The sequence below is a fragment of the Virgibacillus ndiopensis genome, from assembly GCF_900187325.1.
GTDB classification, from domain to species: Bacteria; Bacillota; Bacilli; order Bacillales; family Amphibacillaceae; genus Virgibacillus_E; species Virgibacillus_E ndiopensis.
In genome coordinates, this window is sequence record NZ_FZMZ01000004.1 from 346,029 (window position 1) to 402,847 (window position 56,819).

The following is a 56,819-nucleotide window of genomic DNA, read 5'->3' on the forward strand; positions in this document are numbered from 1 at the left end:
TAATTTGGTCGATCCATCCTTAAGATCATCAAGATCAATGTTCGTCCCTGTTTCGAGCTCCAGACCTTTCATCTTCTGCAAGTCAGCAATGGTTGAAATCAAGCCAGTGAAAATCAACCGGTCACCACCATGAATAACCGTTGTTGACCTGACCGGTGAGATCCGTTCATCACCGCGGATAATCTCAATCAGGTAAAGGCCATTCAATTCACGCAGCCCAGCTTGCTCGACACGCTTACCAAGATGCCCGAAATCTTGTGTTACCAGCATTTCAGCAATGTATTCTTTGGAATCCTCCTTAATCCGCTGGCCGAAGCCTTTGTTATCCGGCAATAATTTATATCCGATTGTAAATAAATAAATGAGCCCGATTAGTGCAATCGGGATACCAACGGAAGTTAATGTAAATAATGAAAAACCCTCCAATCCGAAGTCCAGCAGCAAGCCATGAACAACGAGATTCGTGGACGTTCCCATTAAAGTTATCATTCCGCCCAAAATCGTGGCATATGATAATGGGATCAAAAACTTGGAAGGAGCAATCCCGCGGTCTTCACACCATTTTTTAATAATTGGTGTAAACGTCACAACAATCGGCGTATTGTTCAAAAAAGCCGAAAACGCAGACGTCGGCACAAAAAAGCGTAGCATCGAACCTTTATGAGAATGACTATTCTGTAGCCATTTTCCCATCATTTGATCAATCAAACCGCTCTTTTGTACAGTCCCTGCAACGATGAACAGTAACGCGATCGTCAACATCCCTTCATTGGAAAAACCACTCAATGCCTCATCAACTGTCAAGATGCCGGACAACAATAATATAATCAATACTGAAAAAATAACCATGTCAGGCCGCGCCACTTCGAAGATCAGCATGGCAAACATGGTCAACAGTAAAATCAGAACAAACATCATCTCTAACGACATGGGATATCAAATCCTCTTTTAGTGCGTGTTCAAAAAGAAAAATAGAGCTACCTTTTTCAACAGCCTTTCTTAATTTTTCTGCATTCCTCTGATCAGCACATTCGCAACTTCTGGACGTGAAAATTCTTTTGGCGGACGTATACCGTTCTGAAGCATTTCACGCACTTTTGTACCACTTAAGTGGACATGATTTTCCTTGTCGTGCGGACATGTTTTTGCGGATGCCATATTTTCACAGACTTTGCAGTAAAACGCATGTTCAAATTTGAAAATCTGAATGCCAAGTTCCTCTTCATATTGAGCTATCAGCTCTTGAGCTTCATATGTCCCATAGTAGTCACCGACACCAGCATGATCACGTCCGACAATAAAATGTGTGCAGCCATAGTTTTTTCGCACAATTGCATGTAGGATCGCTTCTTTCGGTCCCGCATAGCGCATGGCCGCCGGATAAATAACAAGACGTACACGATCTTTCACATAATAGTTTTCTAAAATCGTTTTATAGCTTTCCATCCGGATGTCCGCCGGTATATCATCAGATTTTGTTTCGCCAACAAGCGGATTCAGCAGCAAGCCATCCACAGACTCTAGTGCTGTCTTTTGAATATGTTCATGCGCACGGTGAACCGGGTTACGTGTCTGGAAGCCAACGATTGTTTTCCAGCCTAGGCCTTCAAACATCTTACGTGTTACTGCCGGATCCATATAATGTTCTGCAAACTGACTGTGATCCGGACGATTAAGCAGTGTAATCTTTCCGCCAAGATACATATTTTCTTTCTCATAGACTTTCTTCACACCGGGATGCGCCGCATCAGTCGTGCCATAGATACTTTGTACTTCCTTCTTTTTATCATATGCATATTTTTCGGCCAGGGTGAGAGTTCCATAGATGATGTCATCTTTTCCCCTAAGAGCAATTTGTTCACCAATGGTAAGGTTTTTAGCCTGTTCTTCGGTTACCGGTAGTGTAATTGGAATACTCCAGATCATCCCATCCGCAAGACGCGTATTGTTAACGACATTCTCATAATCAGCCTGCACCATAAATCCTGTCAGTGGACTGAAACCGCCTATCCCAATCAATTCCATATCAGAAATCACCCAGGAATTGACAGTTATTGACTGAAGCTTTTCAGCATTCTTGATTGCCTCATTTCTATTCAGTCCAGTTAATTCGCGGCTGATTAATCTCCCACCATGTGGTTGATTGACCATACGATCCCCCCCTAAACTTTAATTTCCATACACTAACATATTGAATAAAGAAGTAAGTTGGAACAGCCATTGACTCAATTTCGCGTTACTGATGGTGCAAAAAAGGCATTGCCGGATCAATGGAGGATGGTTCAATCTATTCATCATGACATTGTCAGTCGGGACCTGATTCAAAAAAATAAGGCACCTAAATGGCACCTTATTTTTTAACTTACTCATATTTTTCATCCCATGTTAGTGAGGATAGAGAAGCCACCAGTCGTTTCCATCCTTTTACAAAAAGTAGACTAAGTTTAAGGGATTACTATCCATTTTAATTTTAAAAATAACAATTTGCTTAAATCATAATTTCACAAAGAAATTGTATTATTATTTGTAAACATCCAACAAATTCCACTTCCACTCACCTTATTCTTAATCTTTCTCTAAATTATTTTCAACATCGTACCCAGCCAATGTTTCTTGCATCCATGTATCATATAATTCCTGCACTTTTTGTTCGAATAATGTCTCTTTAATCTCCTCCTTTGCATCTTCAAAAGTTGCCTCTTTAGCTTGATTATGGTCTGTTACCTTAATAATATGGTAGCCATATTCCGTTTTTACTGGTTCACTATATGTGTCTACTTCTAACGAGAAGGCAGTATCCTCAAACGCTTCTTCCATTTCTCCTTTTCCAAAGTAGCCTAGTTCTCCTCCACTTTCAGCAGTAGAAGTATCGGTGGAATATTCTGCTGCTAGTTCCGCAAAATCCTCTCCTGCATCCAATTTTTCTATCACTTTATTCGCAGTTTCCTCATCATCTAACAAAATATGACTGGCTTGTACTTCTTCTTGCTGCGAGAAACTATCTTTATTCTCTTCAAAATAGGTTTTCATTTCTTCATCGGTAATTTCAATATCATCAGCCATCAATTTGTTCGTTGCAAGGTACAGCTCGATATCTTTTTCAACTGTTGAGATATCTGTTCCATTGGATTCCAATACCGATTGAAAAGCCTCTTCTCCGCCATAATACTCTTCATATTCCGTCATTTCTTCATCAATTTCTTCTTGCGATACTTTAATACCTTCTTTTTCAATTTCTGCCTCAATTACCTTTTGATTAATCAATGAATTTAACACATCTGGACCATACTGGGAAACAAGCGTTTCGTTTAACTCATCTTTACTAATTTTTTCACCATTAACCCTTGCTACATAAGAATCTTTATTTAATATGAAGATACAAACTATTAGTGCAACAGCAATAACTGCCCCACCTATCCAATATAAAACTTTCATGATTATCCCTCTATTCATTTATTTGTTGCGTACTTTCTAGTGTTACATCTACTTCCGAGAATTCACCATTGCGATAAAATTGAATGGTAGCAACATCACCTACCGCAAGCTTCGTATACAAATATTGTCTAAGTTCACTAGAATCGGATATTTTCTGATCGTTGATAGAAACGATGATATCTTCCATTTGTAATCCCGCTTGGGCAGCCGTACTATTTTCATCAACAGCTGCTACCACAACACCATCTGTGATATCACGAGATATATTTTGCAAATAGTATTGTGGAATTTCTGATAGATTTACCATGGAAACTCCTAGATACGGGCGAACAATTTGGCCATTTTTGGTTAATTCATCTATAATCGTAACGACATCATTGCTCGGTATAGCAAAGCCCAATCCCTCTACATTTTCTTCTGCTATTTTCATGCTGTTAATCCCTACTAGTTCCCCTGAAGTATTAATCAGTGCTCCACCGCTATTTCCAGGATTAATTGCTGCGTCTGTTTGAATAACTTCCGTTTCCCAAGCTCCAGCTGAATTAGAAGTTTCAATTGTTCTGTTCACAGCACTTACAATTCCTTGCGTAACCGTTCCATATAAATCGAGTCCTAGGGGATTTCCGATTGCAATGACCTTATCTCCAGCCCTTAGTTCTGATGAATCACCAACTGCTACTGGTGTAATATCATAGCTTCCATTTACTTTCAATACGGCAATATCTGTTAACGAATCGGATCCAACCAATTCAGCTGTTACAACACTTTCATCATAGAGTGTCAATTCAATCTCTGTGGCACCTTCAATGACATGATGATTCGTCACTATGTATAGTACGTCATCCGTTACCTTGTAAATGACACCTGAACCTGTTCCACTTGCAACTTCCCCGCCATTTTGATTTTGACCGAAGCCATTACCAAATGGATTAACTGATTGCTGATTTTGGATATTTGTTATGCCTACGATTGCTTTGGATGCCTTTTCCACAATATCTGCGGTGGAAGTGGAAGTTGTAGTCGCTGTAACCTGTTCTACATTTACAGAAGAATTATCCTGTTCAGTTGCGGTCACTTCTTTGAGGACTTCCGTTGTTTTATCATCACTGAAATAATCTAATTGAGGAGCTATGGTTAATGTCAAAACAGAACCAATCACACCTGCTCCCAAGGTCGTACAAACACATTTGAACATGGGTTTTTTCGCCTTTCTTTTTTCATCGTTTGATTCTATTGTTTGATTTTCTTGATTCTCTACCATTTATATCCCTCCATAGATATGATCAAGTAAATATTGCTATCTCTTACAACACTTACTTTAATACGTGAATGTGTCAGGTAAATGTCAGCAATAAAATATTTTATTTCATTGTACGAATAGAAATAGGAGAATAAAAATAACAGCTAACGAATGTTAGCTGTTATCTTTTGGCAAATAGATACGAAAAGTTGTACCATCGGATGAACTTTTTTGTAACACCAAATCTCCATCTAATGCTTGGGCAATCATTTTACTTAAAGACAATCCCAGACCAAGTCCTCTTACTTTATATTTCTTGCCTTTTCCTCGGTAAAACCGTTCAAATATAAATGGTTGTTCATTTTCAGGTATGCCATTTCCTGTATCTGTAACATCAATCATTATTTCTGTTTCTTGTTCGGTTACCGTAATACTTATTTGGCCCTGGTTCAACATCGCTTGGGTAGCATTGTTAAGCAAATTCGTCATAATTTGTTGAAACCTTATTGGATCAATGCTTATTTGAGTTGGTTTTTCAGGTAAAGAAAGTTCGATTTGCATTGAACCATTATCTTGAGCAACTTTCCAGCTATATACAGCCTCTTCCACTATATCATGGGTAGAATGCATTGCTTTATTTACTTGTACCGCATTAGTGGCAAATTGGTTAAATGCAAGCAAGTCCTCTACCATTTTTTTCATTTTTTCTGTTTCGTTTAGCGATATAGTTAAAAACTCTTTTGCTTCATCTCCTGTTACTACATCATCTTTTATTGCTTGGAGCAATCCACTGATGGAAGTAACAGGAGTTTTTAACTCGTGTGTTACACCTGCTAACAGTTCTGTACGAAGAGACTCCAGCTTTTCCAGCTTTATTGTCATTTCCTTAAAAGAATGGATAAGTTCATGTACTTCTTTTTCTTTGCTTTGATCTGGAAGCTCAATTTGATAATTCCCTTCTGCAACAAGTATAGCAGCATTTGCAACGTCCTTAATCGGTTTTGATAAACGATTTGATAAAATGTATATGGCAGCCCAACCAAGCAATGCAAGACTTATGATCATAATTGCCAATTGCGTATATTCCTGGTTTACCCGTGATAAATTTTGTTCAGATTCAATCATGACTACCCAACCAATAATCGTTTCATCTACTTCTATCGGAGCTTTTACAGCGTAAAAATTCTTATCTTTAATTGCAAGTTCTTGAATCGTATTATCATTTTCTAGAATGGACGGATATAATTGCTGATCCATTGGACCTCGTCGTGGATCACTTGAAATAATTTTTCCTTCCGCATCAACAATATACGTAAATGGATCACTTTCCAATTCGACTTTCGCCTTTCTGTCTTCAAAAAATTTGGGCATATTCCGATCAGGGGAAGGTCCATGTTCTTGCGTCGTAACAATCCTGTCTGCCATGCTCCTTGCGACAATAGACATCATATCTAACCGATTTTCCAATGTATTATGCCGTATCCATAATGCAGAAATAATTGCAATGACAATGAGTCCGATACAGAGGGTTAATAGATATCGGCTTATCCAATATCTTCGTAATGAAACACGTTTGTTATTTTTTGTAAACACTAAACTGATACCCCAATCCCCGAAGTGTTTTAATTTCTCCTTCCGAATTCGGCCAATCCTTTAAGGCTTTTCTAATTCGTTTTATTGCAAGGTCTACAGCACGATCACTACCGTTATAATCCCATCCCCAAATATGCTCAATTAATTGCTCTCTAGTAAAGGTTTGATTCGGATTTTCTGCTAAAAAGATAAGCACCGACAAGTCTCGTGGTGTAAGAATGACGTTCTTTCCATCAACTGTTATTTGATGTGCCTTTAAATTTAATTCCAATTGTCCATATCGTTTTATAGGATGTTCATTATCAACCTGTGACCGTCTTAACACAGCTTTCACACGAGCAACTACTTCATCCGCAACAAATGGTTTAGAAATATAATCATCTGCTCCTTCATTTAAGCCCTCTAATCGATAGTTCACATCCCCAAGAGCAGTAAGCATAATAACCGGGCAATTGCTCTTCAGCCGAATTTCTTTTAAAATTTCCCAGCCATCCTTATTCGGTAGCATAACGTCTAACAATACAAGATCAGGATAGCCTGTATGAAATTTTTCCAATGCTTCCTCCCCATCAAAAGCCTGTTCAACCTGATAATTAACCTTCTGCAAATACGCTTTCAGCACTTGGCTGATTGCATATTCATCTTCTACAACTAAAATCTTGACTGCCATCATCGACACCTGTCACCACCTGAATTCCGATAAATTTTCACGATATTTCTTCTTTCTAACAATAATACACAAACACGGCAACATAAAGCCATCTAATCACCCACCTATAAAGAAAACGTGATGACATAAAAATGGTCATCACGTATGAATCTTATTTACCAATTTCATATTCCCATTTATCATTGTAAAGCGAATATCTTTCAGCGCGATAGCCCCATGCTCCTTCTGGAAAGTCTGTTACGTAAGCTTCCATTAGCGTGTTCCCAGCTTCATCCACTTCAAAAATACTGCTCTTTAGACCTTCATTCATATGACCAAAGTCAATCAAGCGATTTCCTGTTTTAGACATATAACGAGCACTTCCTATAATGTTCGTAAAGTATGCTTTGCCGAATTCTTCACCGAAACTCCAAACTTCTTCCACTGTTTTTTCCATTTCGTTAATCCGATACTGAACTGCACGGCTAAAGTCCTTTGATTGATCTTCGTCCCCACGGGTTACAACCGTATTATTGTCATACAATAGAATGTCAATGGTATTTTCGTTGTTATCTTGATCTGGTAATATGATCGGTGCATGTTGTCCAGCAGAGAACTTAACACCATCATCCGTTGGCATTAACAAATAATTTTGATATTCTCCCTGCCATCCTTCTTCGTCTGCCATTATCCATATGATATCCGTTGTTTCATAATCTAATTTCATCACTAAATCCTGGTTTCGGCTAGAAATTATGATGCTATCATCTCCTTCATCGTACACAACTGCATTTTGATGAAACCAGTCTATCACTCCATCGTCTCGATTTGTTGAATCATAGTTTTCATAGAATTCACTTGGTAAAATGTCTTTTAGATCAATGGATTTCACAATTTCTCCTGTTTCACGATCAATTTCAATCATAATATCTTCTATATAATCTCCATCCGTTGCACCATTAACTGTCAACAGCAAATTATTATTGGGTAATTCAATTGCATCATGATGTACCATGGTTGATTCTAGTGATCCTCCTTCAGAAATCGTAACGTCAGCATTTAATTGATACACTTCGTAGTATTTCCCGAGATAATCCATTTCCACTAATTGATTATACGTGCTCCCGTCATTATCTTCTTTTGTCAAATATAAAATATGACCATTTTCTAGCTCTTTGAATACATGGCTATTATAACGAGAATTATACCAACGAACATCACCATTGGTATCAAAAGCAAATGCATATTTGGTACTTGGGACATAAAATGTTAACGTGCTATCATCAAGTTCCATTTCCTCTGTATTAGCTTTTTCTACATTAGTTGTACCAATATAGTCAGGCAATGCTTCAGTTGTGATATGAAGTGTCTGCTCTGAACGATCACCGCTTTCTGTTTCAACCGTAATCTGTACTCCATTTGTTGTGTCACTAAGTAAGCCGAGAACCGGAATTGCATGGGTCGTCTTATCATCATTAAATGTATTTGTAATCGCTGTATCATCCGTAGCTCCAGGCACCTTAACAGTTATTTTTGCAGGTTCTTCTGTCTCAAATAAAACAAGTGCCGTTAGTGGAGAATTTCCATATGGATCTTGAACAACTAACATATTATCTTCCGTATATGCCCCCTTTTCTAATTTCTTTAAATAAGATTGTTCCAGTTCTTCCTGTTTATCAATTTTCTCTTCTAGCATGGTAATTGTAATTCCATGTGTGTCCACTCCTAAATTGTTTGTTATATGTTTAGACTCATCCACGATATCTTCCTTACTAGTTTCTGCCATTGTGTTGCTAATCACTAAAGTTGTTAGCAAGATTATGATAGCAACAATAAGCAGAGGTTTCATTTTTTTCCACATGTCTTACACTCCTATCTATCTTTCATACTTCCATTTATATAGGATGAATAAGTCAGGAATATGTCAAAATCTAGCGACGGTTACTTAAATTAAAGAAGATGCAGTGTTTGAAAAAGCCATTTTTCCAGATAACGTATAAAAAAATTGCTTGACATTTTCCTGACACATTCGCCTTTTAAACTAGTCAATGTTCATAGGGACCAACTATCCTAAAAGAACTTTTTACACATAAGTTTCCACAAAATGATAAAGAAGGAGGGATAAACATGCCAATTCAAACCTCATTTAATCCAAATGGTCGAAATGAGCTGAAGCATGCTGTTTCAGTGGCAGAATATCAAGTATTACGTAGTAAACTTCTGCACTTTATGAAAAGAGATCCAAACGCAGGTTCAAATGGCCGTTATGTCATACGTTCCACTTATTTTGATAACTTTGATAATAGGATTTTGACCGAAAAGAAAGAAGGCTATCTAAATCGTGATAAATACCGCGTTCGTACATACGGGAATCATGATTGCATAATTAATCTTGAACGTAAAAGCAAGCGAAACAACTTAACATTTAAAACAAAATGCCACATAACGCACAAGGAATATGAAGAAATGCGAGTTGGTAACATTCTTTGGATGGAAGAAGACGAACGCGATCTAATCCGTGATTTATTTTCAGAAATGAAATATCGTCAATTAAAACCGATTACCGTTGTTGATTATGAACGAGAAGCCTTTATTTACCCTTTTGGGAATGTTCGTGTCACGTTTGATTTGAAGGTAAAATCAAGCTTGCAAAATACAGATATGTTTCATAAACATTTACCAATGGTTGATGTGCTAGAGACGAATCTAGTTATTTTAGAAGTAAAATATGACAAATACCTACCGGATGTGATTACCCATTTACTACAGTTTTCAGATACAAGACAAGAGGCGTATTCAAAATATCAATTGAGTCGCATGTATGGATAAATACATAAAAAATGATAGGAGATTAGAATATGGATACAAACACAACAAACTTTTCAGATATTTTTAAATCTAGCTTTTTAGAAACGTCCGGGTCATTCTCTATTGTAGATTCACTGCTTGGACTAGCGGTAGCATTTTTAATCGGATTGTATATATACGCAATATATAAGAAAACATTTAATGGGGTTATTTACTCCCACTCGTTTAACATTTCATTAATCATTATGACAATGACCACATCTTTAGTCATTATGGGAATCAGCCAAAACATAGTGTTATCACTAGGTATGGTTGGCGCGTTATCAATTGTTCGTTTTCGTACACCAATTAAAGATCCAATAGATTTAGTTTACTTATTCTGGTCAGTCATTACAGGTATCCTAAGTGGTGCTGGTTTTCTTTTGTTAGCTATCATCGGAGCAATCGTGATCGGTCTTGTAATTGTTTTATTCGCAAACAAAATAAAGGTGGAAAATCCATACCTATTGGTAATTAAGTTTGATAAAAACCTAGTAGGCAAAGAAATTCAACAAATCATCCAAGAAAGAACAAAGAAATTTGCATTAAAATCAAAATCGGTTATCCAAAATCATCAAACGGAAGTAACTTATGAGATTCGCGTAAAAGAAAATGATTCAAGTATTACATCAGAAATTTCAACTATCAAAGGCGTGCAGTCTGCAGTGATGCTAAGCTACGATGGAAACTTTACAGCGTAAAGAGGAAAGTAGATTTGAATTATCGAATCTACTTTCTAAACATATCGTTGTATCAATAAGCATACGTTAAAAAGGATGAATAATAGATGAATAACAGGGTTAATATTTTTTGCCTTTTATTGTTTAGTGTTGTTTTCATTATTAGTGGTTGTAGTAGCGATACGAAAACAAGTGAATCAGAAACTGATGAGCTTGTACGTAGGCTAGTTACTTATAACAGTGAAGATAGTTACACTGCTTGGAATGATGAGGACGTCACTTACATTAATTTAAATGAAACAAGCACAACTGCGGATGGAAACGATGGCGTTATTGTAGATGATAACCAAATAGCCATCCGAACTACAGGAACGTATGTTGTAGAAGGAACATTGGAAGATGGACAAATTCTTGTAGATGCTGAAGATGATGGTACCGTTCGAATTGTTTTAAATGGTGCATCGATTCACTCTTCAACGAGTGCACCAATCTATGTGAAACAAGCGAATAAAATGGTGATTTCTCTCGAAAAAAATACAGAGAATGTGGTTTCTGATGCAACAGAATACGTTTTTGAAGAAGAAGAAACAGATGAGCCAGAAGCTGCTATTTTTAGTAAAGATGATTTAACGATCAACGGTTCTGGAACATTGACAGTAAACGGAAATTATAATGATGGCATTACAAGTCGAGATGACTTAAAAATTGCTGGAGGTATTATCGAAGTTACATCGGTTGATGATGGGATTGTTGGTAGGGACTTATTGGCTATGAAAGGTGCAACGGTATCTGTAACAGCAACTGGTGACGGAGTAAAAGCCTCCAATGATGAAGATGAATCGAAAGGAAACATCGTTTTAGAAAGTGGCACTTTGAAAGTCAAGGCGGAAGGTGATGGAGTTCAGGCTGAAAAGACAGTGGCTGCGGCAGGTGGGAAATACTCCATTGTGTCTGGTGGCGGTAGCCCAGAAACGATTGAGAGTACTGATGAATTAGGTAGAACTGGTAAGGGCCAGTTTAATCCTGGTGATACTGAAGAAGGAACAGAAGGTATGCCACAAATGCCAAATGGCGACGAACCATCTGCAGGAACAGAAGGTATGCCGCAAATGCCAAATGACGAACCGCCCGAAGAAACAGAAGATATGCCGCAAATACCAAATGGCAACGAACCGCCTGAAGAAACAGAATCAGAAGATACGATCAGTACAAAAGGTATTAAAGCAGGTACAGAACTTATTATTGCAGGTGGAACATTTTCAATTGACTCGCTTGATGATGGACTTCATAGTGACCAAAATTTAACTATTTCTGGTGGCAAAATCAATATATCTACTGGTGACGATGCTATTCACGGAGATGAAGATCTAGCGATTAATGGTGGCACAATAGCTATTAAAAAAAGTCTAGAAGGTATTGAAGGTGTTAATGTTACGATTGCTGACGGTACGATCCACATCAATGCTGAAGATGATGGTGTCAACGTTAATAGTGGTAGCAGTGACTTCGGAAAACCTGGTATGAATGGTACCAAAGCTCCTAACGCTAATAAAACAACTGAAGAAACAGCAGACCAAGGTAAATTATTAATCGAAGGCGGCTACTTATACGTTAATGCAAATGGGGATGGATTAGATTCAAATACTTCTATAAAAATGACTGATGGGACGGTTATTGTTTATGGTCCAACCTCGTCTGGGAATGGGGCTCTAGATTACGATCAGTCGTTTCATATCGAAGGCGGTATTTTAGTTGCAGCAGGCAGCAGTGGCATGGCACAGGGAATTTCAGATACTTCGCCTCAGCATGCTGTTATGATGACATTCGCTGAAATGCAAAAAGCCGGGACTACTGTATATATGGAAGATAGAAATGGTAAACAAGTATTTGCTATCGCTCCTGAAAAATCCTATCAAACCATAATAATAAGCACACCAGATCTTGCCAATGAACAAACATATACCTTAAATTCAGGCGGTGTGTTGACCGGAAAAAATAAAGACGGATTGTACGAAGCAGCAGAATATGAGGATGACTCACCATCTGTAGAATTTACATTATCCGATATGATGACATACTTAGATGAATCTGGTGTAACAGAAGCACCGTCAAATAGTATGTTTGGCGGGCGCGGTCACAACGGCATGGAAGGCGTAGAACGATTTAACACTGATCAAAAAAAGAAAACTGAAGAAGACAAAGTAATCAATAATTATATAAAATAGTAGTACAAATGAAAGTTTGTACTACTATTCCTTTAATACACGCATCAATCCATACCTTTTTTTGCGCTTCCACTGCCTTGTTTTAGAAATATGATCCTTACCAAACTCTTATTGGAGGAGTATATATTGAGTAAAGTTTTTAAGGAACACTACTTGTAATGATTAGAATATGCCAAGTTCAAGTTGGTGGCTATTTTCATCAAGCTTTCACATTCCTATTATATTATCTAATTAAAACTATCAGTGATCTATAAGTTTCAAATGATTGTATTGTTTGTTCAATTGTTTGACCTAATACACTGTGTAATGAAACACATTGCATCAATTCTTTTACTGTTCCATTACTATTTCCTCTTTTAAACTAACATTGTGCTAGTTTAAAATATCAAACCAAATTTTTACTGCTGTCCCTGAAATCAATATCCCCAAGATCCATTGGAGGTAATTCGTATTTACCTTCTTCCCTCTAGTTGCACCTAATGGAGATGCGATTAAACTCGCAACGATCATGATCGCTGCTGGTATAAATAATACTTGACCTGTCATTATTTTACTCGATGTGGCACCCATAGACGAGATAAATGTAATGGCCAAAGACGAAGCAATTGTTATTCTCGTTGGTATCTTCAACACAACCAGCATAATAGGAACTAACAGAAACGCACCCCCAGCACCCACAATGCCGGCACCAATTCCAACAATTAGTGCAAGTAGTGATGCAATCCATTTATTAAAATTAACGGTATCAAATGATGTTTCATCGCCACCTTTTTTAGGCATGAACATCATGATTACGGCAAGTAAAGCCAATACACCATATATCACATTTACGCCTTCTTCAGACATATAAGAGGAAAATAATCCTCCTGCAAAACTACCGATTAATACACTTATGCCCATGTAGCCAATAAGGCTTTTATTTAAATATCCTCCTTTTCGATATGCCCAGACTCCACCTATTGTTGCAAATAGCACTTGAATAGCTGTAATACCCGAAACTTCATATACACTAAAATTGGCAATTCCTAAGGCAGCAGGGATATATAACAGCATCGGATAATTAATAATTGCCCCGCCAATCCCAACCATGCCAGATATAAATGATCCAACAAAACCAATTAAAAAAATAGAAATAATAAAAACAAAACTAATTTCCATATAATTCCCCCTTAACAAGAGGGGACCCAAAGCAAATGGGCCACCTTTATGCCTTTTTTATCCAAAACTTGAGTACACCGTCTTCTTCCGTATTTTCAAGGATTTCATGACCGCCAGATTTTGCCCATGCAGTAAGGTCATTTTTAGCCCCTTTATCTGTCGCATGAACCTCCAAAACGTCACCAGAATTAATTTCATTCATTCCTTTTTTCGTTTTAACGATTGGCATTGGACATGCTAATCCCTTTGCATCTAATACTTTTGTTGCTTCCATTATTTCTCCTCCTCTAATTATCCTTCAACCGCACAACGGTTAGGACCTGTTTCCATTTCTTTTTGTTTATCTGTATCAGGTGTAATTTTTCCCATATTTGTTTTACGAATATCTTCATATGCATTAGGTTGTGGTGGAAGATTTTCGGTTACCATTTTTCTAAATTCATTTTCATCTTCTACTTGTAAACCTGAATTTCGCCCGTAAAGATCGCCTAAACGAGCCGATACTTTACCACCCTTACCTAGTTCTTCTGCAAATGAATAATGTGCAGGTAGCACCATTAAATCTTCAGATAACTCTTTATATCGAGAGTAGAGCGTATTACGAAGGTCTCCTACCCAATCTTCTACTAATCCAGCTAAGTCTGGGCGACCGATTGACTTAACAAAAAGAATATCGCCGGTCAGTAAATACGTATCATCGACAATAAATGACGTGCTTCCAATAGTGTGCCCCGGCGAATACACAGGTTGTACTTGTACGGAAGTATTTCCTACGATAATGTCCTTACCATCTTCAAGTGGTGTATAATCAAACGTCACTTCTGTAGCGTCTTTTGGTGGCAAGTAATACTCTCCCTCAACTTTTTCTGCTAATTTGCGTCCACCAGAAATGTGGTCGGCATGTAAATGGGTGTCAATGACATGTTTGATTTGAGCACCTTGTTCCTTAGAAAAGTCTTCATAAATGTCAATCATACGGTTGGCATCCACAATTGCGGCTTCTCCGTTTGATACGATAAAGTAGGAAAGGCAACCTTTACCAAGACGAACAAACTGATAAAGACTTCCTCCGTCACTCAAATCTCCAATTTTTACAGGTTCTAAGTGTTCACTCCATGCTTTCATGCCACCTTCTAGACTATAAACATTGGTATAACCTGCTTCCTCAATGAAATCAGCGATCATTTCCGATGAACCGCCTTTTGCACAAACAACAATAATTTCCTGATCCTTTTGTAATTTGTCGGCTATTGGATCAATACCATCCAATAAGTTAAAGTAAGGCTCATTAATTACTTCAACTTTTTCACCCTCAATTTTCCAATTATCGAATTCGTCTGTATTTCGCACATCCAAAATTAGTGTTTCTTCGTGATTAATTACCTTTTTTGCCAACTTTTTCGTTGTAATTGTTTTAGACATCATTTCCCTCCTAAATTAAAATGTTAATGTGATATTGGCATCTTTTGCATACTCAATGAATGTGGCTGCCCCGCCAACTTCAATTCCGTTAATAAAAGCATCTTTCTCTAAATTCATGAGATCCATAGTCATTTGACAGCCAATTAATTTAATCCCCAATTCTTGTGCTATGCCCACTAGTTCTTCAATAGATGGAACGTTTGTTTGCTTAAATCCTTCCTGAAAATGCTCTTTTCCTTCTGGTAGCGGAAGATTTTTGTGTGCTTCCTTGTGAATTAAATTCAATCCTTCGAATGTGAAGAAAATTCCTACCTCCGCATCAGACGCTGCTGCCGCTGTTGCTACGTTAAATACCTTATACGCATCAAATAGAGTTCCGTTTGCTGCAATAATTGCTACTTTTGTGTTTGCCATTTTAAATTCCTCCAAATGTGTTTAATAGTTTTTAATTATTTTTTTCAGTTGGGCCTTCCCATTTTGTCATACCGGGTATTACATTTTTTACATTTTCAAAGCCCTTTTCAGTTAACTTTTGTGCGGCTAAATCACTGCGATTGCCTGTACGGCAAATGACATGAATTTCTTTGTCTTCATCAATTTCTGAAAACCTTTCTTCCAATTCCCCAAGGGGTATATTTACCGCACCAGTTATATGGCCAAATGCAAATTCAGCAGATTCTCGAACATCAAGTATGGTGATGGATTCTTCTCCGTTTATTTTGCTTCGCAGTTCTTCTAAGTTAATTACATCCTCATGTTTTGTCTCTTCCTTTGTTTCCTCATCTGTTGCTTTTCGTAAATAATGTTTTAGTACATTATCTTCTTCTATTGTCCCAAGGTACTGGTGCCCAGTACTACCTGCCCATGCCCTGATATCTGCAGTTGAACCCTTATCAGTCGCTTGAACTTCGATTACCTGACCGGGTTGTAGTTTCGTTATTGCTTTTTTGGTTTTGACGATCGGCATTGGACACGCTAACCCCTTTGCGTCTAGCGTTTCATTTGCTGTAATGTTCATTTAAGCTCCTCCTTTATTTCTCTACTTCATCTTCCCGGACGTCAATAATGGTTATGTTATCTCCGTTTTTTAATTTCTTTGCTAGTTCTCTCGCTGTTATTTCCTTCATTACTTTTCCCCTCCAAATTGTTCATTTTTCTCTTCTCTTTTAGACATTTTAAATACCGATATGGGTATTTAAAACAGCAAAAAATAAATTAATAAATCCACATTTATCTTCCACAACATTTTATACATATAGGGGTAGGGGTATTTATGTTTGCTAAAAAAATTGGGTTAACTACTTTTACTTAACCCACATTTTATAATAAAAGCTTAAAAATATATTATCAACAAAACCTTCTTATCTACTTCTAACAAGTAAATTAACAGCTTCTTTAATCAGGTCTTCAGAGTTTCTGCCGTTTTCCTTTTCGTCACGAATACATTGTTCTAAATTTTTACTAACAATTAACGCAGCAGTACGATCGATAGCACTTCTGACTGCCGACATTTGCGTCACAACATCCCTACAATCTTTTTCTTCCTCCATCATTTTTAATAATCCTCTAACTTGTCCTTCAACACGTTTTACTCTATTTTTAGTTTGGGGATCGTATTTCATATAAACACCTACCTTTTCCTTCATCTATAATTAGAAAATATACCAGTTATCACCATTCTTTAGAGGCTGCAACAAACTCATACTACGTTTGCAAAAATGAACATTCTACTGATGAAAAATAAACGAATAAGAAAATTAATTTTTATCATAGTACTTATGATCTTGAAAAAGAATGCAAATACACAATATACCCATCTAGGTATGTTTGTCAACTTCTGTGGCTATGAAAATAAGCATCAAGGGAAATTGGAATCAATTTAAAGATTTCTTCTTTGTTTTCCAACCAATTTATGTTTTGTAATCTGTTATTTCGTTATTCCATTTCTTTACATTATTGAATATAATAGACTTGATTAACTAAATAAGAGGATGTGGAATAGAAAAAATGCTGTATAAGTCGCGTACAAAATCAAATGAATTAAAAATTCTAGAACTATTAAACAACCGAATGAAGTTAGATAACAAGGACAAACAACACCTTTTGAATCTAAAAAAAGGTTATGAAGGAGAAGTGATTTTTGATAGCTTAACTGAACAACTACAGTGTGAATGCTTGATATTAAATGATTTGTTACTAGAAGTAAATAGTACCACCTTTCAAATTGATTCCCTATTTATTGTGCAAGGTAGGATCTACTTTTATGAAGTTAAAAACTTTGAAGGAGATTACTATTACGAGTCTAATAAACTATACAAAAAGCCTAAATTTGAAATTGTTAATCCACTTGACCAACTTAGTAGAAGTGAATCCTTACTTCGACAACTACTTTTCAACCTCGGTTTTAACCTTCCAATTGAATCTCTCATAGTTTTCATCAATCCCAATTTCACTTTATATCAAGCTCCTTTAAATAAACCAATTCTTTTCCTTGGCCAAGTTAAAAGACATCTAAATAATTTAAATACAACCCCTTCAAAATTAACAATAAAACACAAAAAAATTGCAGAACAATTATTTTTATTGCATAAATCTGATTCTCCATATAAACAGATACCTCCCTACAATTATGAACAGCTACGAAAAGGAATTATTTGCCCAAAGTGCCAATCACTTTACCAATCTGTTGAAAAAAGAAAGTGCATTTGTCAATACTGTGGACAAGCCGAATCAGTTGTAGACGCTGTTCTTAGAAATACTAAGGAATTTAAGCTTTTATTCCCAAATGAAAAGATCACGACGAATAAAATTCATGATTGGTGCCAGGTGGTACAATCGAAAGAAAGGATTAGAAAAGTTTTGAAAAGCAATTTTAAAATTGTGGGGGTTCATCAATGGTCCCACTATGAATAAATTATTTATTGTTGGCAAATTTAGATGCCTCTGTCCTCATGATTTAAATTAAGTGCTTTTTATTGGTTCTAATTCTTTAATTTGCTCTTCACGGCATTGATGAAGAGCTTTTCTTCGGTTTTATCGCTTTAATTTGTTCTTCATGGCATCTATGAAGAGCTGTTCTTCGGTTTTATCGCTTTAATTTGTTCTTCATGGCATCTATGAAGGGCTGTTTCTTCGGTTTTATCGCTTTAATTTGTTCTTCATGGCATCTATGAAGGGCTGTTCTTCGGTTTTATCGCTTTAATTTGTTCTTCATGCATCTATGAAGAGCTGTTCTTCGGTTTTATCGCTTTAATTTGTTCTTCACAGCATTGATGAAGAGCTTTTCTTTGGTTCTACCGCTTTAATTTGCTCTTCATGGCATCTATGAAGGGCTGTTCTTCGGTTCTACCACTTTAATTTGTTCTTCATGGCATCTATGAATAGCCTCTCTTCGATTCTATCGCTTTAATTTGCTCTTCACGGCATCAAATGTAGAGCAAATTAAAGTTCACTTCTTGCATTTCAACACTAAACTATATATAATAAAAAAAAATCAATATCATTAGCAATGAAAAAGGCGTAGTACAATTGCCCTCTGGTTTCAAGAGAGCTTGTGGATGGTGAAAACAAGTACCAAGGTAAATTGGAATTGGGCTTTGGAGCTAATTTAACATTTAAAGTGATTCTGCACTAGTAGGATAATTAGGGTGGCAACGCGGTTCATTCGTCCCTTTTTGATGGGATTAATGGGCTTTTTTTAATGTTGAAAAATGTTATTAAATGTAAACGGAGTGATAAAGATGAAAACAATTTTTTCAGGAATTCAACCAAGTGGAACGTTAACAATCGGAAACTACATCGGTGCAATGCAGCAATTTGTAAAGCTACAGAATGATCATCACTGTTACTTTTGTATAGTTGATGAACATGCGATTACTGTCTCGCAAGATAGATTGAAGCTAAGACATAATATTCGTTCGCTTGCAGCTTTATATCTGGCTTCTGGAATTGATCCGGAAAAATCAACATTGTTTATTCAATCAGAGGTCTCTGCACACACACAGCTAGGGTGGATGCTTCAATCAATCAGTTATATGGGTGAACTCGAACGAATGACTCAATTTAAGGATAAATCTGCTGGAAAAGAAGCGGTGTCATCATCATTATTGACCTATCCACCACTTATGGCCGCTGATATTTTGCTATACAATACAGATATTGTGCCTGTCGGCGAAGATCAGAAACAGCATCTTGAGCTGACAAGAAATTTAGCACAACGGTTCAACAATAAGTTCAACGACATTTTCACTATTCCTGAGGTACAAATCTCTGAAGTAGGAGCACGCATCATGTCCTTACAAGAGCCAACTAAAAAAATGAGCAAGTCTGATGAAAATGAAAAAGCATTTATTTCGATGTTAGATGAACCGAAGAAAATCGAGAAGAAAATCAAAAGTGCTGTTACGGATTCAGAAGGTGTCGTTAAATTCGATAAAGAAAACAAACCTGGTGTTTCTAACCTATTAACCATTTACGCAAGTTGTACTGGGGAGTCCATTGAGGCAATTGAAGTAAAGTTTGAAGGCAAAGGTTATGGTGAATTCAAACAAGGAGTTGCCAACGCTGTAATTGATGTATTAGCTCCAATCCAAGAAAAATACAACGCTCTAATTGAATCTGAAGCATTGGATGAAATCCTTGATAACGGTGCAGATCGAGCTGCTAAGACCGCAAACAAAACATTGGCAAAAGCTAAAAAGGCCATGGGTTTAGGTAGAGTTAAACGAAAAAAGTAAAATAAAAAATCAGTGAGACCTTTCTCACTGATTTTTTGTTTTGGCGTTTTATAAACGTTTTCGCTATTTGATTAGAGAAATACTGTCAATAGGAAAATAAATCCTTACCAGTTTAAAAAAGCCTTTATTTAAGTTTTGACGTATCTTGTTCTTGTGTATTCTCAAGTTCCCACATTTTTTCAAGGAAAGGCTGTCCCTTGATTAATTTTGCACATAAATCCTCATGTGCTTTGCTCCAACCATGCTTTACCCCCTGATATAATGCTTGCCAAACTTTTTCCTCATCCATAAATCGTATATATGGGTATTCTTTTGGGTTCCATTCTGTTAACCAATATCGTAGTTCCTCAAGGTTATTCGTCGTATGTAATTGATCAAGTGCCATCATGAGTAACTGCTTTAATTGACGTTCTCTTCTCGTTAATCCGACAACGAGTTCCGGTGGCATAGATAGCATATGGTATTCTTTTTTACTAAGACTCTCATCAAATTTAAACAATTGAGGTTTTGTACCATCAATCATATCAAACACTAATTGTTCCTGTCGTGGAATCAACCTGCTTTTTCGAATTGGAATTTGGTATCCAATCGTATCAATAGCAATAATGTCGTTTCCATCTGTCACAACACAAGCATAGTCTAAAACCGTACGTTCTTGTCCCTTTCTAACATATGCGCGTTTATAAATAGCATCAAGCATTGGTTTAGGTAAGTCATGCATATCATTTTCAATATAATTGTACAAACTATCGTTTATGTAAAGTAGTGGAACCTGATCTAACAGTTCAATCCCATCATCTTTACGCCACTCATGAAAAAAACATACGTTGTACCCGTTCTCTTCTCCTTCAAACCAATTCACCCAAACATCGTGTAAATATAACATATACAACCCTCACTTTTTTTGAATGAAATCATTTAAAATACATTATGACCATCATTAAAAAAATTATTCTAAGAGAAACTTAATTTAAGAGTTGTTTGGGTAACTATAAAGCGCCACTGCTATAATCAGGAAACCAATTGGTAAAAAATAACACTCGGGTCTTCCTAAAACAAAGACAAGGTAATCTCCCCAGCCTAGACCTGCCGGTAAGAAATTTGTATATGCAATAAGTGTCACTCCACCAGTGACAGCTAGTCCAAATCCTAGCAAAAATAAAAAAATAGAAAACATTATCCATTCACCTCGTGCTTGTCCATGCCTTTTGTTCATTTTATGCTTGGAGGAGTGAATACATGATTAATTTATACAATGTAGACAGATTCTTATTAAGTTGTTGAGGGATTTGAGTGAATATCAACCGCTTTGCTTGCTTATTAACTAAATGGTTAAGTAAATCATCCGCTTTTGACATCAACAAAAAAGACTATCTCGTCCGGGTAAATAAACACCCTTGAGATAGTCTCTATACACAAAAAACTTAGTTAAACTTTTTAAATATCAATGCAACATTATGTCCACCAAACCCAAGTGAATTGCTCATCACTACATTTACATCTTGTTTACGAGCTTCATTTGGTACATAATCCAAGTCACATTCAGGATCTGGTGTTTCATAGTTTGTTGTGGCTGGAATAATACCGTCTTCAATGGATTTTAATGCAATCACTGATTCAATTCCACCAGCAGCACCTAGCAAATGCCCTGTCATCGATTTTGTTGAAGAAATCGCGACATCTCGTGCATATTCGTTAAATACTGTCTTTATTGCTTGTGTTTCAAATTTATCGTTTAAGTTTGTGCTTGTTCCATGTGCGTTAATGTAATCAATATCTGATGGGGTCATCTCAGCATCATTCAACGCCTGTTGCATGGCTCTAGCTGCACCTTCTCCATCTAATGCTGGTGCAGTAATATGATATGCATCTCCAGTTGCACCATAACCAACAATTTCACCATAAATTTTAGCACCACGTTTTTGTGCTGATTCAAGTGTTTCCAAGATGATAATTCCCGCACCTTCACCCATAACAAAGCCATCACGGTTCTGGTCGAATGGTCTGCTTGCTTTTGATGGATCTTCATTTAATGACAATGCCTTTGCAGAACTAAATCCGGCAAATGCCATATTAGAAATTGGTGCTTCCGTTCCACCTGTAATCATATAGTCAGCACCACCGCGCTGGATCACTTTAAATGCATCACCTATTGAATTGGCACCTGACGCACAGGCGGTTGTTGAGCATGAATTAATTCCTTTTGCACCTAGCTGAATAGAAACTTGACCTGCAGCCATGTCTGGAATCATCATTGGAACAAAAAATGGACTGACTTTACGCGGACCTTTTTCTAATAATTTCGTATGTTGATCCTCCCATGTTTGCATTCCACCAATTCCTGAACCAATCCAAACACCAACACGATTAGCAATATCCTCGTTAATTGTAAGGTTGGCATCTTCAACAGCCATTTTTGCTGCTGCAACTGCATACTGTGTGAACGGATCCATTTTTCTTGCATCTTTTTTGTCCATATACTTTGTTGGATCAAAATCTTTTATTTCTGCAGCAACTTTAGCAGGAAAATCATCTTTATTCACTTTTGTGACAAAGTCAATTCCTGAATTTCCAGCTACGATATTACTCCATGTAGACTGTACATCATTTCCTAATGGAGAAACTGCCCCAAGGCCAGTGACAACAACTCTTCTTGCTTCCATTGGTACTCCTCCTAATCATTCTTGTCTAGTAGCATTATTTTCCCCAGCGTAATGCAACCGCACCCCATGTTAAACCGCCGCCGAAACCGACTAAAACAAGTAAATCATTATCTTTAATTTTACCATTTTTAACATCCTCTGATAAAGCAATTGGTATAGATGCAGCGGATGTATTTCCATATCTTGTTATTGATTTTGCCATTTTATCTTCAGAAATCCCCAAACGTTCTCGAGCAGCTTCCATAATACGAATGTTAGCTTGGTGTGGGATAAGATAATCTACTTCATCTTTGTTCAATCCAATTTTTTCAATAACACTTACAGCTGACTTAGGCATTTGTCTAACAGCAAATTTGAAAACTTCGCGACCATTTTGAATAAGATGTTGTTTCTCATCCTGATATAAATGTTTTCCACCCGCTCCATTTGCTCCTAATTCAAACGATAAAATTCCTTTTCCCTCAGAGACATTGCCGATAATAGCTGCACCTGCACCGTCACCAAAAAGGACACACGTATTGCGGTCTTCCCAATCGGTAATTTTTGAAAGTTTTTCAACACCAACTACTAAAATGTGTTTATACACGTTTGTATCAATAAATTGCTTAGCAGTGATTATTCCGTACATAAATCCAGAGCATGCGGCGCCAATATCCATTGCTGCAGCATTTACAGCACCTAAATGATCTTGTATTCGACATGCTACAGATGGAAATGGTGAATCAGGAGTAACAGTTGCTACTAAGATTAAATCGATCTCTTCCGCTTTTATATCCGCTTCGTTTAACGCTTCTTGAGCGGCAAAGAATGCCATATCTGATGTATCAACATCGTCATTAGCGATCCTGCGTTCTTCGATACCTGTTCTTGTTCTGATCCATTCATCACTTGTCTCAACTATCTTTTCCATATCTTTATTTGTAACCACATTGGACGGGACATAGTGACCTGTTCCTAAAATACCCACACTCATATTTTCATCCCCTTATGGACTTTTGTTTTGATATCAATTCTTATGACTTGGTACTAATTTTAATGCATTCTTATCCTAGTTGCAAGAAAAACAAATAAAAAGTAATAAAATCAAACCAGGTACTTAACGACTACCAAAAACTATTCCTCTATTTCATTAGGCAATAATCCCGTATCAATATAATCCTCTATTGCTTCATTAATTTCATCACGAAGATCTTCAGGAACCTCTGGACTATACTCCCCTAAAGTGATAACGTCATCTTGAAAATCGAACGTCAATATGTCTCCATTTAATTCGTTATCGTTGAATTTTTCCGCAACAAGCTCGTACAATTTATCAACATGCTGAACGGTACTCGTTAGGACAGTTGATTCAGCAATATCCGATTGGTCTGAAACATAACCAATTGCATAAATTCCATCCTTACTTGCTTGTTTAATAATATCCACACTATAGGAATCTCCCGATGGATAGATAACATCAATACCATTGTCTAGCATCGCCTTATACATTTCCATTGCAGTACTTTTGTCACTCCAGTTATTAACATATTGAATATGTACCTCTGCAGCAGGATTACGATACTTTACACCCTCATAAAACCCTTCAATTTCTGGTTGCCATTCATAAGCAGCAATAATCCCAACCTGATTCGTTTTTGTCATCGCTCCCGCTATCATTCCACCAAAAAAACCCATAGCATGAGAATTAAAATTTAAACTGGTAACATTTTTGGCCGAATATCCACCATTAAAATAAACAAATTGTACATCTGGGTAAGCCTCCGAAATATCCACGAAGTATTTTCCATACGTACTACTATGCCCAAATATCAGATTTACCCCATTATTTACAAACTCGTCCACTGCATCTGTAACATCCTGTTGTGTTTTAATTCCTTCTTTAAAATATACATCAACATCAAATTCTTCACTAATAGATAATAGGCCCTTGTACCCTTTTTTGCCCCATGATTGATCATGGATTGAGTCCTCAACGAGCATCCCTACTTTTTGAATTTTATCCTGTTCAAAATAGCTACCGCAGCCTGATAGTAGAATGAATTCAAATGCTATTAAAGAAAGGATGAATAGCTTTTTCAACATGTGCACTCCTAACCATGAACATTGATATAACAACAATTATTTCTTATATTGTATCGTTTTACCACTTTTACGTAAATGAAATATAACATTACATTTATATTACACTATAAAGCTTTCTAAACTTATTATAATGCGATTGAACTACTTTTAAGTTTTCTTGTATAGGTTTATTGTCACGAACGTAGATTGATTTTTTAGGATTATCCCCATTCATTTTTTTATTTACTGAAGATTTTATTTCAAGAGCTTGTGAAAGATAATCCGATTTTGACACCTGCAACAAACATTGAATGAAATCGTCAATATAAATAGCTTCTGACAAAAATTGTTCTGAGTCAAATCGGATGAAATCATTTTTATAATAAAAACCTTCTTCATTCATTTCCATCCATTCTCCAAAGAGTAATGGTAATTTAATTGTCACGATGCTCGATTCCTGTTCATTTGTAATAGTATCATAACTTAATTGGATTGTGCGTTTCGAGTTAAACGTTTGTTTTGGCAAGGAGGCATCGACTAAAACAGTTGTTTCATATTGTTGCTCACTTAGCTTGTTTGGATTTAATGAGAATAAATCGTTCCTCCCAAAGAACATGGATAAAACTTCTTTTTTTTCGGAAGAGATTTCATCAAAACCAACAACATGGCACCCTTGATTTAATAAATGTTTGACGAGATGAAAACCTACCCACTGAAAACAATTTGTTACGATATAAGTCATGTTTATCCCCCTCCTCATACCTATCCCACATGAACAGTATGCTCCCATAAAAAAGACCTTCTTAGGAAGTTTCACTTTATTACATCTTATTCATCGTATGTAAGAAATACTTTTATTTTTTGTACTGATTTGGTAAACTAAAATTAAGATTGTTATAAAAATGAGGTGTTATAGATGCGGTTCATTTGGACTTTAATTTGGGCTTTGTTAATCAGCGGCGTTATATCTTATGTACTAACCAGTATGGGTGGTACTAATTTCAACGTTATGTCCACTGTAACCTTAGCAATTATCATGGCAATAGCTGTGTATATTTTAGGTGAAGGTATCATTAAACGGGAAAAAGAATAACAATACGATTTTATGGGGTCTGTCCCCAAACATTAACGAGAATGTTAATGTTTTAAGGACAGGCCCCTTACCACGTTAATAACGGTTAGATTCTTAATACCATGGCAATATACTTAATGCGGTCAGGGCAGCAAGTGGTAAAACAAGTCGCCTAAATCTTCTTGGAGGATAACCGTATCCAAATCCAGGGTATCCATATCCGTACCCTGGATATCCATAACCAAATTGGCGGTCGTCGTAACCATGATTAAAATTACCTTGTGTATGTTCATGTTGTTCTATTGGAATTGCAAGATATACATATTCGTCATCCAATCCAGTAACAATGCCGTCTAATTTGGTACCGTCCGTCATTTCAGCAAGTACATAAGAATGCATATGTTCTTTACACATTTCGTATATATGATGATAATTCTGATTCATTTTCATTTTTTATAACCTCCTCACCAACTAGACTATTCAACTATATATAGGTTGGTGACTCGTGTTGCTAAATGAAAATAGACATTTCGGGGGTGTTACATTGGAAAATCTTACAGAGCTTTGGCTATTAATTAAATATACAATATTAGGTATCTTTCAAGGATTTACGGAGCCTATTCCGATTTCTTCAAGTGGTCATTTAGTCATTTTACGTGAATTGTTTAACATTGATATTAAGGGACTTTCCTTTGAAATTCTTGTTAATTTTGGTTCACTAATTGCAGTATTAGTTATTTATCGTAAAGACATTATTCGCTTAACAACAAATTTTTTCCGTTTTATTTTCTCCAAAGATGAAGCAGCAAAAGCAGATTTTCAATTTATTATATTTTTAGTAATTGCTACAATACCAACTGGAATCATCGGGGTGTTGTTTGAAGATTATATTTCAAGCAAGCTCAGCACTGTTGCTGTAGTTGGTATAACACTCCTCATAACTGGTTTTGCGTTATGGATCATTCGAAACCTGCGTGGTAATAAAAATGATCGTGAAATTACAGTCAAAGATGCGATTATTGTTGGATTAGCACAATCCGTTGCATTAATTCCTGGCATAAGTCGCTCAGGCGCTACAATTGTTGCTGCAATGCTGATAGGGATGAAGCAGGAAACCGCTCTTAGATTTTCATTTCTACTCTATATCCCGGTAAGCCTTGGGATTACCGTAATGTCTGCTTCAGATATTATAAATGACAAGAACTTTGATGCGTTGATGATCCCCTATTTACTAGCATTTATGGCATCAGTGATCGCTTCTTATTTCGCATTAAAATGGTTTATCAACATTATGGCTAAGGGTAACTTAAAATACTTTGCGTTTTATTGTTTTATAGTAGGAATTCTTGTTATACTCTTCTTGTAAGGCAGTAGTGATTTTATCTACTGCTTTTTTTACTAGAATTGTCATTCCTTTAAAGGTGGTTTTTTAAATAATGCCTCTTAGACCTAAAATGTCCGATGAATTAAAAAATTTATTAAATTCAGTCGATCATATTAAGCCAATTAAAAAAGATACATTTTTATTTTCTGAAGGTGAAAGTGCTGATGAATTATATCTCGTTAAGTCTGGAAGGATTCAAATTGGAAAGGTATCTCCTGAAGGACGTGAGCTTACCTTAAGAATTTGCCATAAAGATGATATTGTTGGTGAACTTTCTTTGTACTCAGAAAATGTAAAATACATTTTAAATGCAAAAGTTATTCAGGACGGAGAAGTTGCCGTAATCAAAAAATCTGAATTAGAAAATGAGATGATTAATAATAGCTCCTTAGCTATTGAGTTCATGAAGATAATGAATGAATATTACCGTAGAGATCAAACAAAGTTTCGTGACCTTGTATTACATGGTAAAAAAGGTGCACTGTATTCTACGTTAATTCGTCTTTCAAACAGCTATGGAAAAAAACAAAATAACGGTGATATATTCATCGACATTGCCTTAAATAATCAGCAATTAGCAAATTTCGGTGGTACTACAAGGGAAAGTGTAAACCGCATGTTGAACGATTTAAAGCGTAACAACATCCTATCTATTAAAAATGGACATATCATTATTCATAATTTACAGTACTTGCGAAATGAAATAAATTGTGAAAATTGCCCAGTTGTGTTGTGCAGTATTCATTAATCTCACCACTAACGCTCCCTTCTATTTCACCAATATCGTTTTAGATTGTGCAATTATTGGGAATAGTGAACTATACACAATGTGACGGAGGGAACGTTATGGCTAAAATTTATGATAAAAAAAACTTTTTAGATATTCAAGTAGGTACTTATGAGGTTTCGTTTAACAAAAAGTATCGTTTCATCGCCTTGTTAAATGATTTTACACTTGGTCTATGGTTCCTTATTGGCAGTGTATTATTTCTCTATGAATCTACCCAAACGACTGGAACAATACTTTTTATCGTAGGGAGTGCCCAACTTCTAGCACGTCCAATTATAAAAATTATGCACGCCTTTTATTTCACGCGTGTTAATAAGTATGAAGCTTCTAGTGACTAAATTCTAGAAGCTTTATTACTTTTTTTCATCTTATTCTTCACTCGCATTGCTTTCGGTATATAGACACAATATGGTTCGCTTTCCATATAGTCCCCTGTTACGTTATAGGCTCTTGATCTTGATCCTCCACATACGAAGCGAAACTCACATACACCGCATTTACCTTTGTATTTATCCGGATCCCGTAAGTTTTGAAAAACCTCTGATTCACGGTAGATCGTTGCGAGGTCAGTTTGTCTTACATTCCCAGCCTTTATTGGTAATAACCCACTAGGAAATACATCTCCAATATGTGAAATAAAAACAAATCCATTACCGTCGTTAACCCCTTTAGGCGCACGACCCAGCCCATCAATTTGTCCAGTTTTGCCATTCATCAATGCATCCTCATAAAAAATATGATCCTTATCACTAATGCTCTTATGTTCACGCATTTTGTTTTGAATGACGACACGGCGATAATGCTGTGCTGCCGTTGTTTTAATATCAAATGGAACGCGTTTCGACAAGTCATACAACCACCTTAATACACGCTCATGCTCTACCGGTGAAATCATGTCAGATTCTTTACCACGACCTGTTGGAACAAGGAAAAACACACTCCACAATACACAATTTAAATTCTCAACCATTTCCGCTAATTCATCTAAATAGTCAACATTGTATTTAGAGATCACTGTATTGATTTGCAATGGCATTTCTAATTCATGTAAATAGTTAATTGCTTTCATCGTTAAATCAAAAGAACCAGATGTTCCTCGAAAATGGTCATGAATTTCTGCACAATGACCATCTATACTAAACGCCCATCTTGCTAACCCAACATCTTTCGCTTTTTGCATTGCTTCTTTTGTTACATTTGGAGTAGCAGATGGTGTCATGGAAACACGTACACCTTTTTTTATAGCATATTCTGCAATATCAAACACATCCGGTCGTTCTAACGGGTCTCCCCCGGTAAATACGAGCATTGGATTGTTCATTTCATAAATATCATCAATTAACTTTTTCCCTTCTGTAAACGTCAATTCCCGGGGATCACGATGATACTGGGCCTCAGCACGACAATGCAAACATTTTAAGGCACAGGCACGGGTTAACTCCCAAATAACAATAAACGGGTTTTCATTATAATCTTGTGGAAACATAGTAGACCTCCTAAAGGTAAAATTAATAGCTCGAGTTATAATTGTATAGATTTATAAACTCTTTGGATATGACATTCTTCACACATTGATCATTTTTTACATTAAAACAGATAGACCCTTGGGCATTAATCCAAGAGTCTATCTATATTTTTAATTATTTTTTACCTATTGCCACCCGCCAAAGTGAGGGGCCATTTTCGGTATATTCCCAAGTAAATGCATCTTCTCCTCTTTCTATCATCATTTGATAATGGAGTGGCTTTGGATCATGGTCATTTGAAAGTTCCATAAAATCGCCAGATTCTAATCCATCAAACACTTCAAAAATTTTTTGATGTCGATATCTTGGTTCGATTTCCGGTGCATGTATTTTTATTGCGTAATCAATTTTATTCATTTGTACAGCCTCCTAAATTTCCTTGAAAGTTTTAATTCCTCTCTATCATAAATGGTTCCTCCAAAAAAAGATGTGATCAAAAACATCACTAAACTATGATTTTTATCACGACATCAATAACTGTTCACAAATTCGTAAATGTCCTGGGGGTATATCGTGTTAAAATAAAATGGAATACTAAAAATGTACCTCTTTTTTTAAGCATGAAAGGAGCTTCATTATGAATTCACAATCCATTAAGAACCTGTTGCAAAAAGTACCATTATTTAAAGATTTGACAGATTATGAAATGGAACCGATTGTTGAATTAGCAAAATTTAGGATGTACCGCCATGGAACACATATTTTTATGCAAGGTGACCCCCTTACAAATGTTTATTTTATTCATGAAGGTAAGGTGAAAATATACAAAAGTGATTCACACGGAAGAGAACAAATCGTTAACTTCTTACAAACAGATGATATGTTTCCCCATGCTGGATTTTTCCGACAAGATAATTACCCGGCAAATGCATCCATATTGGAAGATGCTGTTTTAATTTATATACCGATTCATTCTTTTGAGGATTTTCTTTATACACATCCTGAAATTTGCGTGAAGCTCTTTCGTGTATTAGGTGATAAATTAGTTGACTTGCAAAAACGTCTGGAAGAAAAAATGTTATACAATACGTATGAGCAAATCATCATGCTTTTGTTACGTCTCAGCAAAGAATATGGGGTAAAATATGAAAATCAACAGACAAGAATTGCTACTCAATTTACTAATCGTCAGCTTGCAAATATGATTGGTTCCACTCGGGAAACAGTAAGTCGTACCGTATCACAATTGAAAAAACAAAATTTACTGAGGATCGACAGTTTGGGCTGCTTCATATTAGATACGGATGGAATGAAGAACGAGCTCTTTTAAAAAGGCTGTTTCTAGAGGGATTTTTGGGAACAGTGAGGCTTGCTGACGTCTGCGAAAAGCGTAGTGTATATTCAACAAAATAGTACTCTAAAAAAGTTATAAATGCTTAGATAATGAAACCCAAGCGTTAATTATACGGACTGTTCTTCCTTTGATCCTTCTTTAGAACGATGCACCAAGTACTGATAACCATAAATAATTATAGCGAAGCTCATATAGGATAAAAAGAGATGAACAGCTTTGACATTTTTCAGTTTATACACTTTAAACTTTTGAAATAACTTCGTTAGCGGTATAGCGAAGCTTGCATTCATGGCTGCATTTAGCAACAGATAACGAGTAAACTTACTAAAGGTAAAATGGAATATCCATATTGTTCCCACAAAGAAAGGGCCATAAACAAAAGATAAATCATTGAAGATCTTTGTAGCAAGATTGCCTTTGACAACCCAAAATTTATATTTTAATGAAAGTGCACACGTAATCAATACTAAAGCTGAAGTAAATATTGAAACCGGTAAATATTTGGTAATCACTTTTTTGGGTAAAAAGAACAAAGAAGACCACGATACTATGATTAGACTTATACGAATAATTGTTTGCAGCATAGGTTTAGTTTCCTCCCTTCTTCTTATAATCTGTATGTATTATAAAATTATTCCTAAGAAACTTTTACTATGGATTAGATTTCTAGTTTGTATGAACAAAGGAAGCAAAAAAGACCACTCCAAATTGGACATGGTCTTTCCACTAAAAAACGAATAACTTGAACTGTTTACTCAATTGTCTACTCTATTATTAGTTGAGACACCTACTATAAAATATCTAGTCTAAGAACTATTGCAATTAATACCTGTAACAAGAGTTGAATATTTACTGCAATATCTGTGTCAGTTGTAGTAATATTTACACCACGTGAGTTTTGAATATAAACCTGTTGACTGTTTACTTGACTAGATTTCAATTTAGCATTTAAATCCTGTGTTATTTCATTTGCTGTGTTACTATCCGCGATTGATATACTGATGACCAAAGCAATTGCAACTTGAAGTGCTACCTGAACATTAATGGCAGCTTGCGTATCGTTTGATGACACCTCAATATCACATGAATCTTTTACAACAATTGATTCATAAGAATGCTGCGCATTACTTAATTTTGAATCTTGACCTTGTTCCACTGTAGCATCCATTGGATGGTTACATGATGCATCTAGTGCACTCCATTCTCTCGGTCCATTGTCACAATTATTATCGGTTCTACACTGTCTTTCTATCACAACTGTTCTTCTTTGGCCAGGTTTAGGTTTTGACATATTATCTTTCCTCCTTCTTTGCGTTTAAAATATCTTATGTCTTTTGTTTAAAATAGTAAGGGTGATTGTCTACTATAAAACACCTATTTTTATAGAAAATGTTCTTCATTTTAAATACCCCTCAAACAATCATAAATACCGGATAAATCGTAATTTATCCGGTATTTATAGTCTTAAAAATAATACTATATCCCACCTAATGATCGCTTATTCCCTACTAGATAGAAAACTAATTATTTTTTTTCGTTTTATTTTCTTTATTTTCCTTATTTTGCTGATTTAAACTCTCTACATTATTCTTTAGGGATTCGACTAGATTTCTAATTTGCTCTTTTTGTGTAGAGTCTATAGTGACTTCGTCTAAATTTACTCCGTGTTTTTTTAGTGTTGAATCCACAAGCATATCTACAAGTTGATTTGGAAAATTACTGTTAGTACTCAATTTAAATACACCTCCATAGCTTACTTTTAAATAGTTTATTCTTAGAGGCAATAAACGTGCTATAGATAATAGTCTAATTAATGAAAACTATGATATTGGTGGAATTATCTATTAATGAACAAAATGTACCATACAGTTAAAATACAAGCGCATATAGTAAATAGAGAAATATTATAGAAAGGGTGAATATAGTTGGCACTAACTAATAGTCAGTCAGCCTTATTGAGGTTGCTTAACCAACTTTCACAAAACTTAGGTACTACAAGTACAAGTAATGGGCTAGATTTCTCAGTAGATTTGCCGGGATTAGATGTTAATGTTGATATAGGTGGTACTGGTGATTCAGTCACACCTCCTACTCCGCCTGAATCACCTACAACAATCCGCGAATTATTATTAAGTTTAGTCAACGAACAAGTACAGGTTACGACACCGTTCGACACAATTACAGGAACACTGTTGCTCGTTAGAGACGATTATGTCGTAATTATTGAAGCTACTGGTAATCAAGTACTAGTCCGGATCGATAAAATTGAACTTGTCAGTGAAGCAGGAGGGATATAAATGTTTGAAGACACATTTGCTGCTGAACTTGCCACGCGTGTTGGTTCAAGTGTTGAAGTAGCTACAGATAACAATTTGATAGAAGGTATACTCTCAACTGTTACCGCAGAATTAGTACTGGTAATTGATGTTAGTGCAGGTTATGGACAAAATACCAAACTCTATCTCTCACTTGACTCGATTAACTTCATTCGTTTCCTAGTAGCAGCATAAATCACGCTGCAACCCTCTTCAGACTCCCGGCAAAAAACATGAAAAAATACTCTGGTACAATATCAGAGTATTTTTTCATGTTTTTTAAAATGGATTTTAAAAGATGATCTCTTTTTATATGGCATACAATAAATAATTAACAATAGAGTACACCAAATTTGTAACACTAATTTTAATGAAAGTTAACATGATAGTTTACAAATAGTCTCACTTCAAAAGAAATCTATGAAATGATTCTAAAACGTATGAATCATGGAAGTGACAAGAAATATTATCATTAATAAATTGGATTCAACAGTCGATTGGATGAATTCCAAGCAGCCATTTTCTAGTGGGACTAAATTATTTCAGTCCCACTTCATCTGCAAATAGCCTTTGATTATTTTCACTATAATGGTAGAACGATTTTCGTAGCTCTATTACATTACGTTTTTAACATTTTTAAAAAATCATCCCACTTTTCATCATTATTTTTCGTAATACTCTCCTTATGTTCCCGAACATTATATACTGTGAAATCCTGATAGTGAAAACGAGATGTTTTTATTAACCTGCATAATACACTTACATCTTCAAATAGACGACCATTTTCAAAATCAATAATTGGGAACCCTCCTGCTTTTTTAAGAAGAGTAGTTCGATATATTCGTGGTCCAAGAGGAAAACGGTAAGATAATAAATCCGTTATTCCTTTGACCGTTGTTCCCTTGGCTAAACCTTTAAATAGAACGTCCTCCGTTAATTGCTTCCATTTCCTGAAGTTACCGTACAATACCGAAATATTACTTGGGAGATCTGCTGCATACTTCTTTATGACTGATGCAGCATCAGCATCAAGCCAATCATCAGCATCAAGCTCGACTATAAAGTCAGATGATACATAAGCTAATAATTCATTTAATGCCCTAGCCTTTCCTTCATTTTTCTTTTTAAAAACCTTCACTTGCTTTCCATCTTCCCATTGTAGGATTTGGTCATAAGAGGTGTCAGTCGATCCATCATCCATGATCAATATTTTATCAAATGGATCTGTTTGTAAAAGACAGGAAACAATGGCGGTTTCCACGTATTTCCCCATATTATAATTTGTAATTAAGACTGATACTGTTGGATTCACTGTTTTGCTATGTTTTACTTGATATTTTTGCATAAATCTTAACTTCTCGATTGTATTTGCTGAAGTATTTTTCCTTGCCTGCTTTACCAAGTTGTCTTTAATCAGTTGTTGCGATTCTTCTACATTCGCTAGCCAGGCAGGTAAAAGTGCTTCCTTGAATGGGAGTTGGAAACTTGATAAAAATTTTTCCTTTTTCATACGGGATGTACTAACTAATAACGGGAGATGGATTGCTATATTTCGGTTATGGTAAATCGTTCCCAAAACTGTTTTGACCAGTGGGAGCTTAAGTGCATCTTTGTCTAGTGATGGCGAAAGATAGTCTGTACCTTGAAGAAATAATATATATGGCGTAGTTAGCTTCATAATCGTATCATTCAATGTTTCACCTGTACCATGATCCCCTGTTGCGATAAATTGCGTCCTCCCGTATAACCCCCTATGGCTATTTAAATGTAAGGACGTTTTTGGTTCATGGAAAACAAGAATAGATTTTATTCGTGAACTAATTTTATTCATCGAAGACAAAGCTTTGTTTAGTGCCGATTGTTCTGAATAATAAATCAGAATAACGGTTATGTCCATCATGTTCGCAAAACCTCCGTTCATGAAAACTTATGCTATATATAAATATTTATGGATGAGAAAAATTTTTATACTTCATGACTGTTTTCAGCGCTATTAATGCCGAAATTGTGACAATATGTTCATTTTTTTAGCCTCACTTGTGATACAAATCACTGTCTATCTAATTGAAAATCATTATCATAACAATATAAAGACGTTTGAAATATTACGTTACTTTGGAGGTGAATTAATGCGTAAAAATGAAGAGGTAACAGAGTTGGATGTACGTGAGGATTTACGATTGAAGAAAGAACCATTTGATAAAATCATGGCAGCAGTAAAGCAATTAAAAGTTGGGGAGATTTTCATATTACACGCCCCATTCAATCCCGTTCCATTACATGCAGTTTTAAAACGTAAAGGTTTTGACCATGAAGCTGAAAAAATTGATCGAAAGCATTGGAAAGTGACCTATTTGAAAAAGGAGGGGACTGATGAATGATTATAGATAACCGCGGTCTAGAACCACCACAACCAATGATGCGCACGTTAAAAGCATTGGACAAGATGAAAAACGGAGAATCGCTAGCAATAATAAACGACAGACGACCAATGTTTTTATATGAGGAATTAAATGAACGAGGTTATTTGCATGAAACAGAACCTCAGGAGGATGGAAGCTTTAAAATTTCAATAACGAAAATTGGTGATTAAGATGATGCCTGGAGCAAACATGAAAATAGATACAAACATAAAGCTTCCATTGGCGTTTATTTTATATGCATTACTGGCGCTGGTGATAGCACAAATGATATTTCTTTTTCGTCATGATTTAGTAAATGCAGGACAATTCCACATGCCTCATATCTGGATGGGCTCTCATTTCCTATTGCTGGGTTTTGCGGTAATGGTCGCAATGGGCGGTATGTATCAGCTTGTTCCCGTTGCCTTTTTGACACCGATTTGGAATCAAACATTTGGATTTGTTCAATTTATCTTCACTGCTGGAGGCATAACAGCATTTGCTATTTTGTTAGGTGTAAAATCTGGAAATTGCATTTATGGGGGGATCGTTGCCATTATCGGCATTGTAATGTTTATAATACAAATGGCAATTACCATCTTTAAACAAGAAAAGAAAAATAAGATGACCTTATTTATCATTGGTGCTATCACATGCTTTTTCTTGACCATTGCTGCAGGATTTTTGTTAGCCTGGAACATCGCTTTTGGAGGAATTGCAAGCCACAGCACCATCTTATTTTCCCATATTGTATTAGGTATTACTGGCTGGTTTACGTTATTAATTTTCGGTTTCTCCTATAAATTAGTTCCTATGTTTAGTTTATCCCATGGTTTTTCAATGAAATGGGCAAAACCAGCATTTTTCTCCTACATTGCTGGTTTAATTACCTTAATCAGTTCCTTTTGGTTTGGAAATGATCTTTTGCAAACAATCGGCTGGTTATTGTTATCAGCTGGATTCAGTTTTTTTGTGCTAGATATTCAAGAAATTCTAACCAAAAGATTCAAGAAAAAACTGGATAAACCATTTTCATTTGCACTTTTAGCTATATTGATTGGCTTCAGTATACATGTTTTGGCTTTTCTTTTTAAAATAAGTGGTATACAGGATCCAATAATATGGGGATGGCTGATTTACCTTTACGTCATGGGATGGATTGTTTTTAGTATTTTAGGTTATTTATACAAAATTGTTCCGGTTCTCTGGTGGACGTACAAATACTCGGACAGAGTTGGGAAAGAAAAGGTTCCACTTCTTAAGGATATGATTAACAATCAATTGAGTATTATTCTATTTGTCTTTTTTATTATTGGTGTAGTGGGGTTAACTTTTGGAGGGATAGTACAAATTGAAATAGTGGTATTTATCTTTCAAATGCTATTGTCACTAACATCACTTGTTTATACGATTTCAATTATTCGCGTATTGTTTGTATAGGAAAGGAGTTTAATCATATGACACTAGCAACTGAGGTTGAAGCATCGTTATTTGAAGTTATTGATCCTGAACTTGGTGTTAATGTTATGGATTTAGGACTGATATATGGGGTTGATGTGGATGATAACAACAATGTTAACATTACTATGACACTTACAACACCAGGCTGTCCTATGCATGATACCATTTCGAATGGTGTAAACTATCGTGTTAGTCAAATTGAAGGTATTGGTGAAATTGACGTCAAAGTCGTTTGGGAGCCAGCCTGGTCACCTGCCAAAATGACAGACCGCGCGAAGGAAATGCTTGGGATAGGATGATAGAGGAGCTTAAGCTTTCAAGCTCCTTTTTTATATACATCATCTCACTACTACATCCTTACAATTACCGCTCCCCCACCACTACCTTGGACACACTTTGTATCTTCCTGATCATGCATGGATTGTAACAATTGATTATTTTGGGCGATTAATCGTGTAAGTGTATCTAATTGATGGTTTAGATTATTCATCATTCGAATTAAATAATCCATTTCTGAACTTGAATCATCATACGAATTGTTCGGATATGAAAATGGTGGATAAACATGCGCACTACTATTTTTCTGAAAGGTATTATCTTGTGAAAAGTGGTTATGTCCCATTCCATTCATATTTGTATATTCTTGAGCCTGTTTTCTTGAGCCCGTTTCTTTAGACCCTGTACTTCCTTGACCTTGAAATTCATCAAAATTCCCATTTTTGTTGCTGCCTTGAGGATAGTACCCCCAACCTGGTATATAAGAATTGTAAGAAGACATGGTTAACCTCCTTCCATCATATATATAGCCTATTCACCAAATTTCCTCACGGTACAATCATCTAAAAAATGATTGAATTGCCCATTTCTCACTAATAAATTTGAAAATCGTGATTATGAAAGAAATGTATGTTACTGTATAGTCAACAATTAATGAATTTAAATGGAAAGGAGGGCTTAAAGTATGTTTAAAAAATTGTTTAAACAAATAAAGCAATATTCACAGAGCAGCAGTGACCGGCGAAAACACCGTTATCATTATAGCGGAAGCAGCAGTAGTCGTCACCGCCACAAAAATCCATATGGTGGAAGCCATCGATACAAGCGAAAAGGTAGAAGTAGTAGTTGATAGTAATAGATCATTTGCCTTCAAATCCTATGTTCTTGAATTTTTCATCGGCAAAAATACTATCCATATCCCGTAAAATTTGTTGTGTATTAGAATATTTCTCACCAATACCAAGTAATCTGCGAAGTAAGTGGGTTGTTAAAGGGTGAAGCGAAAGTTCTTCTGTCCAAGGGAGGGCTTTTCTGCTTTTTGCAGGATAGGAAGAATATAGTAAAAATAACAGCAGATCACCTAAATCAAAATAATCATTTTGCCAGAGGTAACGTTTATCCTCTTCTTTTCCACCCTCTCTAGCATGAGCGAAACTGATTCCAGAATTTATCGCTAAACCAAAATCAATTAAAAACGGGTGGTTATTCTGTAAGATGACATTTGGGATGCGGAGGTCTCCATGAACTATCCCTTGGCTGTGCAGATAACCAACAAGTCCAACAAGTTTTCGCAACAATTGTAACGATTCATTTTCATCAAATTGTTGCCGTTTTTCGAACAATAGATCCTCCAGATTTTCTCCTTCCATAAAATCCATTGAATAAAAAAAATCTCCATTAAATGAAAAGCGTTCATGCAAATTAGGAATAGCCTTATGGTTTAATTTGCTAAGAACAAATGCTTCATTATAAAACAAATTTAAATCTTTTTTGTTTTTACGTTTACTTGGACGAAGTTGCTTTATAGCTACACGCTTATTCGTATCAAGTTTATTGCATTCATAGGCTATTCCATAACTTCCCATTCCAATTACACGGTTAACTTTGTAACGATTTGCAATAATCTCACCAGCATCAATTGGATTGTCGACGAAAAATTGATAAAGCTTTCGTACAGGACGAATTAAAGAATTCATAAGCACCCCACTCGGATTTTTCACTAAAATTACTGTTATCGTGAAAAATCGTTATTGAAAACAATTGTTTACCCACCACTAACAGGCGGAATAAACGCAACTACATCTCCATTTTCAATTAACACATCTTCTGTAGCATATTCTTCATTAATTGCAACCATGGCATGATCAAGATTGTCCAGCTCATACGTAGCTAAAAGTTTTTCTTTTAGGTCTTTAACTGTAATACGGTCCGCTTCAACAGCTATTTTAGCACTACCCGCTGCTTCCTGTAATTCTGCAAAAAACAGTACATCAATCATTATCGCATATCCTCCTCAGTTGGCAGTTTTTCTTGATAGGATGTGTTCTCTTTCTGATCACCAATCCACTTTGTTCCATCTTCCCAGTGTTCTTTTTTCCAGATCGGGACAATTTCTTTTATCCGTTCAATTGCGTACCTGCTCGCTTCAAATGCATCGTGTCGATGTGGTGTTGATACAGCAATCACAACAGCGATATCGGATATATCCAAATGTCCGATTCTATGGACAATGGCAGTTTCAGCATCCTGCCATTTTTCATTAATTTCATCACCAATTTGAGCAAGCTTTTTCTCAGCCATTGCCACATACGCTTGATACTCCAAATATAATGTTCGCTTATCCTTGGTAAATTCACGAACCGTTCCAATAAATGTATTAATCGCCCCGGCTTCGGGACGGACTACTTTTGATATACAATTATTTACCTGTATAGGCTGATCAGTAATCCAAAAATTTTTTTCCATCTTAACACCTTCATCCAATCATGTAATCTGCTAGTTGTGGTAAATAGGCTTCCATATTATTGATCGTAAAAGTTGGATAAGGGACATTTTTTAAGATTTTGTCATCCCAAGACCCTACTGCGATTATATTCGAAAGCTCGTCCAAAAGCGACAATTCTTCTTCGTTTTTAACCAAAACAATTTTAGGGTATTCAGCCTGTTTATACCCTTCAACGAATAGAAAATCTAAAGTCATCAAACTGTATAGCTTGATTAATTCATTGAATTCCACATTGTTCAATGTCAGCTGTGATACATTTTCACCTTGAACACCACTGACCAATGCTCCTGCTTCAAAATGTTGGAAACTGTCCGTATCCTTCACCAGTGCTGGTTCCCCACCGTGACCATGATGTTTTAACGAACCAACTTTAAAATCTCTCGATGAAAAGTAACGGATCATTTCTCTTGTTACTGTTGTTTTACCCGAATTTTTAAAGCCAACAATCTGACATATTTTCATATAAATACCTCATTCATTTAATTTTCACAAAAAAAGGTCGATCCATTAACAATGAATCAACCTTGATAATCACGAACTGATCAATCTGGAATACCTAATGCAATTTTAGCATAACGAGACATTCTTTCTTTGCCCCAAGGTGGACTCCATACAATTTCAACATTTATTTCTTTTATTTCAGGAATATCTGAAAGTGCGCGTCTCACGTCTTGTTCAATATGTGCTGCGAGGGGGCAACCCATTGCTGTCAACGTCATTGTAACATTACAAATACCCTCGTCGTTTAAATCAACATCATATACAAGCCCAAGATTAACAATATCAATACCTAATTCAGGATCAATAACGTTTTCAAGCGCACCCATCATATTCTCTTTTAACGCTTCATCCATGACTTATTCCTCCCTATTTGTTTCTAGTCTTATTTAAACATATTTCGCTTACTTTTCAAGTGATTTATCTCACACTTGCTTACAAATAATGATCAAACCATTTAACCGTTTCTAAAATAGCAAATCGACTTACTTTGTGGTCACGATTCGATTCTTTAAGAAACTTAATATGATCTTTATTATTATAAAGCTGTTTTGCCTCATCATAAAATGTATAGGAATGATCAAAAGGTACAACAGAATCATTCTCACCGTGCCAAAATAGAAGCGGACGTTCTTTCAGCTTATCAGCTTGTCTGGATAAATCATACCTTTTGAGATCTTCAAATAACTGGTCAATCATTTCTTCCGTTACTGGTAAATCTCCTAATTTCCTAAAGCTATCGACTAACGTTTTAGCATAGGTAGTAATCTTAGGTGAACCCATAAGAACCGCTGCCGTTTTAATCCATGGATATTGGGTTAAAGCGGCAGATGTTGTAATTCCGCCCATACTCGTTCCTGCTAAGCCGAAACGATCGTCTAAAATTAGTTCTTCCTGATCCAGTATATCTTTTATTTCGTTTAGTTCACTAACATTTTGCATAACAATATCCCAAAAGGAAACCTGCTTCTTAACAGCTGAAATGTCAACTTCTCGCTCCCCATGATATTTACTATCTGGTAAAACAACTCGATATCCTTTTTCAGCAAGTAAATAAGCTAGAGGTAAATTGTGTTCCTTTGCACTTGTGAATCCATGAGAATATGTAATTACAGGTAATGCCTCTTTTTCTTTTGTAGAATCAACTACAACTAAAGCTGGAATTTCATTGAATTTTTTACGGTATACCCCTATCATGTTCAAGATCCTCTCGTCAAATAAATGTATATATAATTAATCATAGTATTTAATTGGTATAGAATGCAAATCACATGTTATTTTAAGTCAATTTTAATTAATTTAATTCATCTATAATTATCCTTTACTTTATATAAAATCACTTATAAACTAGGGTAATACGAGGTGAAGCTTATGGAAAATAAACGACATTTAATTGCATTGGATTTAGATGGCACACTTTTAACGGACAAAAAGGAAATTAGTCCACGTACAAAACAAACTGTTTTAAAAGCAATAGAAGAAGGTCATATCGTTGTTATATCAACAGGTAGACCGCATCGTGCAAGTATTAATTACTATAAAGAACTTGGCTTAAACACACCCATGGTTAACTTTAATGGCGCACTAATTCATCACCCTAAGGATGAGAAATGGGATGTACTACATAGTCCTATGCAAAAACGAACCGCCCTTAAAATTATTGATGCTTGTTATCAGTTGAATGTTCACAATATCTTAGCTGAAGTTAAGGACGATGTCTATCTTGATCAATATGATGAAAAAATTATTGATATTTTTCATACAACCCAGAACGATCCACCGTTTACGATTGGCAGCTTAAAAAATGAGTTAAAAGATGATCCTACTTCATTACTAATTCATCCGAAAGAAGATCATATCCATGAATTAAGAAGTCACTTGGATGATTATCATGCAGAATTGATTGAACACCGTAAATGGGGTGCTCCGTGGAATATCATTGAAATCGTCAAAAAAGGCATGAACAAGGCTGTTGGATTAGAAAAGATCGCTTATTATTATGATATCCCGCAGGATCGAATTATTGCATTTGGTGATGAAGACAATGACTTCGAAATGATTGATTATGCTGGCGTTGGTGTTGCGATGGGAAATGCAATTGATGAACTTAAATCCATTGCAAATCATGTCACTGACACGAATGAACAGAACGGGATTGGAACCTTTTTGGAAAATTATTTAAAATTACATGTTAAAGCTGTATAACTTACCGACATTTTCCTACAATATAAATTTACTATCAAACCATACTATAAGTGAACGTTATCTAATGCGTTCACTTCTTATTTTGTTGGGAGGAATCAGTTGTGGGGAAAAAGAGCAAATCAAAACGATTTACTCAACAAGGTGCTGATTCAGTTAAACAGCACGCTGAACGGTTTCCTTACCGATCACGCTTTTCCGATGTAGAACGGAAACAAGAGGAAGCAGACAACCACACTGTAGGAGGGTTTTAATTGGCTAATAACTTATTTCAACAAGCTAAAGACGCCGTCAACCGCTTAACAAACACAACAGGAGCTGCAAACGCTCAAGATAAACAAGCAGCACAAAATGCCATCCAAGCTGCCTATACAAATTGTTCTCCTGAGGAACAACAGCAATTACAGCAGCTTGAACAACAACTCAAGTCAAAAAACCAATTGAGTTAACATCCCGCAAATAAAAAGCTTGCTCAAGTGATTACTAATTCTTTACATTGTGATGAAACGGTTTTGCGTAAGGCAAGCAGGAAACACCTTCGTCCTATTTGACGGAGGTGTTTTTTATTTGGTTACAAAGGATCTACAAATACACATTACGTTTGTCAATAATATTTCTTTTTTCCTTGTCCCATTTCTGCTAATATGTAAATAGATAGGTATTATTAGGAGGGATTTCAAATGGGAGTACGCGCTGAGGCTACACCAAATCCAAATGCATTAAAATTTACGACAGATAAACTTATTTTTGAAGGCACAAACAGTATTTCAGTAATGCCTGGAGATACAAGCGACTATGCAATTCTTAACGAACTTATGCAGCTTGAAGGTGTCGATAATGTTTTCGGATATCAAAATTTTATTACGGTAAACAAACAATTCGATGCAGAATGGGACACGCTATCACCAAAAGTACAAAATGTATTTGAAAAACACGGCTTTTAATTTTTAGCTATTTTCTAGAAATGTTGCTTTTTTACGTGGTGAATCTTATAGAATAGTTTATATAAACAGCAACGTTGAATTCACATTTTATATTGCTATCTGCCCCGCATCCCGTATACACTTCGCTTTCCGGGGACGGCTGGAGATCCTCCTCGTGCTGACGCACTCCGGGGTCTCACCGATGCCTCTCATCCCCCAGGAGCCTACGTGTATACGGGCTGCTTATAGGAGGATATTTGCTTTTCTATTTTTATAAATAATATTGGATTAAAAAAAAATCTCCACACAAGCGAAGGGAAAATACGGAGACTCCTACGGGAAAGCGAAGACGCTGAGACCCCACAGGGAGCGGTCTTTGCGAGCTAGGAGGCTCAGCGCGAGCCCGTGGAAAGCCGCAGTGTTTTCCCGCAGCGATTGCAGTGTACCATACTACCATACGTGTTTTTAAATACATATGAATAGAAACAGTGACACAAAACAAGACAGCCTCGCAGCTGTCTTGTTTTTATTTGCCTAAATCGACCGGGATATAATTAGGATTAATCATTTTTCCTGATGCATCTTTTACGTAAAATGTTAAAACAGGTATTTGTTCTTCTGTTGCCTCATTTTTAGGGATGTCCATTTTCAATTCAAAACTTCCCCATCCACTTGCGTTTGTGTCCAATTCCACTTTACTTTCATCAACAACAACCTTATCTCCATACATTAATTTAAAGTAAAAGACATCGTTTGCTGCAGCTGCCTTCCCTTTAACAACTATTTGCTCTTCTGGAGTTTTGATGTCAATATTGCTAAATTTTACTGAACTGTTTTCACCTTGAGTTGTTTCCGAACTTTTTTCTTGTTCGTCTGGATCCGAAGTTACATTATTTTCATCGTCTTGGTCACTACATGCAACTAATAATACCATTGCTAAAAATAGTAATAGAAATTTTTTCATGTCGCTTTACCCCTCTACTGAATGAAGTTTCATTTTATCCATCACGTCTGAAGAAACCAAAAATACCTGTTGTTTGAACGATATTGGTAAATGCATTTGGATCTATCTCAGAAATGATTTTTTCCAGATCATACAGCTCATACCGTGTGATGACAAGATACAACATATTTTTGTCCTCTCTTGTATACGCACCTGTTGCAGGTAAAATTGTAATACCACGTACCATCTTGTTATGGATTGCTTTCTGTAATTCATCTGCCTTGTGCGTGATGATCATTGCTGTGATTTTTTCATGACGCGTATGAAGTGCATCGATTACACGTGTTGTTACATATAAAGTTAACATCGTATATAATGCGTTTTCCGGTTCATAAAGAATACCGGCCAATGCAATAATGACAGCATTTAACAATAAAAAATAAGTACCAATTGGTTTGTCTTTCATTCGAGAAAGAACCATTGCCACAATATCCATACCACCTGTTGACGCACCAAGTTTTAGTGTAATCCCAACGCCAATACCAGCAATAACCCCACCAAATACAGCGTTCAGAATAATATCTTCTGATAAGTGAACAATCGGTAATACTTCTAGAAATAATGTCGTAAATGCAACAGATATAGCGCTATATACTGTAAACCCTTTTCCGACCTTAAACCATCCTAAAATAGCAACAGGGATATTTAAAATGAATAAAAGAATACCGGTACTGATACCAATTCCCACAAAATCATTAAATACACTGGAAATCAGCTGTGCAGCACCTGTAAATCCACTTGCATAAACATTTGCACCAATTAGAAAAAAGTTCAGTGAAATAGCATTTAATAATGCTCCGAATATCACCATGATAATCCGCTTTGCTTCGAACAAAAACATGACAACCCTCCTTAATTAATTGAACTTAACAGTTGTCCAATACATTTTTATAAGTTTTTCAAAAAGGCGCTAAATAATAACTTGCACTTCTCTTCATTTGCTTTCTTTTCGTTCCTCGTGTAGAGAATAGTCTACACTCCGGTTTTCAAATCTATGCCGCCTCAACATTCTTGAATTTCTAATTTTACACTTTTTCAAATATTATTTAAATATCTTTGACTAACCATCGTTATAGCTATAAACTTAAAGAAACACATAAATGAAGGTGAAAACTATGAACGTAAAAATTCTTGCAGATTCAGCATCTGATCTGTCAACAAAACATTATAACGAATTTGACATTGAAATGGTATCATTAACAGTTCATTTAAACGAAAAAGAATATGAAGACGGAAAAACAATCTCACCCAAGTCAGTGTATGACGCGATGAGGGAAGGAAAAAGTCCGAAGACATCACAAGTATCTCCACAAACCTTTAAAACTATTTTTACATCTTACGCTGAAGCAAATCAACCCTTAGTCTATATTGCATTTTCTTCTGAATTATCTGGCACCTACCAAACAGGAAAAATGATGGAACAGGAAGTGAAAGAAAAATATCCGGACGCCCCTATCCATGTAATCGATACAAAGTGTGCCTCTATTGGATATGGACTCGTTGTACTCCGGGCAGCAGAACTAGCAAATACAGGTGCAAGTGCAGCGGAAATTATTGAAATGGCTACCTATCATGCCAAACATATGGAGCATATTTTTACTGTAGATGATCTTGAGTATTTATACCGAGGTGGACGCGTAAGTAAAACTGCTGCATTCGTTGGTTCCCTTTTAAAAATTAAACCAATACTTCACGTGGATGATGGAAAATTAGTTCCGCTTGAAAAAGTTAGAGGTTCTAAAAAATTATTAGGTCGAATCGTTGAAATCATGGAGGAACGTGGAACCGATTTACATAATCAGGTTATTGGAATTAGCCACGGTGATGATATAGAAAGAGCGGAAAATCTAGCTGAAATGATTAAGGAAAAATTTAATCCGAAAGAAATCGTAATTGAAATGGTTGGGTCTGCAATTGGTGCGCACGCAGGACCAGGTACTATTGCATTATTTTTCTTGAATGATGAATATAAATAAATTTAACAAAGCTATTCCAGTATTACTGGGTAGCTTTTTTTGTTACTGCAGCGACTTTTGAGGAGGAAACAGCGTTTTGTAAATTTGAACGGTGCTTTCCATGAGCTATCGGTGCACTACAATTTTATCTGCAATCATTCTTTCAAACCAATCTTTTTTTTACAAAATTGTAACAAAAACATTTTCACGACGACTATTTAGTTAAATTGTGTTTTCAAAAAGTTATCGAACGAGAAGCAGGAAGGTCTAGGCGACGTAGCTTTGAGCACCGGAGTGTACACAAAAAAGGTACATGAGGAGCGGAAAAGCAAACCAATGAAGAGATTCGCCGCTTATCATTTGGTGACTTTTTGAACATCCTCTTAAATACAGGAAATTGACGAGGTGAAAGAAATGAACAATAAGAGCTGGTTGGTAGGCGGAATTAGTATTGTGCTGGTAGTTTGTTTATTTTTCATATTTTCTAATTCAGGTGAGAAATTGGACAACAAATCTACCCAGTCATTTAAGAATATTGATACGTTACCAAACATTAAAGATAAAGATCAATTAATCTCCCTTTTGAAAGAACGAACGAAAGCAAAACAAAAACTATTCAGTATTACGGAAAAAGAAAGTACCATGGCGGACAATGCGTCAGGCAAAGGTGCTAAAAATGAAGGTGCTTCCCCCGTATCAAAAACAAATGAACAAGTAAGTGGAATTGACGAGGGTGACATTATCAAGACGGACGGAGATTTTATCTATTTTGCTAGAGATTCAGACGTGATCATCACACAAGCTAATAATGAAAACAGTAAATTTATCAGTAAAATCACCGAGAAAAACTTCAATCCAACTGAACTTTACTTACACGACAATTTGTTAATTATAATTGGACACACCATCACTAAAATTAGAGATACGAAAAAAAACGCAGATAATATCAGTATGCCAATTCACCATAATCAGACAACGGTATTTGTTTATGATGTTGCAAATCGCACGGCTCCTAAGAAAATGAGAGAAGTAACAATTGAAGGCACGTTAACAGCTTCACGTAAAATGAAGGAACACCTTTACTTGATTGCCAATGAATACCCACCATTTCAGATATTGAATAAAAATAAAACGAACACAGATCTTAGACCAATTGTCAAAGACACAGCTGTCAGTAATGAAGGTCAACCGCTTGACTATGATGACATGTATTTTTTTCCAGATAGTAATGAAAAGAACTTCTTATTAATGGCCACACTTAATTTAAATGATCTTGAAAAAGAAGCGCGTGTGGAATCGTATCTTGGGGCATCTCAGCAAATGTATATGTCCAAAAATCATATCTATATTGCTGTTAATAAATTGGAATCTCCCGACACAAAAAGATCTAGAGAGAAAATGATTGCGGCACCCGTAAATACAGAGATTATTCAATTTAAAATTAATAGAGGAAAAATCACCTATAATGCGAAAACTACCGTAAATGGAACATTAATCAATCAATTTGCCATGGATGAACGTGATGGCATATTCCGAATTGCTACGACTAAAGGGGATCTGTTACAAGACGATGAACCTTCAACAAACAATTTATATACGTATGATTTGCAGCTGAATCCTTTAGGTTCTGTAGAGGGACTTGCAAAAGGAGAACGAATCTATAGTGTTCGATTTATGGAGGATATTGCATACATGGTAACGTTTAAACAAGTTGATCCATTGTTTGTAATAGATTTAAACGAACCGAAAAAGCCAACTGTCTTAGGTAAACTAAAAATACCTGGATTCAGTAACTATCTACATCCTCTAGATGAAAATCATGTAATTGGGTTTGGTGAAAACACTAAATTAATGGAAACTGAAAATGGAGATGAACCGCTCGTACGTTCTGACGGCATTAAAATTTCGTTATTTGATGTCAGTGATTTAGCTAATCCAAAAGAAATAGACAATGAAATCATTGGTCAAGCTGGATCCTATACAGAATTAAATTATAACCATAACGCGCTCTATAAACACCCAAAAAAAAGTCTATTTGGATTCCCAGCGATATTGTATAAATCAAAAACAGTTCAACAAGGAGAGGCTACGTACGAAGAACAAACTTATCTTTATGAGGGAGCCTTTCTATATCATATTTCAGCAGATGATGGGATTGTGTTAAAAGATAAAATCACACATCAGAGCAAAAATACAACGAATCACCCTGAATGGCAATCTGAAATCCGGAGAATTGTCTCGGTCGATAACACGATTTATACATTGTCCTTCAATCAAATGAAAGTGTATAACTTGAATGAGGAAAAGGTTATCCAGACTGTGAAACTACCGAAAATTCCTGATATGTATTAATTCATAGAAAGCCAAAAAATAATGTAATAATAGAACTGATAGAAGAAAACGTTGGACTTTAAATCATTTCAACCTGCGTTTTCTTCTACCATACATGAAGCATTAACGATTTGCATGTATGGTTAGACCCCGTCTAATTAAGTTAGCTGAAACTGGCTTTTTCCCGACTTCCCTGGACCAGATAGACAACTGTCCGATATGGTGAATTTCATGAGCTATCACATGTCGCATTACCTCACCCCAAGTAAACGTTTCAATCGTTCCATCTGGCAAGCGATCTTCCAAAACACGATTCTCCATACTGTTATTCCATTGGTTAACAAATTCCTCTACTTCTGGTCGAAACGTCGTGTCTAACTCTCTGACTTTTTTCAAACTGCGATAATGATCAAAATTTTCTTGAAAGTCATCTTTCCCTTGTAGAAAACGAATCCAACTCCATTCAACATCAGCAATGTGAAATAGAGTATGTAAAATCCCTCCTACTCCTCCTGTTCTGACAAGCAAAAGTTCATCTTCTTCTATCTGCTCACACCACTGATACCATTCTTCTCTTACCATCCAGTTGTAGCGAAACATTGTTTGCAATAAGATCCCTCCACACTATTGAAAAATCTTTTCCATTAACTTGCTCCTTATTAATAGCAGAATTTATAAAAAAGCACTTCCTTTTAAATGAAACAAAATTCAAAAAGTATCACTTGAATTATAGAATAACATATAGACACAATAATTTTCTCTAATCTGTCACAAAAATGTTATATTTTTTTGACATTATGTTCTAAACTATTGCATCTTTTGTCCCGTTTTACGAGAATAATAATAGTTGGATTTAAGGAGGTATCAATACGATGCCACGGCTTTTTGTACATTTAACATTTTTATTATTTGTTATTACAGCTTTTTCTGGATTATGGATGCGACTTTACCATTTTAGCCCAAACATGACCATCCCCTATACAAACATCATGCACGGACATTCGCATTTAGCAATTTTAGGGTGGGCATTTTTAGGAGCATTTATTGTATTCTTAACTATTTTTTGGAAAACTATCAAGCGAAAGACACAAGCAAAAATCGTTACAATTGTACTATTTGTAACGTCATTTTTAATGTTTATTTCGTTTATATACCAGGGTTATGGACAGTACGCTGTTATTATGTCTAGCATCCACATTTTTGTAGAATATTGGGCAGCTATTTTTATATATTGGGAAGTAAAATTGCAAACAAGTATCCCAAGAGCTAGTAGATATTTTATCAATGGTTCGTTACTTGCCTTAGTTATCTCTGCCATTGGACCGTTTTCACTTGGTTTTATTTCGACAAATGGGCTCCGGGATAGCTATGTGTTTGATATGGCCATTTACTTTTATTTACATTTCCAATACAATGGATGGCTATATTTATTTTTAGTTGGATTATTTATAAGTGCGATGCATTTCAAACGAATTAGATTCAACCATTCTATCTTAGAAGCGGGATTTTGGGTTTATTTTCTATCCTTGTTTCCAGGGTATTTTTTATCGGTTCTTTGGGTTGAGTTAGGGAATTATAGTCAGGTATTGGCGACGATTGGTGGTATCGGACAGTGGATTGGAGTATTTGGTGTTATTATTGCATTTAAAGGAATATGGGTTCGTTTATACAGAGAATTTCATGATATAACGGTCATATGCCTATGGATCACCTTTTTCTTATTAATTGTTAAAAGTACAATGGAACTTGGATTGATCTCACCAACAATGGCAAGTCTTGTATACGAGACAAGAAGCGTTATCATCGGCTATTTACACTTTACGCTATTAGGTTTCGTTAGCACATTCATTTTGACACAATTTCAATTAATTGGGATTATCAATATACATAAACAACTAATGCAAGCGGGATTCTTAATCTTTTTTATTGGGTTTTCAGTAAATGAGCTATTTTTATTTGGGGATGGATTTGCCAAGTGGTGTGGATTCAGTTCCATTCCTTTTATATCTCAAGGTCTACTAGGTGCCAGTGTCCTGCTAGTTATTAGTATTGCAATTATATGGATATCCTATAGTTTAGCAAAGAAAAACAGTACAGCTAGCATAAACTAGCAAATAGCCTCATATATTTCAGAAAAGCGAACTTTTGGATATGCTTTTGTGAAATACAGGAGGAGGCTGTACATGCAATTAACTGAATTAATCGAGTCCTATGAACGTGATAGCAAGCGAAGATTTGAATCTATTAACCAGCTTTTGGATCACTATCAAAACAAGTACATTACAGAAGAAATTGATTTACTAGCTTATAGGGAAATATATAACTTTTTAGACAAACAAGGTGCAACATCTTCACATGAATATGTATATGAAGGAAAGCGGTCCTAAACATAAAATTTGTTTAGGATCTTATTTTTTTGTGCCTAAATAAGATTGAATTACCTTAATAAGGGAATGGATAATTATATACTAAATTAGGAGGTCACGTTCATGGCACAAACCAATAAAAAACAAACTCCACCGGCGCAAAAACAGCATAGACAACCTGGACTTGAATCTAAAATGCACCCGGAACCAGAATATATAAAAGAACATTACGAGGCAAGTAATAAATTAAGAAGCAAAGTTGCGATTATAACAGGTGGAGATAGCGGAATAGGACGAGCTATTAGTGTTCATTATGCTAAAGAAGGGGCAGAGATTGTAATTGTTTATTTAGACGAGCATGAAGATGCTAATGAAACAAAGCGCTTAGTTGAACAAGAAGGTCGAGCTTGTCTACTAATAAGCGGAGATGTAGGCAACCAGGCATTTTGCGAATCTGTTGTTACGCAAACAATCGATCAATTTGGTAAAATTGACATTCTAGTAAATAATGCGGCAGAACAACACCCACAAACTGATTTTATGAATATTTCAAGTGAGCAGCTTGAACAGACATTTCGGACAAATGTTTTTGGAACATTCTATATGACAAAAGCTGCATTACCAAACTTACAGGAAGGTAACACAATTATTAATACGTCTTCCATCACTGCATACCACGGAAATAAAGATTTAATTGATTATTCAGCAACTAAAGGAGCTATAACAAGCTTTACTCGTGCATTATCACAGCAAATCGTTTCAAAAGGAATTCGAGTAAATGCTGTAGCACCAGGACCGATATGGACACCACTAATTCCATCTACTTTTAGTTCAGAAAAAGTTGATGAATTTGGCGGTAACACACCGATGAAGCGGTATGGAAATCCAAGTGAACTAGCCCCAGCATATGTTTATTTAGCAAGTGACGATGCTAGTTATGTCACTGGACAGATGATACATGTTAACGGTGGGAGCATTGTTAATGGGTAACGTCATAAAGATTTAAATTCAAATTAAACCTGTGCATTTTTTATTTTCACAATAGAGGCTGGGCTATAAGAAAAATAATCAATTCTTATTACGAACACTGTACAATTTAGCAGAGGAAATATACGTAGACTCCAGCGGGAGGAACGCATAGGTAGTGAAACTCCGAAGTGCGTTGGCACAAAGAGGCTCACCGACCGACCGCGGAAAGCGAAGTATATTTCCGAATTAGTTGCACCAACGATAATTTCTAGTTATTCAGATTTTTCTTTGATAAAAACTCTTTTATCCTAGCCTTTTTGAATCATTCTAATTTACTTTTGATATTTCTTCCATCTGTTATAGTTATAAACTAATTGTGTTGTCGCTGTCCAGTAATGAATCATTGTGCAGAAGAACAAAATTCCCTAAGTTGTTCGATCTCAAATTCAAATGTATCTGTTTATTTAGACTCTGATCGAACCTCGGAACCCTCTGGCACCATAGTAAGATTCCGCACCGTTGTGATACACAAAAACGTGCCCATAGCGAAAATCGCAAAAAATAGCACCGCCGAGCTCTCTAATATCAGGGGGTGTTTGCACCCAACTTGATGTCTTCTTATCAAAGTTTTCAAGTTTCTGCAACGCTCGATATTGTTCTTCCGTTAAAAGTTCAATGCCCATGTCAGTAGCCATATCAATAGCGTTATTTTCTGGTTTATGTTTTTTCCTAGACTCCAGCGCCGCGCGATCATAACAAACACTTCTGCGGCCTTTAGGACTTTCTGCTGAACAATCATAAAAAATGTATTTATCCGTCTTCTTATCATGACCAACTACATCCGGTTCACCGCCTGTTCTTTCCATTTCATTTAGCGACCACAGATTTTCAGTATTAGCTTCCAGCTTTGCTTGGATTTTAGTCCATACAAGACCTTCATGACGGTGCATGTTTTTTTCAAAACGGGCATGCAATGCTCTTAGTAATTCTTCACGTTGTTCTAGTGAAAGTTCCTTTTTATTTCTCTTTGACATGTTTGTTTCCCCCTTATTGTATAATGGCTTTAGTTTATGTAAATATTTGTTCTATATCGAAACACCCGACTAACTGTAATTCCGCAAATCTACAGCTTTTCTTGATTCAATTCATAATAAAATTTAAAACTGGATATTTTGAAAAAGTGAAATGGTCAGTACTAGTGTTAATAAAGAACCTGCGGACATTAAAGTTATTAATTTTCGTCCATTCTTCTCTTCATTCTTCTCTTCTGAGGACTTTACAAGCTCTTGAGACACCGCACCCCATATAACCATAGATACTAAAGCTACTATAGAAATGACATCTGTAGACATAGTTGCTATCTCCTTTTATATTTTTTAGCACAAGAACCTCATTCTAAGAGTGTGATAAATTCCTCTACAAAAAAGAATTTGACATTTAATCCACCTAATATTCCCACTTTGAGTATTACTCATTATAAAAATGTTGTGAAGTAAAACAACTTCTGATGATGCTTATTATGTAATATAACTTAATAATCTATTAAAAGAATTGATCTCGGCATATGGTTTTATATCGGTATCATTCTTGATCATATGAGGATTGAACCATATGCCCTTTATATTTGCATTTTGACAACCATCAATATCCTTTTCTATGTTATCTCCAACGAATAATGCGTCTTCTGGCTGCACATTAAGCTTATTTAATGCTAATTCAAATATGCGTTTGTCAGGTTTATTAAATCCCACTTCTTCAGAAATAATTATTATATCAAAACAACTATTTAAATTAGTGTTACTTATTTTAGCTTTTTGTCTCTGAGTTGAGCCGTTTGTTATAATTGCAACTTTAACATGCATCTTTATGGTATTTACGATATTTATAGTATTTTGGTTTATAGAAAAACAATGAGGAAAATTATTATTCCAAAAATCTTGAATGTAATTGCGTGGCAATCTATATTTTGGTGGAAATTCATCAAAAAATGATTCCAAAACTTTTATTTTATCACTATTGCCATAGCCTCTATTATCATATTCTTTGAATTTGCGCAACATTTGGTCTTCTACTGAATGCTTAACATCCTTATAACACTTTTCTAAAATAATTGAAAACATTTTATCTACTGCCTTATTCCTATTAAGTAAGGTGTCATCTAAATCAAACAACATTGCTTTGTAACCTCTCAAATAACTTCACAGCCTTTCTCACATTATATAAATAACCCCTAAAATCTGTAATTACTGAAAATCTTTTTCATTAATAAAACCCTTTAACAACATCATATTACCTTATTCAGTAATACTTCTTTAATATACTCTTCTGCAAGGTTAGATTAATAAAGTATATATTGAAACAAAAAGGCTAAATCCAGTAACAAAGAAAAGTGTAATGGCAGTTGCCTTTCGTTTTTCTTGAAATTCAGTAATACCAATAATCAAAAGCATTATACCTAATAATAGCAATGCATAAGGCATTATTACTCCAGATGTACCAGTTAGCAAACCATAACTTGATAAAGCAACAACAATAATGGATAAGATAATTCTAAGTATTTTCAATGATATATCCTTCCCAAAAATAAAGTTCCTCTCAACTTCGTGCTTAATCATATCATTTAACACTATTTATTTGGGTGAAATCAAGATATTTAAGAACGTAGGTTAATTGAATAATGGTATTGCTTTCCCTCCACTTTCATTTAAATATTTCGCCCCAACTAAATTTTCTCTGACATTTTTCACATTTTTATATATTTGTAGTCCTCCCATCCCAAATTATTTTGCCAGTTAATTGAACAAGGGAGCAATCCTTAATTTAAGTAAAGCAACAGTTGAAGAAAAAACTTATTTTTTTACCCATATTGCTTTTGTATAAGCTATTCCCATTCCCGTCCTTTCCATATTATTTTGACTGACGGAGCCAAATTTTGCTTGTCCTACAATTAAATCACACTTTTGTGAAACCAGCTTCACTTAAGCAGGTTAGTAATTCTGAAGAAGTATGAGCTGGGGTTAGTTCAAATCGAACAGGGATCTCTTTTTGCTTGTAAAAATCTATTATCTTATCTATTTGTTTTTCATCGCCTTCTTTTAACCCTTTTACTGTATTAAAGGATGGACCTGGTATGTTCTTTACCGAAAATGCTGTTGCATTCCCAAACTTTTGAATTTCTACACACATCGGGTTCCCTTGCATTTTTTGAATTTCTGTTAGTCGAGAACTCAACGTTTAAATTTCTGAATTTTCCAACCGTAAAGCCAATTCTCTATTCATAACTAAGCTCACATTTTCACTTCCCAAATATAAATAATTAGTGCATTAAACATTGAGATAAAAACATTCTCTACTTAATAAACCAACTTGCGTCGTTAGTATAAGATCAATCTTTCATAATCTCTAGTACATTAATTTTAACATAACTATATTTTTAAAAACTTAATATTTGAATACTTTAAAATAGAAATCTTGGTTATTCAACAAATTGACCAATACTTAAAGAAAAGGATCAATCTTTTATTTTTAAGTCTCTAGTTAAACTTACGCACCTACCATTCTTCACGATAGCTACTATTCTTTAAAGCAAAAAACACACGTTATTTCCCATATGAAATAACGTGTGTTTATGAGTTGTATCCGTTACAAAACTTATTGACTTCTCTTCCGGTGTTTTACACTTAACGCTACAATAAACAAAACAAAAATTAAAAATACGCCAACAACTGCGGTTATATACATCCAGTTTAAACCTTTATCCTTTTCCGTAATAAAGATTTCAACTGACTCCCTGTCGAGTCCAATTTTGTACTTTCCATCTTCATTTTTTCGAACAATGTTATCCCCAAGCAAACCTGTTAACTGCATTCCTTCAGGGACATCCTCTACAAACACTGATTTTGTTCCAACATCATTGTTCATTGCTATGAAAATAGTTGTATCTTCATCGTATCGTTTAAATATACTCATTGCACCATTAGAATCCACTAGCTCAAACTTACCGTGTGATAATACTGGAAATTGCTTGCGGATTGCTGCAATCTTATTAAAAAAATCATGTAAATCTGGATCACTATTGTTAAATTGTACTAATCGTTGAATTTCTTCTTGTGTATCGCCATCCATCGGTATTTCCGAACCTTGATAAATGAATGGTACACCTGGGGCTGTATACAAATATGCTAATGCTAACTTCCAAGTCGTTAATGGATTTTGTCCATTTTCAACAATTTCGCGAGTGAAGCGATCAGTAAATTTATTATCAATATACAATAGACCCGTTCTCTTTCCGCTTTCTTCCCACTTTTTATAAATGTCTGATGGTGGTGTACCAACATTAGTTAATACATTTACCATAGCTTCCTGCATAGGTCCATATTCAATTAGTGGAATTCCTGCATCTAAATATTCATCTGATAATTTGTCAGGGTTAAGCACACTTCCCGTCAAATAAATATCCGGTTTAACTTCTTTTACATGGTCAATAAATTGTTTCAAAAATGGAATAGAGGTCTGTTCAATCGCATGTAATTGATATCCATCTATACCAGTTTCTTTTAACCAAAAGTCTGCAGCGTCAAGCAACATTTGCTTCACTTCTGCATTTTCTTGATTTAATGTAACAGTACCATCCAGCCACAATATATCGGCAGTTGTATTTGGTTTCGTTTTACTTGAATCGTCCGCGAACTGGTGATTCTCTGACACATAATTTGGTACAAATTCCAGAATAACTTTTATTCCTCTATCATGCGCTTCTTCCACTAGTGTCTTAACATCATCTAACGTACCAAATTCCTCTTCTACCTTAAAATAATCTTCTATCCAATAACCATGA

At 35.6% G+C, this 56,819-nt stretch carries 67 protein-coding genes, 1 pseudogene and 1 other annotated feature (2 of these 69 cut by a window edge); of the genes and pseudogenes, 26 read left to right on the forward strand and 42 right to left on the reverse strand.

The genetic code is table 11. The features are described from left to right. From CS937_RS03940 to CS937_RS03970, 7 genes are all read right to left on the reverse strand, one after another. Positions 1-930, reverse strand: partial view of an SLC13 family permease gene (locus tag CS937_RS03940; protein ID WP_099157165.1) — the 5' portion only. Its footprint begins 849 nt before the window's first position; only the first 930 of its 1,779 coding nucleotides appear in the window; its start codon is at positions 928-930; its stop codon lies off the left edge, out of view. Positions 931-999: 69 nt separating this feature from the next. Then, positions 1,000-2,151, reverse strand: a complete 1,152-nt coding sequence (gene sat / locus CS937_RS03945; protein WP_099157166.1) for a sulfate adenylyltransferase — start codon at positions 2,149-2,151, stop codon at positions 1,000-1,002. A 414-nt stretch (positions 2,152-2,565) separates the two neighbouring features. Then, the gene (locus tag CS937_RS03950) at positions 2,566-3,435 is read right to left on the reverse strand and encodes a peptidylprolyl isomerase (RefSeq protein WP_099157167.1); all 870 of its coding nucleotides are present in this window, start codon (positions 3,433-3,435) and stop codon (positions 2,566-2,568) included. 10 nt (positions 3,436-3,445) lie between these two features. Next, positions 3,446-4,696 carry a S1C family serine protease gene (locus CS937_RS03955; protein ID WP_245835687.1) on the reverse strand — a complete coding sequence of 417 codons (1,251 nt, stop codon included), beginning with the start codon at positions 4,694-4,696 and terminating at the stop codon, positions 3,446-3,448. A gap of 153 nt (positions 4,697-4,849) precedes the next feature. Then, a complete protein-coding gene (locus CS937_RS03960; protein ID WP_099157168.1) occupies positions 4,850-6,268 on the reverse strand; it encodes a HAMP domain-containing sensor histidine kinase in 1,419 nt (472 codons plus the stop codon). After that, positions 6,252-6,941, reverse strand: a complete 690-nt coding sequence (locus tag CS937_RS03965) for a response regulator transcription factor (RefSeq protein WP_245835688.1) — start codon at positions 6,939-6,941, stop codon at positions 6,252-6,254. Before CS937_RS03965 ends, CS937_RS03960 begins: the two co-directional genes overlap by 17 nt. Before the next feature lie 148 nt (positions 6,942-7,089). Next, positions 7,090-8,778: an aryl-sulfate sulfotransferase gene (locus tag CS937_RS03970; RefSeq protein ID WP_245835689.1), complete on the reverse strand. Its 1,689-nt coding sequence runs from the start codon at positions 8,776-8,778 to the stop codon at positions 7,090-7,092. A gap of 266 nt (positions 8,779-9,044) precedes the next feature. Here CS937_RS03970 and CS937_RS03975 point away from each other — a divergent pair, with 266 nt between their 5' ends. From CS937_RS03975 to CS937_RS03985, 3 genes are all read left to right on the forward strand, one after another. Further along, positions 9,045-9,746 (forward strand): polyphosphate polymerase domain-containing protein, encoded by a 702-nt coding sequence (locus CS937_RS03975; protein ID WP_099157169.1) that lies wholly within the window; start codon positions 9,045-9,047, stop codon positions 9,744-9,746. Positions 9,747-9,775: 29 nt separating this feature from the next. Next, a complete protein-coding gene (locus CS937_RS03980) occupies positions 9,776-10,465 on the forward strand; it encodes a DUF4956 domain-containing protein (protein WP_099157170.1) in 690 nt (229 codons plus the stop codon). A gap of 86 nt (positions 10,466-10,551) precedes the next feature. Further along, positions 10,552-12,669 (forward strand): carbohydrate-binding domain-containing protein, encoded by a 2,118-nt coding sequence (locus CS937_RS03985; protein WP_099157171.1) that lies wholly within the window; start codon positions 10,552-10,554, stop codon positions 12,667-12,669. 372 nt (positions 12,670-13,041) lie between these two features. On the opposite strand, the gene CS937_RS03990 is transcribed toward CS937_RS03985, so the two are convergent. From CS937_RS03990 to CS937_RS04020, 6 genes are all read right to left on the reverse strand, one after another. Next, positions 13,042-13,827: a sulfite exporter TauE/SafE family protein gene (locus CS937_RS03990; protein ID WP_176555742.1), complete on the reverse strand. Its 786-nt coding sequence runs from the start codon at positions 13,825-13,827 to the stop codon at positions 13,042-13,044. 46 nt (positions 13,828-13,873) lie between these two features. Continuing rightward, the gene (locus CS937_RS03995) at positions 13,874-14,101 is read right to left on the reverse strand and encodes a sulfurtransferase TusA family protein (protein ID WP_099157172.1); all 228 of its coding nucleotides are present in this window, start codon (positions 14,099-14,101) and stop codon (positions 13,874-13,876) included. A gap of 17 nt (positions 14,102-14,118) precedes the next feature. Continuing rightward, positions 14,119-15,249, reverse strand: coding sequence for an MBL fold metallo-hydrolase (locus CS937_RS04000; RefSeq protein WP_099157173.1), 1,131 nt, complete (start codon positions 15,247-15,249; stop codon positions 14,119-14,121). Between the two features lie 15 nt (positions 15,250-15,264). After that, positions 15,265-15,663, reverse strand: a complete 399-nt coding sequence (locus CS937_RS04005) for a DsrE/DsrF/DrsH-like family protein (RefSeq protein WP_099157174.1) — start codon at positions 15,661-15,663, stop codon at positions 15,265-15,267. A gap of 31 nt (positions 15,664-15,694) precedes the next feature. Beyond that, entirely contained in the window at positions 15,695-16,267 is a 573-nt protein-coding gene (locus tag CS937_RS04010; RefSeq protein ID WP_099157175.1) for a sulfurtransferase TusA family protein, read from the reverse strand. A 343-nt stretch (positions 16,268-16,610) separates the two neighbouring features. Beyond that, positions 16,611-16,871 (reverse strand): metal-sensitive transcriptional regulator, encoded by a 261-nt coding sequence (locus tag CS937_RS04020; RefSeq protein ID WP_099157176.1) that lies wholly within the window; start codon positions 16,869-16,871, stop codon positions 16,611-16,613. A 385-nt stretch (positions 16,872-17,256) separates the two neighbouring features. Between CS937_RS04020 and CS937_RS04025 the strand changes: the two genes are divergently transcribed. Next, positions 17,257-18,162, forward strand: a complete 906-nt coding sequence (locus tag CS937_RS04025; RefSeq protein WP_099157177.1) for a nuclease-related domain-containing protein — start codon at positions 17,257-17,259, stop codon at positions 18,160-18,162. A 586-nt stretch (positions 18,163-18,748) separates the two neighbouring features. After that, positions 18,749-18,924: a binding site (T-box leader), on the forward strand. A 65-nt stretch (positions 18,925-18,989) separates the two neighbouring features. Next, positions 18,990-19,985, forward strand: coding sequence for a tryptophan--tRNA ligase (trpS, locus tag CS937_RS04030; RefSeq protein ID WP_099157178.1), 996 nt, complete (start codon positions 18,990-18,992; stop codon positions 19,983-19,985). Positions 19,986-20,109: 124 nt separating this feature from the next. Here trpS and CS937_RS04035 read toward each other — a convergent pair whose 3' ends face one another. The 6 genes from CS937_RS04035 to CS937_RS04060 all read right to left on the reverse strand — a co-directional run bounded on the left by CS937_RS04035 (position 20,110) and on the right by CS937_RS04060 (position 25,451). Beyond that, positions 20,110-20,871, reverse strand: coding sequence for a YjbA family protein (locus CS937_RS04035; protein WP_099157179.1), 762 nt, complete (start codon positions 20,869-20,871; stop codon positions 20,110-20,112). 84 nt (positions 20,872-20,955) lie between these two features. After that, positions 20,956-21,162: a YuzI family membrane protein gene (locus CS937_RS04040; RefSeq protein ID WP_099157180.1), complete on the reverse strand. Its 207-nt coding sequence runs from the start codon at positions 21,160-21,162 to the stop codon at positions 20,956-20,958. A gap of 247 nt (positions 21,163-21,409) precedes the next feature. Beyond that, on the reverse strand, positions 21,410-22,648 hold the full coding sequence (gene fabF / locus CS937_RS04045; RefSeq protein ID WP_099157181.1) for a beta-ketoacyl-ACP synthase II: 1,239 nt from the start codon (positions 22,646-22,648) through the stop codon (positions 21,410-21,412). Between the two features lie 34 nt (positions 22,649-22,682). Then, on the reverse strand, positions 22,683-23,621 hold the full coding sequence (locus CS937_RS04050; RefSeq protein ID WP_099157182.1) for a beta-ketoacyl-ACP synthase III: 939 nt from the start codon (positions 23,619-23,621) through the stop codon (positions 22,683-22,685). A gap of 140 nt (positions 23,622-23,761) precedes the next feature. Further along, positions 23,762-24,730 carry a BMP family ABC transporter substrate-binding protein gene (locus CS937_RS04055; RefSeq protein WP_099157183.1) on the reverse strand — a complete coding sequence of 323 codons (969 nt, stop codon included), beginning with the start codon at positions 24,728-24,730 and terminating at the stop codon, positions 23,762-23,764. A 94-nt stretch (positions 24,731-24,824) separates the two neighbouring features. Further along, on the reverse strand, positions 24,825-25,451 hold the full coding sequence (locus tag CS937_RS04060; RefSeq protein ID WP_099157184.1) for a hypothetical protein: 627 nt from the start codon (positions 25,449-25,451) through the stop codon (positions 24,825-24,827). A 174-nt stretch (positions 25,452-25,625) separates the two neighbouring features. Here CS937_RS04060 and CS937_RS04065 point away from each other — a divergent pair, with 174 nt between their 5' ends. Next, positions 25,626-25,802 (forward strand): DUF2929 family protein, encoded by a 177-nt coding sequence (locus tag CS937_RS04065; RefSeq protein ID WP_099157185.1) that lies wholly within the window; start codon positions 25,626-25,628, stop codon positions 25,800-25,802. Positions 25,803-25,895: 93 nt separating this feature from the next. On the opposite strand, the gene CS937_RS04070 is transcribed toward CS937_RS04065, so the two are convergent. Then, positions 25,896-26,231 carry a hypothetical protein gene (locus tag CS937_RS04070; protein WP_099157186.1) on the reverse strand — a complete coding sequence of 112 codons (336 nt, stop codon included), beginning with the start codon at positions 26,229-26,231 and terminating at the stop codon, positions 25,896-25,898. 94 nt (positions 26,232-26,325) lie between these two features. On the opposite strand from CS937_RS04070, the gene CS937_RS04075 reads away from it, so the two are divergent. The 3 genes from CS937_RS04075 (at position 26,326) to CS937_RS04085 (ending at position 28,293) form a co-directional block, all read left to right on the forward strand. Beyond that, positions 26,326-27,147 carry an undecaprenyl-diphosphate phosphatase gene (locus tag CS937_RS04075; RefSeq protein WP_099157187.1) on the forward strand — a complete coding sequence of 274 codons (822 nt, stop codon included), beginning with the start codon at positions 26,326-26,328 and terminating at the stop codon, positions 27,145-27,147. 70 nt (positions 27,148-27,217) lie between these two features. Continuing rightward, positions 27,218-27,913 carry a Crp/Fnr family transcriptional regulator gene (locus CS937_RS04080; RefSeq protein WP_099157188.1) on the forward strand — a complete coding sequence of 232 codons (696 nt, stop codon included), beginning with the start codon at positions 27,218-27,220 and terminating at the stop codon, positions 27,911-27,913. Between the two features lie 98 nt (positions 27,914-28,011). After that, the gene (locus CS937_RS04085) at positions 28,012-28,293 is read left to right on the forward strand and encodes a YrhK family protein (RefSeq protein WP_099157189.1); all 282 of its coding nucleotides are present in this window, start codon (positions 28,012-28,014) and stop codon (positions 28,291-28,293) included. Here the strand turns inward: CS937_RS04085 and CS937_RS04090 are convergent. Together CS937_RS04090 and CS937_RS04095 are read right to left on the reverse strand one after the other, a co-directional pair. Continuing rightward, a complete protein-coding gene (locus CS937_RS04090; RefSeq protein WP_099157190.1) occupies positions 28,290-29,441 on the reverse strand; it encodes a TIGR04053 family radical SAM/SPASM domain-containing protein in 1,152 nt (383 codons plus the stop codon). The genes CS937_RS04085 and CS937_RS04090 overlap by 4 nt on opposite strands. 154 nt (positions 29,442-29,595) lie before the next feature. After that, on the reverse strand, positions 29,596-29,838 hold the full coding sequence (locus CS937_RS04095; protein ID WP_099157191.1) for a DUF2249 domain-containing protein: 243 nt from the start codon (positions 29,836-29,838) through the stop codon (positions 29,596-29,598). A 220-nt stretch (positions 29,839-30,058) separates the two neighbouring features. Between CS937_RS04095 and CS937_RS04100 the strand changes: the two genes are divergently transcribed. Beyond that, positions 30,059-30,751, forward strand: a complete 693-nt coding sequence (locus tag CS937_RS04100) for a Crp/Fnr family transcriptional regulator (protein WP_099157192.1) — start codon at positions 30,059-30,061, stop codon at positions 30,749-30,751. Between the two features lie 131 nt (positions 30,752-30,882). Here CS937_RS04100 and CS937_RS04105 read toward each other — a convergent pair whose 3' ends face one another. The 3 genes from CS937_RS04105 to CS937_RS04115 form a co-directional block, all read right to left on the reverse strand. Next, a complete protein-coding gene (locus CS937_RS04105) occupies positions 30,883-31,359 on the reverse strand; it encodes a hypothetical protein (RefSeq protein WP_099157193.1) in 477 nt (158 codons plus the stop codon). A gap of 206 nt (positions 31,360-31,565) precedes the next feature. Continuing rightward, positions 31,566-32,066 carry a spore coat protein gene (locus CS937_RS04110; RefSeq protein WP_176555743.1) on the reverse strand — a complete coding sequence of 167 codons (501 nt, stop codon included), beginning with the start codon at positions 32,064-32,066 and terminating at the stop codon, positions 31,566-31,568. 229 nt (positions 32,067-32,295) lie between these two features. Then, complete coding sequence (locus tag CS937_RS04115) at positions 32,296-32,508, reverse strand: hypothetical protein (protein ID WP_099157194.1); 213 nt, start codon at positions 32,506-32,508, stop codon at positions 32,296-32,298. Between the two features lie 192 nt (positions 32,509-32,700). On the opposite strand from CS937_RS04115, the gene CS937_RS04120 reads away from it, so the two are divergent. Further along, positions 32,701-33,072: a DUF2642 domain-containing protein gene (locus CS937_RS04120; RefSeq protein WP_099157195.1), complete on the forward strand. Its 372-nt coding sequence runs from the start codon at positions 32,701-32,703 to the stop codon at positions 33,070-33,072. Further along, on the forward strand, positions 33,073-33,285 hold the full coding sequence (locus CS937_RS04125) for a hypothetical protein (RefSeq protein ID WP_099157196.1): 213 nt from the start codon (positions 33,073-33,075) through the stop codon (positions 33,283-33,285). It begins immediately after the preceding gene. Between the two features lie 424 nt (positions 33,286-33,709). On the opposite strand, the gene CS937_RS04130 is transcribed toward CS937_RS04125, so the two are convergent. Then, complete coding sequence (locus tag CS937_RS04130) at positions 33,710-34,990, reverse strand: glycosyltransferase family A protein (RefSeq protein ID WP_099157197.1); 1,281 nt, start codon at positions 34,988-34,990, stop codon at positions 33,710-33,712. A 229-nt stretch (positions 34,991-35,219) separates the two neighbouring features. Between CS937_RS04130 and CS937_RS04135 the strand changes: the two genes are divergently transcribed. The 4 genes from CS937_RS04135 to CS937_RS04150 are packed head-to-tail and all read left to right on the forward strand — an operon-like array spanning position 35,220 to position 37,252. Then, positions 35,220-35,471 carry a DUF2249 domain-containing protein gene (locus tag CS937_RS04135; protein WP_099157198.1) on the forward strand — a complete coding sequence of 84 codons (252 nt, stop codon included), beginning with the start codon at positions 35,220-35,222 and terminating at the stop codon, positions 35,469-35,471. Beyond that, positions 35,468-35,683 carry a DUF2249 domain-containing protein gene (locus CS937_RS04140; protein WP_099157199.1) on the forward strand — a complete coding sequence of 72 codons (216 nt, stop codon included), beginning with the start codon at positions 35,468-35,470 and terminating at the stop codon, positions 35,681-35,683. The genes CS937_RS04135 and CS937_RS04140 overlap by 4 nt, the downstream gene beginning before the upstream one ends. Positions 35,684-35,687: 4 nt before the next feature. Further along, positions 35,688-36,932, forward strand: coding sequence for a hypothetical protein (locus CS937_RS04145; RefSeq protein WP_176555744.1), 1,245 nt, complete (start codon positions 35,688-35,690; stop codon positions 36,930-36,932). Positions 36,933-36,949: 17 nt separating this feature from the next. Further along, positions 36,950-37,252 carry a metal-sulfur cluster assembly factor gene (locus CS937_RS04150; protein WP_099157201.1) on the forward strand — a complete coding sequence of 101 codons (303 nt, stop codon included), beginning with the start codon at positions 36,950-36,952 and terminating at the stop codon, positions 37,250-37,252. Positions 37,253-37,302: 50 nt separating this feature from the next. Here CS937_RS04150 and CS937_RS04155 read toward each other — a convergent pair whose 3' ends face one another. Further along, positions 37,303-37,731 carry a hypothetical protein gene (locus CS937_RS04155; protein WP_099157202.1) on the reverse strand — a complete coding sequence of 143 codons (429 nt, stop codon included), beginning with the start codon at positions 37,729-37,731 and terminating at the stop codon, positions 37,303-37,305. 183 nt (positions 37,732-37,914) lie between these two features. On the opposite strand from CS937_RS04155, the gene CS937_RS19345 reads away from it, so the two are divergent. Beyond that, entirely contained in the window at positions 37,915-38,079 is a 165-nt protein-coding gene (locus CS937_RS19345; RefSeq protein ID WP_176555745.1) for a hypothetical protein, read from the forward strand. A gap of 10 nt (positions 38,080-38,089) precedes the next feature. Here the strand turns inward: CS937_RS19345 and CS937_RS04160 are convergent, their stop codons facing one another. From CS937_RS04160 to CS937_RS04185, 6 genes are all read right to left on the reverse strand, one after another. Next, complete coding sequence (locus tag CS937_RS04160; RefSeq protein WP_099157203.1) at positions 38,090-38,926, reverse strand: serine/threonine protein kinase; 837 nt, start codon at positions 38,924-38,926, stop codon at positions 38,090-38,092. Positions 38,927-38,994: 68 nt separating this feature from the next. Beyond that, positions 38,995-39,228: a molybdopterin converting factor subunit 1 gene (gene moaD / locus CS937_RS04165; protein WP_099157204.1), complete on the reverse strand. Its 234-nt coding sequence runs from the start codon at positions 39,226-39,228 to the stop codon at positions 38,995-38,997. After that, complete coding sequence (locus CS937_RS04170) at positions 39,228-39,695, reverse strand: molybdenum cofactor biosynthesis protein MoaE (protein WP_099157205.1); 468 nt, start codon at positions 39,693-39,695, stop codon at positions 39,228-39,230. The genes moaD and CS937_RS04170 overlap by 1 nt, the downstream gene beginning before the upstream one ends. A gap of 10 nt (positions 39,696-39,705) precedes the next feature. Then, positions 39,706-40,197 (reverse strand): molybdopterin-guanine dinucleotide biosynthesis protein B, encoded by a 492-nt coding sequence (gene mobB / locus CS937_RS04175; protein ID WP_099157206.1) that lies wholly within the window; start codon positions 40,195-40,197, stop codon positions 39,706-39,708. A gap of 80 nt (positions 40,198-40,277) precedes the next feature. Next, a complete protein-coding gene (locus CS937_RS04180; RefSeq protein ID WP_099157207.1) occupies positions 40,278-40,589 on the reverse strand; it encodes a metal-sulfur cluster assembly factor in 312 nt (103 codons plus the stop codon). Between the two features lie 79 nt (positions 40,590-40,668). Then, positions 40,669-41,430, reverse strand: a complete 762-nt coding sequence (locus tag CS937_RS04185; RefSeq protein ID WP_099157208.1) for an alpha/beta fold hydrolase — start codon at positions 41,428-41,430, stop codon at positions 40,669-40,671. Between the two features lie 174 nt (positions 41,431-41,604). Between CS937_RS04185 and CS937_RS04190 the strand changes: the two genes are divergently transcribed. The 4 genes from CS937_RS04190 (at position 41,605) to CS937_RS04200 (ending at position 43,379) form a co-directional block, all read left to right on the forward strand. Next, the gene (locus CS937_RS04190) at positions 41,605-42,438 is read left to right on the forward strand and encodes a Cof-type HAD-IIB family hydrolase (protein WP_099157209.1); all 834 of its coding nucleotides are present in this window, start codon (positions 41,605-41,607) and stop codon (positions 42,436-42,438) included. Between the two features lie 101 nt (positions 42,439-42,539). Next, complete coding sequence (locus CS937_RS19350; RefSeq protein ID WP_176555746.1) at positions 42,540-42,689, forward strand: hypothetical protein; 150 nt, start codon at positions 42,540-42,542, stop codon at positions 42,687-42,689. Continuing rightward, positions 42,690-42,884, forward strand: coding sequence for a DUF3813 family protein (locus CS937_RS04195; protein ID WP_099157210.1), 195 nt, complete (start codon positions 42,690-42,692; stop codon positions 42,882-42,884). It abuts the gene before it with no gap. A 231-nt stretch (positions 42,885-43,115) separates the two neighbouring features. Beyond that, positions 43,116-43,379, forward strand: coding sequence for a NifU N-terminal domain-containing protein (locus tag CS937_RS04200; protein WP_099157211.1), 264 nt, complete (start codon positions 43,116-43,118; stop codon positions 43,377-43,379). 505 nt (positions 43,380-43,884) lie between these two features. Here the strand turns inward: CS937_RS04200 and CS937_RS04205 are convergent. Beyond that, on the reverse strand, positions 43,885-44,322 hold the full coding sequence (locus CS937_RS04205) for a hypothetical protein (RefSeq protein ID WP_099157212.1): 438 nt from the start codon (positions 44,320-44,322) through the stop codon (positions 43,885-43,887). Positions 44,323-44,356: 34 nt separating this feature from the next. Next, entirely contained in the window at positions 44,357-45,202 is an 846-nt protein-coding gene (locus CS937_RS04210; protein ID WP_099157213.1) for a YitT family protein, read from the reverse strand. A gap of 274 nt (positions 45,203-45,476) precedes the next feature. Between CS937_RS04210 and CS937_RS04215 the strand changes: the two genes are divergently transcribed. Then, on the forward strand, positions 45,477-46,337 hold the full coding sequence (locus CS937_RS04215; RefSeq protein ID WP_099157214.1) for a DegV family protein: 861 nt from the start codon (positions 45,477-45,479) through the stop codon (positions 46,335-46,337). 393 nt (positions 46,338-46,730) lie between these two features. After that, complete coding sequence (locus CS937_RS04220) at positions 46,731-48,668, forward strand: beta-propeller domain-containing protein (RefSeq protein WP_099157215.1); 1,938 nt, start codon at positions 46,731-46,733, stop codon at positions 48,666-48,668. Positions 48,669-48,770: 102 nt separating this feature from the next. On the opposite strand, the gene CS937_RS04225 is transcribed toward CS937_RS04220, so the two are convergent. Further along, entirely contained in the window at positions 48,771-49,256 is a 486-nt protein-coding gene (locus CS937_RS04225; RefSeq protein WP_099157216.1) for a DinB family protein, read from the reverse strand. A gap of 263 nt (positions 49,257-49,519) precedes the next feature. On the opposite strand from CS937_RS04225, the gene CS937_RS04230 reads away from it, so the two are divergent. The 3 genes from CS937_RS04230 (at position 49,520) to CS937_RS04240 (ending at position 52,003) form a co-directional block, all read left to right on the forward strand. Beyond that, a complete protein-coding gene (locus CS937_RS04230; protein ID WP_099157217.1) occupies positions 49,520-50,758 on the forward strand; it encodes a hypothetical protein in 1,239 nt (412 codons plus the stop codon). Between the two features lie 72 nt (positions 50,759-50,830). Continuing rightward, a complete protein-coding gene (yppF, locus tag CS937_RS04235) occupies positions 50,831-51,034 on the forward strand; it encodes a YppF family protein (RefSeq protein WP_099157218.1) in 204 nt (67 codons plus the stop codon). 102 nt (positions 51,035-51,136) lie between these two features. Further along, complete coding sequence (locus CS937_RS04240) at positions 51,137-52,003, forward strand: SDR family oxidoreductase (protein WP_099157219.1); 867 nt, start codon at positions 51,137-51,139, stop codon at positions 52,001-52,003. A 443-nt stretch (positions 52,004-52,446) separates the two neighbouring features. Here the strand turns inward: CS937_RS04240 and CS937_RS04245 are convergent, their stop codons facing one another. The 6 genes and pseudogenes from CS937_RS04245 to CS937_RS04270 all read right to left on the reverse strand — a co-directional run. After that, positions 52,447-53,016, reverse strand: coding sequence for a DUF4256 domain-containing protein (locus tag CS937_RS04245; protein ID WP_099157220.1), 570 nt, complete (start codon positions 53,014-53,016; stop codon positions 52,447-52,449). A 123-nt stretch (positions 53,017-53,139) separates the two neighbouring features. Then, positions 53,140-53,334, reverse strand: a complete 195-nt coding sequence (locus tag CS937_RS04250) for a hypothetical protein (protein ID WP_099157221.1) — start codon at positions 53,332-53,334, stop codon at positions 53,140-53,142. Between the two features lie 165 nt (positions 53,335-53,499). Further along, positions 53,500-54,156: an HAD family hydrolase gene (locus CS937_RS04255; RefSeq protein ID WP_099157222.1), complete on the reverse strand. Its 657-nt coding sequence runs from the start codon at positions 54,154-54,156 to the stop codon at positions 53,500-53,502. A gap of 159 nt (positions 54,157-54,315) precedes the next feature. After that, positions 54,316-54,546, reverse strand: a complete 231-nt coding sequence (locus CS937_RS04260; protein WP_099157782.1) for a DUF3953 domain-containing protein — start codon at positions 54,544-54,546, stop codon at positions 54,316-54,318. A 285-nt stretch (positions 54,547-54,831) separates the two neighbouring features. After that, a pseudogene (locus CS937_RS04265) lies at positions 54,832-55,213 on the reverse strand (hypothetical protein). Positions 55,214-55,633: 420 nt separating this feature from the next. Beyond that, positions 55,634-56,819, reverse strand: the 3' portion of a protein-coding gene (locus CS937_RS04270; RefSeq protein WP_176555747.1) for an alpha-amylase family glycosyl hydrolase. The gene runs 290 nt beyond the window's last position; 1,186 of the gene's 1,476 nt are visible here — the last part of the coding sequence; the start codon falls outside the window, past its right edge — the gene reads right to left on this strand; its stop codon occupies positions 55,634-55,636.

What these genes read in the sequence shown, in the direction of transcription:
- sat (WP_099157166.1), bottom strand. Translation starts at nt 2,151, where the DNA reads ATGGTCAATCAACCACATGGTGGGAGATTAATCAGCCGCGAATTAACT.
- CS937_RS03950 (WP_099157167.1), bottom strand. Translation starts at nt 3,435, where the DNA reads ATGAAAGTTTTATATTGGATAGGTGGGGCAGTTATTGCTGTTGCACTA.
- CS937_RS03955 (WP_245835687.1), bottom strand. Translation starts at nt 4,696, where the DNA reads ATGGTAGAGAATCAAGAAAATCAAACAATAGAATCAAACGATGAAAAA.
- CS937_RS03965 (WP_245835688.1), bottom strand. Translation starts at nt 6,941, where the DNA reads ATGATGGCAGTCAAGATTTTAGTTGTAGAAGATGAATATGCAATCAGC.
- CS937_RS03970 (WP_245835689.1), bottom strand. Translation starts at nt 8,778, where the DNA reads ATGTGGAAAAAAATGAAACCTCTGCTTATTGTTGCTATCATAATCTTG.
- CS937_RS03975 (WP_099157169.1), top strand. Translation starts at nt 9,045, where the DNA reads ATGCCAATTCAAACCTCATTTAATCCAAATGGTCGAAATGAGCTGAAG.
- CS937_RS03980 (WP_099157170.1), top strand. Translation starts at nt 9,776, where the DNA reads ATGGATACAAACACAACAAACTTTTCAGATATTTTTAAATCTAGCTTT.
- CS937_RS03985 (WP_099157171.1), top strand. Translation starts at nt 10,552, where the DNA reads ATGAATAACAGGGTTAATATTTTTTGCCTTTTATTGTTTAGTGTTGTT.
- CS937_RS03990 (WP_176555742.1), bottom strand. Translation starts at nt 13,827, where the DNA reads ATGGAAATTAGTTTTGTTTTTATTATTTCTATTTTTTTAATTGGTTTT.
- CS937_RS03995 (WP_099157172.1), bottom strand. Translation starts at nt 14,101, where the DNA reads ATGGAAGCAACAAAAGTATTAGATGCAAAGGGATTAGCATGTCCAATG.
- CS937_RS04000 (WP_099157173.1), bottom strand. Translation starts at nt 15,249, where the DNA reads ATGTCTAAAACAATTACAACGAAAAAGTTGGCAAAAAAGGTAATTAAT.
- CS937_RS04005 (WP_099157174.1), bottom strand. Translation starts at nt 15,663, where the DNA reads ATGGCAAACACAAAAGTAGCAATTATTGCAGCAAACGGAACTCTATTT.
- CS937_RS04010 (WP_099157175.1), bottom strand. Translation starts at nt 16,267, where the DNA reads ATGAACATTACAGCAAATGAAACGCTAGACGCAAAGGGGTTAGCGTGT.
- CS937_RS04020 (WP_099157176.1), bottom strand. Translation starts at nt 16,871, where the DNA reads ATGAAATACGATCCCCAAACTAAAAATAGAGTAAAACGTGTTGAAGGA.
- CS937_RS04025 (WP_099157177.1), top strand. Translation starts at nt 17,257, where the DNA reads ATGCTGTATAAGTCGCGTACAAAATCAAATGAATTAAAAATTCTAGAA.
- trpS (WP_099157178.1), top strand. Translation starts at nt 18,990, where the DNA reads ATGAAAACAATTTTTTCAGGAATTCAACCAAGTGGAACGTTAACAATC.
- CS937_RS04035 (WP_099157179.1), bottom strand. Translation starts at nt 20,871, where the DNA reads ATGTTATATTTACACGATGTTTGGGTGAATTGGTTTGAAGGAGAAGAG.
- CS937_RS04040 (WP_099157180.1), bottom strand. Translation starts at nt 21,162, where the DNA reads ATGTTTTCTATTTTTTTATTTTTGCTAGGATTTGGACTAGCTGTCACT.
- fabF (WP_099157181.1), bottom strand. Translation starts at nt 22,648, where the DNA reads ATGGAAGCAAGAAGAGTTGTTGTCACTGGCCTTGGGGCAGTTTCTCCA.
- CS937_RS04050 (WP_099157182.1), bottom strand. Translation starts at nt 23,621, where the DNA reads ATGAGTGTGGGTATTTTAGGAACAGGTCACTATGTCCCGTCCAATGTG.
- CS937_RS04055 (WP_099157183.1), bottom strand. Translation starts at nt 24,730, where the DNA reads ATGTTGAAAAAGCTATTCATCCTTTCTTTAATAGCATTTGAATTCATT.
- CS937_RS04060 (WP_099157184.1), bottom strand. Translation starts at nt 25,451, where the DNA reads ATGACTTATATCGTAACAAATTGTTTTCAGTGGGTAGGTTTTCATCTC.
- CS937_RS04065 (WP_099157185.1), top strand. Translation starts at nt 25,626, where the DNA reads ATGCGGTTCATTTGGACTTTAATTTGGGCTTTGTTAATCAGCGGCGTT.
- CS937_RS04070 (WP_099157186.1), bottom strand. Translation starts at nt 26,231, where the DNA reads ATGAAAATGAATCAGAATTATCATCATATATACGAAATGTGTAAAGAA.
- CS937_RS04080 (WP_099157188.1), top strand. Translation starts at nt 27,218, where the DNA reads ATGCCTCTTAGACCTAAAATGTCCGATGAATTAAAAAATTTATTAAAT.
- CS937_RS04085 (WP_099157189.1), top strand. Translation starts at nt 28,012, where the DNA reads ATGGCTAAAATTTATGATAAAAAAAACTTTTTAGATATTCAAGTAGGT.
- CS937_RS04090 (WP_099157190.1), bottom strand. Translation starts at nt 29,441, where the DNA reads ATGTTTCCACAAGATTATAATGAAAACCCGTTTATTGTTATTTGGGAG.
- CS937_RS04095 (WP_099157191.1), bottom strand. Translation starts at nt 29,838, where the DNA reads ATGAATAAAATTGATTACGCAATAAAAATACATGCACCGGAAATCGAA.
- CS937_RS04100 (WP_099157192.1), top strand. Translation starts at nt 30,059, where the DNA reads ATGAATTCACAATCCATTAAGAACCTGTTGCAAAAAGTACCATTATTT.
- CS937_RS04105 (WP_099157193.1), bottom strand. Translation starts at nt 31,359, where the DNA reads ATGCTGCAAACAATTATTCGTATAAGTCTAATCATAGTATCGTGGTCT.
- CS937_RS04110 (WP_176555743.1), bottom strand. Translation starts at nt 32,066, where the DNA reads ATGTCAAAACCTAAACCTGGCCAAAGAAGAACAGTTGTGATAGAAAGA.
- CS937_RS04125 (WP_099157196.1), top strand. Translation starts at nt 33,073, where the DNA reads ATGTTTGAAGACACATTTGCTGCTGAACTTGCCACGCGTGTTGGTTCA.
- CS937_RS04130 (WP_099157197.1), bottom strand. Translation starts at nt 34,990, where the DNA reads ATGATGGACATAACCGTTATTCTGATTTATTATTCAGAACAATCGGCA.
- CS937_RS04135 (WP_099157198.1), top strand. Translation starts at nt 35,220, where the DNA reads ATGCGTAAAAATGAAGAGGTAACAGAGTTGGATGTACGTGAGGATTTA.
- CS937_RS04140 (WP_099157199.1), top strand. Translation starts at nt 35,468, where the DNA reads ATGATTATAGATAACCGCGGTCTAGAACCACCACAACCAATGATGCGC.
- CS937_RS04145 (WP_176555744.1), top strand. Translation starts at nt 35,688, where the DNA reads ATGCCTGGAGCAAACATGAAAATAGATACAAACATAAAGCTTCCATTG.
- CS937_RS04150 (WP_099157201.1), top strand. Translation starts at nt 36,950, where the DNA reads ATGACACTAGCAACTGAGGTTGAAGCATCGTTATTTGAAGTTATTGAT.
- CS937_RS04155 (WP_099157202.1), bottom strand. Translation starts at nt 37,731, where the DNA reads ATGTCTTCTTACAATTCTTATATACCAGGTTGGGGGTACTATCCTCAA.
- CS937_RS19345 (WP_176555745.1), top strand. Translation starts at nt 37,915, where the DNA reads ATGTTTAAAAAATTGTTTAAACAAATAAAGCAATATTCACAGAGCAGC.
- CS937_RS04160 (WP_099157203.1), bottom strand. Translation starts at nt 38,926, where the DNA reads ATGAATTCTTTAATTCGTCCTGTACGAAAGCTTTATCAATTTTTCGTC.
- moaD (WP_099157204.1), bottom strand. Translation starts at nt 39,228, where the DNA reads ATGATTGATGTACTGTTTTTTGCAGAATTACAGGAAGCAGCGGGTAGT.
- CS937_RS04170 (WP_099157205.1), bottom strand. Translation starts at nt 39,695, where the DNA reads ATGGAAAAAAATTTTTGGATTACTGATCAGCCTATACAGGTAAATAAT.
- mobB (WP_099157206.1), bottom strand. Translation starts at nt 40,197, where the DNA reads ATGAAAATATGTCAGATTGTTGGCTTTAAAAATTCGGGTAAAACAACA.
- CS937_RS04180 (WP_099157207.1), bottom strand. Translation starts at nt 40,589, where the DNA reads ATGGATGAAGCGTTAAAAGAGAATATGATGGGTGCGCTTGAAAACGTT.
- CS937_RS04185 (WP_099157208.1), bottom strand. Translation starts at nt 41,430, where the DNA reads ATGATAGGGGTATACCGTAAAAAATTCAATGAAATTCCAGCTTTAGTT.
- CS937_RS04190 (WP_099157209.1), top strand. Translation starts at nt 41,605, where the DNA reads ATGGAAAATAAACGACATTTAATTGCATTGGATTTAGATGGCACACTT.
- CS937_RS04200 (WP_099157211.1), top strand. Translation starts at nt 43,116, where the DNA reads ATGGGAGTACGCGCTGAGGCTACACCAAATCCAAATGCATTAAAATTT.
- CS937_RS04205 (WP_099157212.1), bottom strand. Translation starts at nt 44,322, where the DNA reads ATGAAAAAATTTCTATTACTATTTTTAGCAATGGTATTATTAGTTGCA.
- CS937_RS04210 (WP_099157213.1), bottom strand. Translation starts at nt 45,202, where the DNA reads ATGTTTTTGTTCGAAGCAAAGCGGATTATCATGGTGATATTCGGAGCA.
- CS937_RS04215 (WP_099157214.1), top strand. Translation starts at nt 45,477, where the DNA reads ATGAACGTAAAAATTCTTGCAGATTCAGCATCTGATCTGTCAACAAAA.
- CS937_RS04220 (WP_099157215.1), top strand. Translation starts at nt 46,731, where the DNA reads ATGAACAATAAGAGCTGGTTGGTAGGCGGAATTAGTATTGTGCTGGTA.
- CS937_RS04230 (WP_099157217.1), top strand. Translation starts at nt 49,520, where the DNA reads ATGCCACGGCTTTTTGTACATTTAACATTTTTATTATTTGTTATTACA.
- yppF (WP_099157218.1), top strand. Translation starts at nt 50,831, where the DNA reads ATGCAATTAACTGAATTAATCGAGTCCTATGAACGTGATAGCAAGCGA.
- CS937_RS04240 (WP_099157219.1), top strand. Translation starts at nt 51,137, where the DNA reads ATGGCACAAACCAATAAAAAACAAACTCCACCGGCGCAAAAACAGCAT.
- CS937_RS04245 (WP_099157220.1), bottom strand. Translation starts at nt 53,016, where the DNA reads ATGTCAAAGAGAAATAAAAAGGAACTTTCACTAGAACAACGTGAAGAA.
- CS937_RS04250 (WP_099157221.1), bottom strand. Translation starts at nt 53,334, where the DNA reads ATGTCTACAGATGTCATTTCTATAGTAGCTTTAGTATCTATGGTTATA.
- CS937_RS04255 (WP_099157222.1), bottom strand. Translation starts at nt 54,156, where the DNA reads ATGTTGTTTGATTTAGATGACACCTTACTTAATAGGAATAAGGCAGTA.